The organism is Streptomyces sp. NPDC036815 (genome assembly GCF_055609205.1).
In genome coordinates this window covers 1-56,946 of record NZ_JBVJPW010000013.1, presented here as the reverse complement: position 1 = coordinate 56,946, position 56,946 = coordinate 1, and the positions used below count along the sequence as shown (strand labels likewise).

At 69.8% G+C, this 56,946-nt stretch carries 47 protein-coding genes and 2 pseudogenes (1 of these 49 only partly in view); 23 read left to right on the top strand and 26 right to left on the bottom strand.

The window, feature by feature from the left end; all coding sequences use genetic code 11:
- The 4 genes and pseudogenes from ACZ69I_RS25120 to xylB all read right to left on the bottom strand — a co-directional run.
- On the bottom strand, positions 1-326 hold the 5' portion of the coding sequence (locus tag ACZ69I_RS25120; protein WP_470834733.1) for an N-acetylmuramoyl-L-alanine amidase. The gene continues 274 nt to the left of window position 1, outside the view; the window shows 326 of its 600 coding nt (coding positions 1-326); its start codon is at positions 324-326; its stop codon lies beyond the left edge, outside the window.
- 161 nt (positions 327-487) lie between these two features.
- Positions 488-1,222: pseudogene (locus tag ACZ69I_RS25115) on the bottom strand (acetamidase/formamidase family protein).
- Positions 1,223-1,516: 294 nt separating this feature from the next.
- Positions 1,517-2,776 (bottom strand): ROK family transcriptional regulator, encoded by a 1,260-nt coding sequence (locus tag ACZ69I_RS25110; RefSeq protein WP_470834732.1) that lies wholly within the window; start codon positions 2,774-2,776, stop codon positions 1,517-1,519.
- A 14-nt stretch (positions 2,777-2,790) separates the two neighbouring features.
- Positions 2,791-4,248 carry a xylulokinase gene (gene xylB, locus ACZ69I_RS25105; protein ID WP_470834730.1) on the bottom strand — a complete coding sequence of 486 codons (1,458 nt, stop codon included), beginning with the start codon at positions 4,246-4,248 and terminating at the stop codon, positions 2,791-2,793.
- Positions 4,249-4,366: 118 nt separating this feature from the next.
- Here xylB and xylA point away from each other — a divergent pair, with 118 nt between their 5' ends.
- Positions 4,367-5,533, top strand: coding sequence for a xylose isomerase (xylA, locus tag ACZ69I_RS25100; RefSeq protein WP_470834728.1), 1,167 nt, complete (start codon positions 4,367-4,369; stop codon positions 5,531-5,533).
- 432 nt (positions 5,534-5,965) lie between these two features.
- On the opposite strand, the gene ACZ69I_RS25095 is transcribed toward xylA, so the two are convergent.
- Both ACZ69I_RS25095 and ACZ69I_RS25090 read right to left on the bottom strand, forming a co-directional pair.
- Positions 5,966-7,288: an SWIM zinc finger family protein gene (locus ACZ69I_RS25095; protein WP_470834726.1), complete on the bottom strand. Its 1,323-nt coding sequence runs from the start codon at positions 7,286-7,288 to the stop codon at positions 5,966-5,968.
- Positions 7,285-9,771: a DEAD/DEAH box helicase gene (locus ACZ69I_RS25090; protein WP_470834725.1), complete on the bottom strand. Its 2,487-nt coding sequence runs from the start codon at positions 9,769-9,771 to the stop codon at positions 7,285-7,287. The genes ACZ69I_RS25095 and ACZ69I_RS25090 overlap by 4 nt, the downstream gene beginning before the upstream one ends.
- A gap of 637 nt (positions 9,772-10,408) precedes the next feature.
- Here ACZ69I_RS25090 and ACZ69I_RS25085 point away from each other — a divergent pair.
- Positions 10,409-11,461 (top strand): fatty acid desaturase family protein, encoded by a 1,053-nt coding sequence (locus tag ACZ69I_RS25085; RefSeq protein ID WP_470834723.1) that lies wholly within the window; start codon positions 10,409-10,411, stop codon positions 11,459-11,461.
- 166 nt (positions 11,462-11,627) lie between these two features.
- A complete protein-coding gene (locus tag ACZ69I_RS25080; RefSeq protein WP_467681434.1) occupies positions 11,628-11,810 on the top strand; it encodes a hypothetical protein in 183 nt (60 codons plus the stop codon).
- A gap of 102 nt (positions 11,811-11,912) precedes the next feature.
- Here ACZ69I_RS25080 and ACZ69I_RS25075 read toward each other — a convergent pair whose 3' ends face one another.
- The gene (locus ACZ69I_RS25075) at positions 11,913-12,734 is read right to left on the bottom strand and encodes a hypothetical protein (RefSeq protein WP_470834721.1); all 822 of its coding nucleotides are present in this window, start codon (positions 12,732-12,734) and stop codon (positions 11,913-11,915) included.
- 127 nt (positions 12,735-12,861) lie between these two features.
- Positions 12,862-13,167 (bottom strand): hypothetical protein, encoded by a 306-nt coding sequence (locus ACZ69I_RS25070; protein ID WP_467681430.1) that lies wholly within the window; start codon positions 13,165-13,167, stop codon positions 12,862-12,864.
- A gap of 99 nt (positions 13,168-13,266) precedes the next feature.
- Between ACZ69I_RS25070 and ACZ69I_RS25065 the strand changes: the two genes are divergently transcribed.
- Positions 13,267-14,157, top strand: coding sequence for an oxygenase MpaB family protein (locus tag ACZ69I_RS25065; protein WP_470834720.1), 891 nt, complete (start codon positions 13,267-13,269; stop codon positions 14,155-14,157).
- Here the strand turns inward: ACZ69I_RS25065 and ACZ69I_RS25060 are convergent.
- Positions 14,148-14,747 carry a class I SAM-dependent methyltransferase gene (locus tag ACZ69I_RS25060; protein WP_467681426.1) on the bottom strand — a complete coding sequence of 200 codons (600 nt, stop codon included), beginning with the start codon at positions 14,745-14,747 and terminating at the stop codon, positions 14,148-14,150. The genes ACZ69I_RS25065 and ACZ69I_RS25060 overlap by 10 nt on opposite strands.
- A 152-nt stretch (positions 14,748-14,899) precedes the next feature.
- Between ACZ69I_RS25060 and ACZ69I_RS25055 the strand changes: the two genes are divergently transcribed.
- The 5 genes from ACZ69I_RS25055 to ACZ69I_RS25035 are packed head-to-tail and all read left to right on the top strand — an operon-like array spanning position 14,900 to position 19,826.
- On the top strand, positions 14,900-15,676 hold the full coding sequence (locus ACZ69I_RS25055; protein ID WP_470834718.1) for an MHYT domain-containing protein: 777 nt from the start codon (positions 14,900-14,902) through the stop codon (positions 15,674-15,676).
- A 56-nt stretch (positions 15,677-15,732) separates the two neighbouring features.
- On the top strand, positions 15,733-18,351 hold the full coding sequence (locus ACZ69I_RS25050; protein ID WP_470834716.1) for a sensor histidine kinase: 2,619 nt from the start codon (positions 15,733-15,735) through the stop codon (positions 18,349-18,351).
- Entirely contained in the window at positions 18,348-18,782 is a 435-nt protein-coding gene (locus ACZ69I_RS25045; protein WP_467681420.1) for a roadblock/LC7 domain-containing protein, read from the top strand. The genes ACZ69I_RS25050 and ACZ69I_RS25045 overlap by 4 nt, the downstream gene beginning before the upstream one ends.
- 44 nt (positions 18,783-18,826) lie before the next feature.
- On the top strand, positions 18,827-19,240 hold the full coding sequence (locus ACZ69I_RS25040) for a DUF742 domain-containing protein (RefSeq protein ID WP_470834714.1): 414 nt from the start codon (positions 18,827-18,829) through the stop codon (positions 19,238-19,240).
- Positions 19,221-19,826, top strand: coding sequence for a GTP-binding protein (locus ACZ69I_RS25035; RefSeq protein WP_470834712.1), 606 nt, complete (start codon positions 19,221-19,223; stop codon positions 19,824-19,826). The genes ACZ69I_RS25040 and ACZ69I_RS25035 overlap by 20 nt, the downstream gene beginning before the upstream one ends.
- Positions 19,827-19,921: 95 nt before the next feature.
- Here the strand turns inward: ACZ69I_RS25035 and ACZ69I_RS25030 are convergent, their stop codons facing one another.
- Complete coding sequence (locus ACZ69I_RS25030; protein WP_470834711.1) at positions 19,922-20,350, bottom strand: PPOX class F420-dependent oxidoreductase; 429 nt, start codon at positions 20,348-20,350, stop codon at positions 19,922-19,924.
- A gap of 92 nt (positions 20,351-20,442) precedes the next feature.
- On the opposite strand from ACZ69I_RS25030, the gene ACZ69I_RS25025 reads away from it, so the two are divergent.
- Together ACZ69I_RS25025 and ACZ69I_RS25020 are read left to right on the top strand one after the other, a co-directional pair.
- Positions 20,443-20,856 carry a roadblock/LC7 domain-containing protein gene (locus tag ACZ69I_RS25025; protein ID WP_467682746.1) on the top strand — a complete coding sequence of 138 codons (414 nt, stop codon included), beginning with the start codon at positions 20,443-20,445 and terminating at the stop codon, positions 20,854-20,856.
- Between the two features lie 110 nt (positions 20,857-20,966).
- Positions 20,967-21,890 carry a DUF6397 family protein gene (locus ACZ69I_RS25020; protein WP_470834710.1) on the top strand — a complete coding sequence of 308 codons (924 nt, stop codon included), beginning with the start codon at positions 20,967-20,969 and terminating at the stop codon, positions 21,888-21,890.
- A gap of 207 nt (positions 21,891-22,097) precedes the next feature.
- Here the strand turns inward: ACZ69I_RS25020 and ACZ69I_RS25015 are convergent, their stop codons facing one another.
- The 3 genes from ACZ69I_RS25015 to ACZ69I_RS25005 are packed head-to-tail and all read right to left on the bottom strand — an operon-like array spanning position 22,098 to position 26,872.
- Positions 22,098-23,288: a winged helix DNA-binding domain-containing protein gene (locus ACZ69I_RS25015; RefSeq protein ID WP_470834708.1), complete on the bottom strand. Its 1,191-nt coding sequence runs from the start codon at positions 23,286-23,288 to the stop codon at positions 22,098-22,100.
- Between the two features lie 28 nt (positions 23,289-23,316).
- Positions 23,317-24,219, bottom strand: coding sequence for an acyl-CoA thioesterase (locus ACZ69I_RS25010; protein WP_389722979.1), 903 nt, complete (start codon positions 24,217-24,219; stop codon positions 23,317-23,319).
- A gap of 46 nt (positions 24,220-24,265) precedes the next feature.
- The gene (locus tag ACZ69I_RS25005) at positions 24,266-26,872 is read right to left on the bottom strand and encodes a DEAD/DEAH box helicase (protein ID WP_470834883.1); all 2,607 of its coding nucleotides are present in this window, start codon (positions 26,870-26,872) and stop codon (positions 24,266-24,268) included.
- 28 nt (positions 26,873-26,900) lie between these two features.
- Between ACZ69I_RS25005 and ACZ69I_RS25000 the strand changes: the two genes are divergently transcribed.
- The gene (locus tag ACZ69I_RS25000; protein ID WP_470834706.1) at positions 26,901-27,695 is read left to right on the top strand and encodes a metal-dependent hydrolase; all 795 of its coding nucleotides are present in this window, start codon (positions 26,901-26,903) and stop codon (positions 27,693-27,695) included.
- Positions 27,696-27,844: 149 nt separating this feature from the next.
- Here the strand turns inward: ACZ69I_RS25000 and ACZ69I_RS24995 are convergent.
- From ACZ69I_RS24995 to ACZ69I_RS24985, 3 genes and pseudogenes are all read right to left on the bottom strand, one after another.
- Positions 27,845-28,054, bottom strand: a pseudogene (locus tag ACZ69I_RS24995) (ABC transporter ATP-binding protein); the annotation flags it as partial.
- A 635-nt stretch (positions 28,055-28,689) separates the two neighbouring features.
- Positions 28,690-30,471, bottom strand: coding sequence for an ABC transporter ATP-binding protein (locus ACZ69I_RS24990; RefSeq protein ID WP_470834705.1), 1,782 nt, complete (start codon positions 30,469-30,471; stop codon positions 28,690-28,692).
- A complete protein-coding gene (locus ACZ69I_RS24985) occupies positions 30,468-32,303 on the bottom strand; it encodes an ABC transporter transmembrane domain-containing protein (RefSeq protein ID WP_470834703.1) in 1,836 nt (611 codons plus the stop codon). Before ACZ69I_RS24985 ends, ACZ69I_RS24990 begins: the two co-directional genes overlap by 4 nt.
- Before the next feature lie 215 nt (positions 32,304-32,518).
- On the opposite strand from ACZ69I_RS24985, the gene ACZ69I_RS24980 reads away from it, so the two are divergent.
- Together ACZ69I_RS24980 and ACZ69I_RS24975 are read left to right on the top strand one after the other, a co-directional pair.
- Complete coding sequence (locus ACZ69I_RS24980; RefSeq protein ID WP_467682754.1) at positions 32,519-33,268, top strand: L,D-transpeptidase family protein; 750 nt, start codon at positions 32,519-32,521, stop codon at positions 33,266-33,268.
- 52 nt (positions 33,269-33,320) lie between these two features.
- Entirely contained in the window at positions 33,321-34,925 is a 1,605-nt protein-coding gene (locus ACZ69I_RS24975; RefSeq protein WP_470834701.1) for a peptide-N4-asparagine amidase, read from the top strand.
- 105 nt (positions 34,926-35,030) lie between these two features.
- On the opposite strand, the gene ACZ69I_RS24970 is transcribed toward ACZ69I_RS24975, so the two are convergent.
- The 3 genes from ACZ69I_RS24970 to ACZ69I_RS24960 form a co-directional block, all read right to left on the bottom strand.
- Positions 35,031-36,527, bottom strand: coding sequence for a Gfo/Idh/MocA family protein (locus tag ACZ69I_RS24970; RefSeq protein ID WP_470834700.1), 1,497 nt, complete (start codon positions 36,525-36,527; stop codon positions 35,031-35,033).
- A gap of 132 nt (positions 36,528-36,659) precedes the next feature.
- The gene (locus ACZ69I_RS24965) at positions 36,660-39,617 is read right to left on the bottom strand and encodes an FAD-binding and (Fe-S)-binding domain-containing protein (protein WP_470834699.1); all 2,958 of its coding nucleotides are present in this window, start codon (positions 39,615-39,617) and stop codon (positions 36,660-36,662) included.
- A 69-nt stretch (positions 39,618-39,686) separates the two neighbouring features.
- A complete protein-coding gene (locus ACZ69I_RS24960) occupies positions 39,687-40,130 on the bottom strand; it encodes a MarR family winged helix-turn-helix transcriptional regulator (protein WP_470834697.1) in 444 nt (147 codons plus the stop codon).
- 94 nt (positions 40,131-40,224) lie between these two features.
- On the opposite strand from ACZ69I_RS24960, the gene ACZ69I_RS24955 reads away from it, so the two are divergent.
- The 4 genes from ACZ69I_RS24955 to ACZ69I_RS24940 all read left to right on the top strand — a co-directional run bounded on the left by ACZ69I_RS24955 (position 40,225) and on the right by ACZ69I_RS24940 (position 45,276).
- Positions 40,225-42,033: an ABC transporter ATP-binding protein gene (locus ACZ69I_RS24955; protein WP_470834696.1), complete on the top strand. Its 1,809-nt coding sequence runs from the start codon at positions 40,225-40,227 to the stop codon at positions 42,031-42,033.
- A 43-nt stretch (positions 42,034-42,076) separates the two neighbouring features.
- The gene (mltG, locus tag ACZ69I_RS24950; protein WP_470834695.1) at positions 42,077-42,889 is read left to right on the top strand and encodes an endolytic transglycosylase MltG; all 813 of its coding nucleotides are present in this window, start codon (positions 42,077-42,079) and stop codon (positions 42,887-42,889) included.
- A gap of 144 nt (positions 42,890-43,033) precedes the next feature.
- The gene (locus ACZ69I_RS24945) at positions 43,034-43,735 is read left to right on the top strand and encodes an antibiotic biosynthesis monooxygenase (protein ID WP_467682761.1); all 702 of its coding nucleotides are present in this window, start codon (positions 43,034-43,036) and stop codon (positions 43,733-43,735) included.
- Positions 43,736-43,962: 227 nt separating this feature from the next.
- Positions 43,963-45,276, top strand: coding sequence for a S8 family peptidase (locus tag ACZ69I_RS24940; protein ID WP_470834693.1), 1,314 nt, complete (start codon positions 43,963-43,965; stop codon positions 45,274-45,276).
- 32 nt (positions 45,277-45,308) lie between these two features.
- On the opposite strand, the gene ACZ69I_RS24935 is transcribed toward ACZ69I_RS24940, so the two are convergent.
- From ACZ69I_RS24935 to ACZ69I_RS24910, 6 genes are all read right to left on the bottom strand, one after another.
- A complete protein-coding gene (locus tag ACZ69I_RS24935) occupies positions 45,309-46,418 on the bottom strand; it encodes an NAD(P)-binding domain-containing protein (RefSeq protein WP_470834692.1) in 1,110 nt (369 codons plus the stop codon).
- Positions 46,419-46,470: 52 nt separating this feature from the next.
- Positions 46,471-47,679, bottom strand: coding sequence for an LLM class flavin-dependent oxidoreductase (locus ACZ69I_RS24930; protein WP_467682764.1), 1,209 nt, complete (start codon positions 47,677-47,679; stop codon positions 46,471-46,473).
- A 2-nt stretch (positions 47,680-47,681) separates the two neighbouring features.
- Positions 47,682-48,728 (bottom strand): ABC transporter substrate-binding protein, encoded by a 1,047-nt coding sequence (locus ACZ69I_RS24925; RefSeq protein WP_467682765.1) that lies wholly within the window; start codon positions 48,726-48,728, stop codon positions 47,682-47,684.
- Between the two features lie 65 nt (positions 48,729-48,793).
- Entirely contained in the window at positions 48,794-49,537 is a 744-nt protein-coding gene (locus ACZ69I_RS24920) for an ABC transporter ATP-binding protein (protein ID WP_467682766.1), read from the bottom strand.
- Positions 49,510-50,448 (bottom strand): ABC transporter permease, encoded by a 939-nt coding sequence (locus ACZ69I_RS24915; RefSeq protein WP_470834689.1) that lies wholly within the window; start codon positions 50,446-50,448, stop codon positions 49,510-49,512. Before ACZ69I_RS24915 ends, ACZ69I_RS24920 begins: the two co-directional genes overlap by 28 nt.
- A gap of 277 nt (positions 50,449-50,725) precedes the next feature.
- Positions 50,726-50,809, bottom strand: coding sequence for a putative leader peptide (locus tag ACZ69I_RS24910; RefSeq protein ID WP_355809829.1), 84 nt, complete (start codon positions 50,807-50,809; stop codon positions 50,726-50,728).
- Between the two features lie 114 nt (positions 50,810-50,923).
- Between ACZ69I_RS24910 and ACZ69I_RS24905 the strand changes: the two genes are divergently transcribed.
- On the top strand, positions 50,924-51,346 hold the full coding sequence (locus ACZ69I_RS24905) for a secondary thiamine-phosphate synthase enzyme YjbQ (RefSeq protein WP_467682768.1): 423 nt from the start codon (positions 50,924-50,926) through the stop codon (positions 51,344-51,346).
- 25 nt (positions 51,347-51,371) lie between these two features.
- Here the strand turns inward: ACZ69I_RS24905 and rsgA are convergent, their stop codons facing one another.
- Positions 51,372-52,475, bottom strand: coding sequence for a ribosome small subunit-dependent GTPase A (gene rsgA, locus ACZ69I_RS24900; protein ID WP_470834688.1), 1,104 nt, complete (start codon positions 52,473-52,475; stop codon positions 51,372-51,374).
- 356 nt (positions 52,476-52,831) lie between these two features.
- Here rsgA and ACZ69I_RS24895 point away from each other — a divergent pair, with 356 nt between their 5' ends.
- The 4 genes from ACZ69I_RS24895 to ACZ69I_RS24880 form a co-directional block, all read left to right on the top strand.
- Positions 52,832-54,469: a peptide ABC transporter substrate-binding protein gene (locus ACZ69I_RS24895; RefSeq protein WP_470834687.1), complete on the top strand. Its 1,638-nt coding sequence runs from the start codon at positions 52,832-52,834 to the stop codon at positions 54,467-54,469.
- A gap of 57 nt (positions 54,470-54,526) precedes the next feature.
- A complete protein-coding gene (locus ACZ69I_RS24890; protein WP_467682771.1) occupies positions 54,527-55,456 on the top strand; it encodes an ABC transporter permease in 930 nt (309 codons plus the stop codon).
- 55 nt (positions 55,457-55,511) lie between these two features.
- Positions 55,512-56,486, top strand: coding sequence for an ABC transporter permease (locus ACZ69I_RS24885; RefSeq protein ID WP_470834685.1), 975 nt, complete (start codon positions 55,512-55,514; stop codon positions 56,484-56,486).
- A gap of 11 nt (positions 56,487-56,497) precedes the next feature.
- Positions 56,498-56,946: ATP-binding cassette domain-containing protein (locus ACZ69I_RS24880; RefSeq protein WP_470834683.1), on the top strand; the 449-nt coding region annotated here is incomplete at its 3' end.

Below are 56,946 nucleotides of genomic sequence, written 5' to 3'. Positions count from 1 at the left end.
CGGACGCACTGGGCGATGTGTCCGTCTTTGGAACGCACCACATAGTGGGCCGAGACCTGTTTCGCCGGGTTCTTGAAGATGGCGAGGGTGTCCGAGTACGTCTCCTGAGTGACGTGGATGACCACGTAGTCGATGGGATAGGTGCTGGGTCGGCTGGCGGCCGTGTAGTTGGAACTGCTGGCCGGAACGGATTCGGCCAGGGGATAGTCGACCGCTCGGGCTTGGGCGCGGGCCCGGGTGGCGGGCAGGAGTGCTGCGGGTACGGTGGCGGCGACCGCGCCCTGCAACAGCCGACGTCTGCTCGGGGAGCGTCTTTCTCGATCCATGACTGGCCTGCCTCTCGGTGGGGGGAACGGATGGACTGGCGCTGTACTTGAGGAACCCACTGCATTGGTGGTGCCCCCTGGCTTGGGGGGACCACCGCATTGGAGTAGCCGCAGCGCCGGACACCGGGCTGGAGGGGCGGCCCTGCCGACAGGCGCTGGGGCTAGAGGGGGCGGTGAACCGCCACGTTCCGCAACGAGACGGCTGTCTCACGCAGCTGTGCGTGCAGTCCACGGTGAGTCTCACGCGCGGGAAGCCATTCCTGGCGGATCTTGGCCACGCAGGTGTAGTTGGTGTCGCAGATGTTGGCGAGCGTGGACTCGACGGTGCGGGTCACGAACTGGTAAGCGTCCAGCTAGCTGAAGCCGTAGTCACGGACGAGCCGCTGCACCAGGTCCAGCTGGGATATTCGGTAAGCGTCCTCAAGAGGGCGTGCCGAACCGGTCGAGATGATGTGCGGGTCGGACTCCAGCCGTGGCCAGGGCGTGGACACCCCCTCGAAAAGCTCGACGATCACCATGGAATTCAGGGCGCACTCGACGGCCGCTCCACATGTCTCGCCCTCGCCTTGGTGCGCGTGGCCGTCGCCGAGGCTCAGCAGGGCACCCTCGACGTTGTCCCCCAGATAACAGGTGACGCCGACGCGCATTTCGGGCGTGTCCATGTTCCCGCCGTGGGAATCGGGTACGGGCGCCGAGCGCATCTCCAGATCCGCGGGCGCGACGCAGACCTCATAGACCAGGTCCTTCTCCGAGCGAACGTTCCCCGCGAAGCAGTCTTCCGTGAACAGGTCGAGGACCGTTCCCGGAGCGATGCGTGCCACCGGTGGGGCGCCTCCGAATGTCCAGGCGTACTGGCTCGGACCGGGGCGCACGGTCAGAATCCGGGGATCACGCATCGATGCCTCGCTCCATTCCGGCCGGATACGTCGTCGGTCCGGTCGAACGGGCCGCGGAACAGGTACTCGCGGGAGTCCCGCAGTCCCCGTCCGAGCCCAGCTCTGGTTTCCCTCGACATCGAAGCCCCCGATCCGCGTCGGCGCCGCCTCGCTGTCCCTGCCACCAGGGCCGCTGCGCCTCGCGTGAATTACGGTACGGCTCCTGCTGGTTGAGGCGAAAGGGCGTAGCTCGGATCTGTGTACAGCAGCGTGATTGTGGATATCCCGGTCACCCGTTCGGGTCACCGGCGGACATCAGCGGGGCTGGGGCCCACCCGGCACGCCCGTACTCGACGCCGAGCCCGAGCCCGGGGTCACGCCCAAACCCACCGGATCGTCCAGCACTGCTCGCGCGACCGAGTGCGCCGCGCCGAGCAGAGGCCCGTCAGGGCCGAGACGGGAGACCGTCACGCCGCAGGCGCGACCTGCCGTCCTCTCTGTCAGCTCCCGCACGGCTGCGGGCAACAGCCATGGTGCGAGGCGAGACAGCGCGCCCCCGAGCCTCACCGCCTGTGGGTCCAGCAGGTTGACGGCACCGGTGAGAGCGATGCCGAGCGCCGTCCCGGCGTCGTGCAGTGCCCGCTGCACCGCCGCGTCGCCGGCGGCAGCTCGCTCGGCGAGGATTTCGCTCCGCTCGGCGCCGGGCTGCAGACCCGCCGCGCGCAGCACGGCCTCCTCGCCCGCGTACTGCTCCAGGCAGCCCCGCCCTCCGCAAGGACATGCCGGTCCATCGGGCCGTACGGGTACGTGGCCCAGTTCTCCGGCGAAGCCGTGCGTGCCGCGCAGCAGCTGCCCGTCGACTACGAGCGCCGCACCGATGCCGATCTCCGCCGAGACGTGGAGGAAGTTCTGGGACGGTTCCTCACCGAGCCACAGCTCCGCGAGTGCGCCGAAGTTGGCTTCGTTGTCCACGGTCAACGGCAGCTCGGTGGGCAGAAGCCTGCCCAGGTCGATCTCATGCCAGCCGAGGTTGGGTGCGCGCACGACCGTTCGTGCGTCGCGCCCCACCAGGCCGGGAACGGCCACCGCGAGGCCAGCGGGATACAAGCCGGCCTGCCGGGCCTCGGCGCTCACCTGCTCCACCAGGATGGAGAGTTCCTCCAGCACCGGCACGGGGGATCGCCCGCGATTCCGGGTCGACCGCACGACGCGTGCGCGGGTTTCGCCTCTCAGATCGACTGCGCACGCGGCGAGATGGTCGACGCCCACTTCGGCACCGATGCCGACGGGCCCCCGCGCGCTGACCGCGAGGGCGGTTCCGGGCCGTCCTACTCGCGCCGGACGCTCGGGGCCGAGCTCGTCCAGGAACCCCGAGCGGATCAATTCATCCACGAGGGTGGAGATGGCTGCGCGTGTGAGGCCGATGTGTGAGGCCACGGCAGCACGGGACAGCGGCCCGTGAGCGGCTACGGCGTGCAGCACCCGTGAGAGGTTGCGGCGGCGCATCGCCTGCTGGGTGTCGGGCAGCCGAGCGCCGGACGTGGCCCGGCGCTCGTCGTGCAGCGGTGCGGTCATGCCTCGGTCATTCCTCACTCCCCGTGGGGCGCCCTGTCCAGGAGCGGCGCCGCGTCGGAGAGTACCCCGGAGATCCGGGACAGCGTCGTTTCGTCCCGCTCCACGGGGTCGAGCACGGGGCCCCGGGCCGTGCCCCAGCGCCGCGCGATCGCGCTCGGGTCCTCCCCGGTCAGCACGCCCGCCGCCTGCGCCGCTGCGCCGAGCGCGACCAACTCCTGGGCTTCGGGGACCTGGACGGGGCGTCCGGAGAGGCGACGTACGGTGTGCTGCCAGGCCGCCCCGCGTGCCCCGCCGCCGATGAGCAGCAGCGGGGACGAGCGGTCGGCGCCCGGGTCGAGGACCAGGTCGAGCGCCCCCAGCAGCGAGTGCACGGCTCCGTCGTATGCGGCCTGCAACAACTGCCCTGCCGTCGTGTCGTGCCGCAGGCCGTGCAGCACTCCCGAGGAGTGGGGCAGATTCGGTGTGCGCTCGCCGTCCAGGTAGGGCAGGAGGGTCACCGAGCCGTCCGGCTCCACCGCCTCCCGGTTCAGATGAAGCAGTTCTGCGACCCGGTCCACGGCCAGCGTGCAGTTGAGCGTGCAGGCCAGCGGCAGCCACGCGCCGCGTGCGTCGGCGAAGCCCGCGACCGTGCCGGTCGGGTCCGCGGGACGCTTCTCCGAGACCGCGTACACGGTGCCCGAAGTGCCGAGGCTCAGCACGGGTGTCCCGGGGTGAAGTCCGAGCCCCAGGGCGGCTGCCGCGTTGTCGCCGGTGCCGGGCGCGACCAGGGTGCCCCTGGAGAAGGGCAGGTCGTCGCCGCTATCGCGGACCGTTCCGACGACCTCACCGGGGCGGGCGACTCGGGACAGCAAGGCAGGGTCGAGGCCCACCATGTCGAGGATGCCCTCGTCGTACTGTTCTGTGCCCGAAGCCCACCACCCGGTTCCGGAGACGTCGCTGCGGTCCGTCGTGCCGAGCCCGGTGAGGCGCTCCGTGAGGTAGTCGTGGGGCAGGCGTACGGCAGCTGTGGCACGGGCGGCGGCAGGTTCGTGCTCGGTGAGCCAGGCCCACTTCGTGACCGTGAAGGACGGCCCCGGGACGCTGCCGACTCGATCTGCCCATGCCTTGGGGCCGCCGAGACGCTCGAGGAGGCTCCGCGCCTGTGGGGCGGACCGTACATCGTTCCAGAGCAAGGCCGGCCGCACGGCGTTGCCGTTCTTGTCGAGTGTGACGAGCCCGTGCTGTTGGCCTCCGATCGAGATCGACGCCGCCTCCCGAGCGGCTCGCCCGCACTGGCGGAGCGCCGTGCGTAGCGCGTCCCACCATTCCTGCGGGTCGCTCTCGCGGTGCTCGCCCGTGCTGACGCGGTGCGAGGCCTGCCCCCTTGCGACGACCCGGCCGGTGGCCGAGTCGACGACAAGGGCCTTGGTGGACTGCGTGGAGCTGTCCACCCCCACGACGAGCGGGCCCTGGGCAGCGGGCGCTGATGACATGACGGTCTCCGTTCCTGCGACTTCCCCGGGTATGCCCCGGAGTTGCCTCCTCTTCCCAGGGGCGCCCTCGGATACTAATTTGTAAACGGCCATGACGAAATAGGTGAGGGAGTCGCACATGAACTACCAACCCACTCCTGAGGACAAGTTCAGCTTCGGTCTGTGGACCGTTGGCTGGCAGGGCAGGGATCCGTTCGGAGACGCCACGAGGGCCGCGCTCGGCCCGGCCGACTCAGTGCGCCACCTCGCCGAACTGGGTGCCTACGGAGTGACGTTCCATGACGACGACCTGATCCCGTTCGGGTCGTCCGAATCGGAGCGCGAGGGGCACATCAAGCGTTTCCGGCAGGCGCTCGACGCGACGGGCCTCGTCGTTCCGATGGCCACCACGAACCTCTTCACCCACCCCGTCTTCAAGGACGGTGCGTTCACCGCCAACGACCGCGACGTGCGGCGGTACGCCCTGCGCAAGACGATCCGCAACATCGACCTCGCGGTGGAGCTGGGCGCGCACACCTATGTCGCGTGGGGCGGCAGGGAGGGGGCGGAATCGGGCGCAGCGAAGGACGTGGGCAACGCACTCGACCGTATGAAGGAGGCTTTCGACCTGCTCGGCGAGTACGTGACCACCCAAGGCTACGACCTGAGGTTCGCGATCGAGCCGAAGCCGAACGAGCCGCGCGGTGACATTCTGCTGCCCACCGTCGGCCACGCCCTCGCGTTCATCGAGCGCCTGGAGCGGCCGGAACTGTTCGGTGTCAACCCCGAAGTGGGCCACGAACAGATGGCGGGCCTGAACTTCCCGCACTCCATCGCTCAGGCGCTCTGGGCGGACAAGCTCTTCCACATCGACCTCAACGGCCAGACCGGCATCAAGTACGACCAGGACCTGCGGTTCGGCGCCGGCGATCTGCGCAGCGCCTTCTGGCTGGTGGATCTTCTGGAGCGGGGCGGATACGACGGGCCGCGGCACTTCGACTTCAAGCCGCCGCGCACGGAGGACTACGCAGGAGTGTGGGCGTCGGCCGCGGGCTGCATGCGCAACTACCTGATCCTCCGCGAGCGTTCGGCTGCTTTCCGTGCCGACCCTGAGGTTCGTGAGGCGCTGCGCGCGGCCCGCCTGGATGAACTGGCGGTTCCCACAGCCGACGACGGGCTCTCCGGTCTGCTCGCCGACGGGAACGCCTACGAGGCATTCGATGTAGAGGCGGCCGCGACGCGGGGCATGGCCTTCGAGTGCCTCGACCAGCTGGCCATGGACCACCTCCTGGCGGCCCGGGACTGAGCGCTCCGCCGGTGACTCTGGTGGTCACCGGATGAGTGCGCCAGTTCAGGCCCTGGGGACGCGCCGACGGCGCCTCCTGCGAGGGGCAGGAGGCGCCGCCGTCAACCACCGGTCCGATCAGCACCCGAGGGGCACGGTGCCCGGGCAACCCCCTTCAGCTAGGTCGTGCGGACAGAGCTGACGTATCCGATGTGCTGTCGATCCTGGGAAGGCTCATGCGGCCAGGCCTCCCTGAACCGACGTGATCCACGCTCGCTGATGACATGGCCGCGCTCAATCGCTGGGCGGGGTGAGCGCGCGCCCCGGTGTTCCCGGAGTACGGATGCCTGGCGGAAACGCGCCGGTGAACGACCCACGCGTTTCAGACAACCATCACCCACCACCCGTCACCTTCCGTAATGACGCCCCCGGTTCATGGGCCGATCCCTCGCGTCACTCTCGTCCCGTTGCCACGGCCAGCGCAGTCGCCGGGTCGTTGGCAGCCGGTCCCGCGGGCGTCCAACGGCCCCGCTCCTTGCGGTAGGGCCACCAGCGACCGTCGCGTCCATGGCGCAGTTGAGCATCCGTACCGACCACGGTCCAGTGATTGTCGGCCGCGCGCAGTCGAGGGCGTTCGTCCTCGTCCCAGGCAGCGTCCAGCGCGGCACGCGCGCGTGCCAGTGCCTCATCCCGCGGTACCCATGGTTCTTCGAGGACATGGAGCGCGGCACGTCCCCCGTACCTCCACGCCCGCACGGCGAGTGCGAGGCCGTCCCGGCCGCGTCCGGACGCCTCCGCGAGCCGTGCTTCGATCACACTGCCGGGCCCGCCGGCCGCCAACCGTACGGCGTCCTCACCGCTGGTCAACTCGTCCTCAACTGCCAATCGTTCGTGTCCGGAAGAGAGTGCGTCCGCCAGCATCCTGTATGCCTCGACAGCTGCCTGCGTGGCCAGGAACTCGATCGCCGCCACATCGAGACCCGGTGCGGGCTCCGCCTCCGTGTCGAGCGCCGGCGGCAGACCCGGCTCCGCGGGCAGCGACGGCAGCGCGGGCAACGGGGGAAGGATGGCACCCTCCGCGTAGGCCTCCGCGGCGCTGACGCCCTCTGGGACGGCTTCCTGGGAGCCCTCCTCGTGCTCCGGCGCGTCAGCCGTCGTGATGCTCCGCACCTGCAGTTCGTCGAGGAGTGTCCGCTCTCCGCGCCCTCGCATCAGGAGCAGCACGAAAGGGTCTTCGTCGAGGAGGCGTGCCACCTGATAGCAGAGTGCTGCCGTGTGTCCGCAGTGGTCCCACGCTTCGCAGTCGCACTCCGGCTCCAGGTCGCCGATGGCCGGCAGGAGTTCGACGCCGGCCGCCGCGGAGTCCTCCACAAGATGCGGTGGCATTTCGCGGTCGAGGAGCGCCGCGATGTGCCCGGCCCGTTCAACCGCCATGGAAAGGAAGCGGTCCCACTCCTCGGAGCTCAGCTCCTGCAGCAGGACGTCGGAGCGGTGTGGCGTGCCGTCAGGGTCCTTGACGACCGCTGTGATCCGGCCGGGTCGCACCGAGACCGCCCCCACGGCGCCCGCGCGCGCCAGCCTGCGACCAGCCTTGAGTTGCTGCAGGTCGAGGGCCGTGTCCTCCAGGGCTTTCAGCCAAGCCTGGCCCCACCAGCTCTGTGCGAAGCCCCTGCCGTGAGCGGGCGGCAACGCCGCGAACGTGCGCTCCTCGACGTGCGTGCCCGCGCGCGGGTCGTCGTTCGCGGTACCGAACGACTCGTCATGGATGTCAGTCATCGTGTGCCCCCTCGCAACTCCACCAGATCGGACAGTTCGGCGTCGGTCAGCTCGGTCAGAGCGGACTCGCCGGACCCGAGGACGGCATCCGCCAACTCCCGCTTGCGCAGCAACATGTCGGCGATGCGGTCCTCGATCGTGCCCTCCGCGACCAGCCGGTGCACCTGCACCGGCTGTGTCTGCCCGATGCGGTACGCGCGGTCGGTTGCCTGAGCCTCGACGGCGGGGTTCCACCAGCGGTCGTAGTGCACGACGTGTTCTGCGCGTGTCAGGTTCAAGCCCGTTCCCGCCGCCTTGAGAGACAGCAGGAAGACCGGTACGTCACCGTCCTGGAAGCGTTGCACCATCGCTTCCCGCTGTGCGACCGAGGTGCCGCCGTGCAGGAACTGCGAGGGGACACCACGGGCCGACAGGTGCTGCTCGATGAGCCGCGCCATCTGGACGTACTGAGTGAACACGAGCACGCTCGCGCCTTCGGCGAGGATCGTGTCGAGCAACTCGTCGAGCAGTTCGAGCTTTCCGGAGCGTCCGGGGATCCGGGGCTTGTCCTCCTTGAGGTACTGCGCGGGGTGGTTGCAGATCTGCTTGAGACCGGTGAGGAGCTTGACGATCAGCCCTCTGCGGGCGATGCCGTCGGCATTGGAGATGTCCGCGAGGGTCTCCCGCACCACGGCTTCGTAGAGGCCTGTTTGCTCCGCGCTGAGCGAGACGGCGCGATCTGTCTCCGTCTTCGGTGGGAGCTCGGGGGCGATCCCCGGGTCCGATTTGCGGCGACGCAGGAGGAACGGACGTACGAGCTGCCCGAGCCGTTCGGCGGCGGTCGGATCCGTGCCGCCCTCCACGGCCTGGGCGTAGCGCGTACGAAAGGTCGCGAGCTTGCCCAGCAGGCCCGGTGTCGTCCAGTCCAGGATGGCCCACAGCTCGGAGAGGTTGTTCTCCACCGGAGTGCCGGTGAGTGCCACACGCGCGCGTGTCCCGATCGTGCGCAGTTGCTTGGCCGTGGCGGAGTACGGATTCTTGACGTGCTGGGCCTCGTCGGCGACGACCATGCCCCAGGAGGCCTGCGTGAGCTTCTCCGTGTCGAGCCGCATCGTGCCGTAGGTGGTGAGCACGAACTCGCCGTCGGCCAGGCCTTCCAGGCTGCGTTGGGCACCGTGGAAGCGGCGGACCGGGGTGCCGGGCGCGAACTTCTCGATCTCGCGCTGCCAGTTGCCCATCAGCGATGTCGGACAGACCACCAGGGTGGGTCCCGCTGACTCCTCCTGCGTCTGACGATGCAGGTGCAACGAGATCAGAGTGATCGTCTTGCCGAGGCCCATGTCGTCGGCGAGGCAGGCGCCGAGACCGAGGGAGGTCATCCGCGCCAGCCAGTTCAGACCGCGCAACTGGTAGTCCCGCAGTTCGGCGGAGAGCGCCTCCGGTTGTCCGACGGGATCCATGCCCTCGGGGTCGGCGAGTCGTTCGCGGAGTGTGGCGAGCCAGCCCGTCGGCTGCACGTCGACGCGCTCTCCGCTGATCTCGGCCGAGCCGGTCAGTGCGGCGCTCAGAGCATCGATCGGGGTGACCTTGTGGTCGTGCCGATCGCGGGCGCGACGCGCCTCCTCGGGATCGATGAGCACCCACTGGTCGCGCAGGCGGACCACAGGACGGTTGGCCTCGGCGAGGCGGTCCAGCTCAGCACGCGTCAGCTGCTGACCCCCCAGAGCGAAGCGCCAGTTGAAGGCGAGCAGCGCATCTGCGGACAGGAAGGAGGGTGCGTCCGAGGAGAGCTTGTACGGGCCCTTGCCGTGGCCGTCGCCCCCCTCGTCCGAAGGACCGATCACCGCACGTGCCGTCAGGCTGCGTGCCAGCTCCCTGGGCCAGTGCACGTCGACTCCGGCGACGGCCAGCGCGCGGGCGCCTTCGCCCAGGAGCGAGGTGACATCTTCGTCGGCCAGCTCGATCACGTCGGGCACGGTGGCGGAGAGCAGCGGCGCGAGCGGCGGCCACGCGCGCGTGGCGCGACGTAGAGCGAGCAGGGCATCCATGCGCGAACGCGGTCCGAAGGCCTGCCCCAACGTCCCGGAGCCTGCCCAGACCTCGGCGGCGTCCGCGACAAGAGAGGGGTCGCTGACACTGTGGAGTTGCGGGACGGCGCGGAACGGCAGACGGGCGCCGTCCTCGGCCACCGAGGCGAGGCCGGGAATCTCCACGCGCAACGAGATGCGGACACCGGCGTCGTGCCCGGCGGCCACATCCAGGGCCCAGGCGCGCTGTTCGGGAACACGCCGGGGCTCCGGCGCGGCGAAGACGGGGCCGCCCGACGCCAGAGGCGCCGCGGGGGAGCGCGGCAGGGTGTCGGCCACGGCATTGAGGAACTGGCGCAGCAGGCGCTCCGGCTCGGGCAGTCGCAGCGGAACACTGTCGTCCAAAGGCAGCGCGTGGGCGGCCGGTGGCATCGCGGCGGCCAGCTCCCGCAGCCGCTGCAGGTCCTCGGCGCTCAACGGGCCCGTACGCCAAGCGTCGTGATCGCGGGCAGTCAGGCCCGGCAACAGCAAGCCTCGAGCGGCCAACTGCAGTGCCAGCACTCCGGCCGTTCCCCAGAAGGCACCCGTCGGATGAGTCTCGGTCGCGCAACGCGCGCGCGTGAGGACTGGCAATGCGGCGCGGACAGGCAGGAGCACCGCCGGCACAGTGACGAGTTCGATGCCGTCGTCCCCCGGTACGGCAACGGCCAGTTCTTCGACCGAGCCAGCAGAGGCGTCCGGGGGCCCCGTGCCGTCAGGGCGCCAGAAGGCGACGCGTCCGTCGCGTGGAGGGTCGGCAGGCACGAAAAGGATGGAGCAGCGGGACAGTTCGGGGATCTCGGAGGGGGACACGACAGAGGACCTGTGCACAGCGAGACGTATTCCTCAAATTTGACTACTGGCCGGAGCGCCCGAGAGTACAGCAGGTCGGCGGTTTCGGTAGGGCAGTCAGCAGGTGATTCAGGTCACGTCCCGGCGCGGGGTGTAGCCAGCCCCCCTGTCGAGCGGTGCTGACCCCCGGGCGTACATGGGTGGTGCCGCCATGGCTGCCGAGGGCTACCGGTCCGTACGTTCTATGAGGTCAGCCCGTAGTCACGAAGACCGGAGACCCACCATGTCCCAGGCCGCGGCAGTCGCGGAACGCTCCCCAGCCGACGTCGGCAGGAAGAGTGCCGGAAGTGATTTCGCGCCCCTCTTGCGCACGGTCAAGGAACAGGGCCTCTTGGACCACCGCGTCGGTTGGTACGCGCGCACCATCGCGGTGAACGGCCTCGCACTCGTGGCGGTGGGCGTCGGGATGTTCCTTCTCGGATCCTCGTGGTGGGTGCTGCTGCTCGCGCCCGTGTTGTCCGTCCTGTGCGCCCGGACGGCGTTCATCGGCCATGACGCGGGCCATTCGCAGATATCCGGAAACCGGTCCGTCGGCCGTGCCATCGGCCTCGTGCACGGCAACCTCCTGCTCGGGATGAGTTCGGCCTGGTGGAACGACAAGCACAACAGGCACCACGCCAACCCCAACCACATCGAGAAGGACCCCGATGTCGCCGCGGACGTCCTCGTGTGGACCAGCAGGCAGGCCAAGGTGAGGGTGGGCTTCCGACGATGGCTCACCCGTAACCAGGCCTGGCTCTTCTTCCCGTTGACGCTCCTCCAGGGCGTCGCCATGAAGATCTACGGATTCAAGGACCTGCGTCGGCAGGACCCGCGCGAGCGTGTGGTGGAAGGCCTCCTGCTCGTAGGCCACCTCGTCGGCTACGTGACGCTGCTGCTCGCCGCCATGCCCATCGGCCAGGCGATCGCCTTCGCCGCCGTCCATCAGGCGCTGTTCGGCCTGCACCTCGGGTTGGCCTTCGCGCCCAACCACAAGGGCATGGAGATGCCGGACCCCGACGGCGAACGGTGGGGCCACCTGCGCCGCCAGGTGCTCACTTCGCGCAACATCCGAGGCGGCCCGGCGACCGACTGGTTCCTCGGCGGCCTCAATTACCAGATCGAGCACCACCTGTTCCCCAGCATGCCCCGCCCGCATCTCCGGTTTGCCCAACCCATCGTGCGAGCCCATTGCGCCGCCGTGGGCATGTCCTACACGGAGGCGGGATTCGCCGACTCCTATCGGCAGGTGCTGCGCCACATGTACGAAGTCGGCGAGCCCCTCCGCGTCGAGTAGGGCGGGATACGGTGCCCGCGCGGGCCGAAGGCCGGGAGTGCGTAGGTCGGTGACCAGTAAGGGTCACAGCTCAGGGTTCTCTCAGGGACGCGGTTCGGAACTGAGGGAGAGCCGATCCCGTTCTCCAAGACAGAGAGCGGCAAGCGCCGCGAAGGAGGCGACACACATGTCGAAGAACGCGAAAATCGCCGTGGGAGGCGTGGCGGCCGGAATCATTCTCCTGATCTGGCTGCCGTGGTGGGCCGCGCTCCTGATCGTGCTCGGGGTCCCTGCGGCCGCCTATCTGACCCTCGATTCCGGTCAGCGTCGCAGGTTGCGACGCGTCACGCGCAAGGAGATAGGCCACTGAGGCCGCCCCGCGGGCCACGCCGTGAGGCAGCCCGCTCGGCACTGCGCTCCCTCTGCTGAAGCGCGTGACCGGACCGTCGCGCGGGTGGGCCGCCGATCGCGCTCAGGAAGGGCGGACCGCCATCTTGTCGAGGGCCTCCAGCAACGCGGGAAGCTCGGGGCCCCGGCCTACCGGCAGGACCTCTCCCGGTTCCTCATCCAGCAGTACGAACGCGATGTCGTCGGTCCTGGCGACCATGGACCAGCCGGGGCCGTCGGCCCGGAGCGTGCGTGCGTCACCCGAGGCGAAGGACGACCGCACTCGCCCCAGGGGCGGGGGAGTGTCTACGTAGGACCGGGCTTCCGCAAGGACACGCCGGACACCGGTCAGCGGCGCGGCTTCGTAGTTCTCCGAAGCCTCCGGTACCGCGTCCGCGGCGAAGTCGGCGTCGTCGATCTGTCCCCGCCAAGCTGCCCACTGCAGCGCTATCTCGTCGGCGCCCAACCGCCGCTGAGCCGGCCCCCAGGTCTCGGAGGCCGGTGGTGCGAGCGGTGACCGTCCGGCGTTCTCGGGGTCGGGCTCCGGGTCGTGCGGAGCCGGTACTCCGGGGGCTGCCACAGCGACGGCGAGAGGCCAGCCGGGCAGCGCGGTGGCCACGGTGCGGTCGTCGGGGGACAGGTCGTACTCCATGCCGCAGTCCCAGGAAGCGATCGCCACGGCCACGAGGGAGACGTCGTCGACGACCACCGTCCAGCGTGCGCCCTCCCCGTCCTGGCCGAGCACCAGTCCGTACCCCGCGGCGAGCGGTGCGAGGCCGAGTGCCGCGCACGCCTCCGGATAGTCGTCGCCCAGCACGCTGGGGAATTTCGCGGGCGTCAGCAACACCGCCGTCAGCACGTACAGCGCGTCGTCTTCGGCGGCGACCGCGTCGTCCGTTCCGGCCATGCGAGCCTCCCCATCGCTTCACCTGTCGGCGCACCCTAACCACTTGCCCCAGAGATCGTCGAGAGTGGATGACCAGGAAATTCACCGAGACACCGCTTCGTTCGACGGCAGTGGCGCGGCCGCGGACTCAAGCGGCGGGCAACCCGAGGAGCGAGCGGGCGACCTCCCGCGGGGACTCGTCGCGTTCGCGCGCGAGAGCGATGACCGCTCGGCAGGCCAGTTCGCTGACGCCGAACGACAGCGCTTCCGGAGAGACCCAGCCCGAGGCTTCGTCCATCTCGTCCTGATCGTCCTCGGCGCACGCCGCCACATAGACGGCGGCTGCTTCGAAGAGGTTGTGCGCGCGCCTGGGACTGCTGTGCCCGTAGGCGCGATCGTTCTCGTCCCGCGCCGACTTCTTGGCGCGCCATAACTTGCGCAGTCCATCGATCATGTGGTCTACCTTCCCCCGATGCGGTTGTCGCAGCCGACCGCTTGCCTACTCTCCACCAACGTAGGGTCAGTGTTCCGGTGGCATAAGGGGGATCACGCGGTGAAGCGTTTTGAACGGCTCGAGCAGATCCGGCGCCTCGATCCGGAGCGGGACTTCCTCGAGATCTACCGACTCACCACAACGTTCGAGTTTCCGTGGGACTACACCCGCGCACTCGAACTCGCGCTCTACCGCACGTATGCGGTTCCCAGTATTGGCCGACTGCTCGCGCAGACAGCCGAGCTGACGGAGCGTACGCAGAAGAGATACGACGACACGGCGCTCCTCCTCGACTCCGTCGTGGAACACGGTTTCACGAGCGAAACCGGCCGCACGGCCATCCGCCGCATCAACCAGATGCACCGCAGCTACGACATCAGCAACGACGACATGCGCTACGTACTGTGCACGTTCGTGGTGGTGCCGAAGCGGTGGATCGATGCCTACGGCTGGCGCAGGCTCTCCCGGCACGAGATGGCCGCGGCAGCCGTGTACTACCGCACCCTCGGACAGCACCTCGGTATCAAAGAGATCCCCGGCTCCTACGAAGAGTTCGAGCAGTGCCTCGACGACTACGAAGAGGCACACTTCGGCTGGGACCAAGGGGCGCGGAGGGTGTCCGACGCAACCCTGGACCTGATGGCCTCGTGGTACCCGGAGCGCCTGGCGCCCCTGCTGCGCAAGTCGACTCTGGCGTTGCTCGACGAGCCGCTGCTGCGAGCGTTCCGGTACGAACAGCCAGGGGTGGCCGCGCGCTCGCTGGTCAGGGGCGCCGTGCGACTGAGGGGCCGCGCGGTGCGCCTCTTGCCGCCGCGCAGTACACCGCACTACGCGCGACAGAACCGCGAGATCAAGGGCTACCCCGACGGCTACGAGGTCGCCGAGCTCGGTTCGTTCCCCGTCCCCGGTGTCCGCGGCTGCCCGATTCCGCGGCGGCCCGCTCAGTCCTGACGTACCGCAAGCGCGAGGAACCGGGCATCCTCGTCGACGTACGACGTCATGAGCCAACCGGAACCCGCGAGCAGTGGCCCGAGATTGGCCTCCGCCCGCAGATCTTCCGGAGTGATCTGCCGCCCCTGTCGAGCTGCGAGGGCTGCTCTGCCGATGGGGTGGAAGAGGGCAAGCAGACCGCCAGGCCGCACGACCCGTCGCAACTCCCTGAGGTTTTCGGCGGGATCGGGCAGATGGGCGATGAGTCCGGCGCCGAAGACGGCATCGAGGCTCTGAGCGCGCAGCGGCAGACGCGCCACGTCGGCGCGCAGGAGCTGCCCGTCGCGGTGCCGTCCCGCGCGTGTCGCGGCCTCCAGCATGGCCTGCGTCAGGTCGGCGCCCAGCACCGTCCCGGAGGGCCCCACGGCGTTCCTGAGGGCCGGCAGGGCCCGCCCTGTCCCACACCCGGCGTCGAGCACGGACGAGCCCTGACGAAGTGACAGCTCGTCGACGGCGGCCCGGTAGGCGGGCCCATCGTCGGGGAAACGGGCATCCCAGTCGGCCGCGCGGGCGGTGAAGAACTCTTGAACCTTCGTGTGGTCGTCGCTCATGCGACCCATGATCCCGCAAGCAGACGCACGCGCGTTGGGCGCACTCGTTCGAGCGTGACGCGGTCGTTCAGGGCCCTCTCTCTGTCATATTCCGGCAGCTTTCGAACTGCGCCCCCGTTGTGCGCCCCGGGTCGGACTAGCGTCCCGGGGCCATGGGACACCTGGACCACGCCACCTTCGGCTGGCTGACCCCCGTGCTGTCGTACGCGATGGCATGCATCGGCGCCGCCCTCGGGCTGCGCTGCACCGTCCGCGCACTGGGCGCCTCGGGCCGCTCACGCCGGAACTGGCTCCTCACCGCCGCCTCCGCCGTCGGCACCGGAATCTGGACGATGCACTTCGTCGCCATGCTCGGCTTCGGAGTCACCGGCACAGAGATCCGCTACAACGTGCCCCTCACCATCCTGAGCCTCTTGGTCGCGATGGCAGTGGTGGGCACCGGGGTCTTCGCCGTGGGATACGGCCGCGACCGTGGACGAGCCCTCGCGCTCGGTGGACTCACCACAGGGCTGGGCGTCGCGAGTATGCACTACCTCGGCATGGCGGCCCTGCGCCTGCACGGCGACGTGCGGTACGACCCCGCCCTCGTCGGCCTCTCCGTAGTCATCGCCGTCGTCGCCGCGACCGCGGCCCTGTGGGCCGCCATCAACATCAAGTCGCCACTCGCGGTCGCGGTGGCTTCGCTGGTCATGGGCGGGGCGGTGAGCAGCATGCACTACACCGGAATGCTCGCGGTGAGCGTGCGGGTCGTCCCCTCCGAAGCGGCCCTCCCCGGTGCCACGACGATGCAGTTCATCTTCCCCCTTGCCGTCGGCCTCGGTTCCTACCTCTTCCTGACCTCGGCATTCGTCGCGCTGTCCCCGACCACCGGGGAGCGCGAGGCTTCAGTCTCGGCTCAGCGACCGGTTGAGGACGCCGCCCGCCGATGACGGCCATGGGCCGATAGGGCGCCCCAGGACAGCGCATCCACCCCAGCGAGGAGGCCATGGACACCGCTCGAAGCACCCCCGAACCGCCCACGGACACGGCACCCGTGCAGGCGGAGCCGCCGACGCGCGGTCGCCGTGCGCACGCGGGCCGGCCCGCGGATGAACCCCCGGACGCAGAAGGCCGATTCGCCGACCAGACGCTCTACAGGGCCTCCACGCGCGCCGGATGGTGGCGGGTGCGACCACGCACCGTGCGCGCCAAGATCGTGTGCCTGCTGATGGTGCCCGTCGTCTCGCTGCTCGCCCTGTGGGGGTATGCGACCGTCAGCACGGCACAGGGCGTGGCACGCCTGCGTCAGGCGCAGCGTGTGGATGCCAACGTACGCACGCCTGTCGAGGCCGCCGTCACCGCGCTCCAGGCCGAGCGCGCCGCCGCCGTGCGTTACGCGGCGGACCCCGGCGCCGAGCGCGGAGGCACACTGCGGAGGCAGGCAAGACGGACCGACCGCGCCGTGGACGAACTGCGCTTGGGAGATGACCGAACCATCGCCGACGGAGCGGGACTTCCCAAAGGGGTGGCGGACCGGCTCGAAAGTTTCGTGTCGGGCGCCCGGAACCTCCGTTCCACTCGTGCCGAAGTGCTGGACCGTCGCAGGGGATGGGACGCGACGTACGGCCAGTACACGAAGACGATAGGGCAGGCCTTCGCGGTGGGCGGGGCGCTCACCGGCACGCAGGAGACCGCGGAGGGCTCCCACGCGCGCGTGCTGCTCGAATTCTCCAGGGCGGGCGAGATGCTGGCCCGCGAAGACGCCTTGCTCGCCGCGGCCCGGCCGGACGGATCCTTCGAAGGAGCGGGACTTCGGCTCTTCACCGGGGCCGTCGACACTCGCCGGACTCTGACAGAAGCAGCGGTAGCGGACCTCCGTGGACCGGAGCAGGCTGCCTGGCGCGGGGTCGAGGCCGGAAGAGCCTACGGCGTCGTACGCGACGCCGAGGACAACGTGACGCTGGCCCAGCCCGGTCGCAAGGCGCTCGCCGCAGCCCCATCAGAGGCCTGGGACAAGGCCTATGAGGACGTGCGGGACGCGCTGCACGCGATCGAGGAGAAGGCGGACGACAGTGCTGCGGACCGAGCCGATCCGCTCACCCACGGGGTGCTCACCCCGGCGGGCGCCGCGGTCCTCCTCGGGCTGGTCGCCGTCGCCGCCTCACTCGTCATCTCCGTACGCATCGGTCGGGGCCTCGTCATCGAACTCGTCAGCCTGCGCAACGGGGCCTTGGACATCGCCCGGCGCAAACTGCCGCAGGCCATGCGGCGGCTGAGAGCCGGAGAAGAGATCGACATCCGGGCCGAGGCGCCTCCCGGACCACCCGCGGAGGATGAGACGGGGCAGGTCTCCGAAGCGCTCGGCACCGTCCACCGGGCGGCGTTGCGTGCGGCGATCGACCGCGCGGAGCTGGCCAACGGCATCTCCGGAGTGTTCGTCAACCTGGCCCGCAGAACGCAGGTCCTCGTCCACCGACAGCTCAGTCTCCTCGACAGCATGGAGCGTAGGGCGGACGATCCCAACGAACTCAGTGACCTCTTCCGACTCGACCACCTGACAACCCGAATGAGACGCCATGCGGAGAGCTTGATCATCCTCTCAGGCGCAGCCCCGGGCCGGGCCTGGCGGATGCCCGTCTCCCTGACGAACGTGGTGCGTGCGGCGGTCTCCGAAGTCGAGGACTACGCGCGCGTGGAGGTACGCCAGCTTCCCTCGGCATCGGTCATCGGGACCGCCGTGGCCGACCTCACCCACCTCGTGGCCGAACTCGTCGAGAACGCGGCCCAGTTCTCGCCGCCGCACACCAAGGTGCGGGTCAGTGGCGAACCGGTGGGCAACGGTTACGCCCTGGAGATCGAGGACCGAGGGCTCGGCATGGGCAAGGAGACGCTCGCCGAGGCCAACCGGCGCGTCGAGCAGTCCGAGGCGCTCGATCTGTTCGACAGCGATCAGCTCGGCCTCTTCGTGGTCAGCAGGCTCGCGGCTCACCACAGCATCAAGGTGCACCTGCGCACGTCCCCATACGGCGGCACCACAGCGGTGGTGCTGCTCCCCACCGTGCTCCTGCACAGCGGTACGGCGGGAAGCACGGAGACCCACCCCGCCGCACGCGGGAGCGGCCTGGAAAAGGGGTACGCGCGCGTGCAGGGAGCATCACACCAGCACCACGACACCGAGTCCGTTCCTGCCACTGCGCCCCGCCCCGCGTTGGCCGCGGCGACTGAGGCGCCAGCCCCGGCCGGCGTCACCACCCTGCGCCTGCACCAGGACCGAGCCACGCACGAGGCCGCCGACGCGCCTCCTGCTGCTTCAGCCGGCAACGGCAGCGGCTCCCTTGACGACGCCGACACCGAGACCCAGGACTCGTCGGACGACCTCCCGCGCCGCGTACGCCAGGCGAGCCTCGCCCCGCAGCTGCGCGAACCCCACCCCGCGAACGGAGTCGGCACGGCAGGTGCGAGGACGCAGGACGAGCGCAGCCCGGAGCAGGTACGCGCCCGCATGACCGCATACCGCGAGGGCTGGGCGCGCGGCGGGGGCCCGCTCCCGGGTACCGGAGGTACCGGTCCGGCAGAAGAGGGGCCCGTACGGGGCACTGACAGCAGCGAAGGAGACCCCGCATGATCCAGGATCAGCGCATCCCCGGCGGACGTACCGGAGAACTCGACTGGCTGCTGGACGACTTGGTGCTGCGTGTGGGCGAGGTGCGGCACGTGGTGGTCCTTTCCAACGACGGGTTACCGGTCGGCGCTTCCACCGGGCTCGCCCGCGACGACGCCGAACACCTCGCCGCCGTGGCCTCGGGCTTCCACAGTCTCGCCAAAGGCGCGGGGCGGCACTTCGGAGCCGGTGGAGTGCGCCAGACCATGGTGGAGATGGACGACGCATTCCTGTTCGTCGCTGCTGCGGGTGACGGCTCCTGCCTGGCCGTGCTCACCTCGGTGACGGCCGACATCGGTCTTGTCGCGTACGAGATGGCGCGCATGGTCAAACGTGTGGGTGAGCACCTGGACACCCCGGCGCGCAGCGCAGAGCGGCCACCGGCCGCCGGATGACCGAGGGCGGTCGACACCCCCATGACCGAGGACGGTCGGAACTCATGACCGAGGAGACGAGTGACGTGCCGGGCCGGCCCGGCAGCCAGTGGTACGACAACGAGGCCGGCCCCCTCGTGCGCCCCTACGCGATGACAGGCGGACGGACCCGGCCGGGGCCGCATGGAGTCCGCTTCGACCTGATCGCACTCGTGAGGCTCGACCCCAGCGCACCTGGGCCCGGCGACCACACCGCGCTCGGCCCCGAACACCGGGCACTCATCGAACTGTGCCGCCCCGAAACACAGTCCGTCGCCGAGCTCGCCGCCGGCGCCGATCTGCCCGTGGGAGTGGTGAGAGTGCTTCTCGGCGATCTGCTGGAGATGGGCTGCGTGAAGGTCAGCCGTCCGGTACCACCCGCACAGCTTCCCGACGAAAAGATCCTCCGAGAGGTGATCGATGGGCTCCGAGCGCTCTGACGCCATGGCTGCCGAGACCGCTGCCATGGCGCTGAAGATCCTGGTCGCGGGGGGTTTCGGGGTGGGCAAGACCACCTTGGTGGGCGCGGTCAGCGAGATCCGCCCGCTTCGCACCGAAGAACTGCTGAGTGAGGTGGGGCAGTCGGTGGACGACACCGAGGGCGTCGACCGGAAGACCACGACGACGGTGGCCATGGACTTCGGCCGTATCACCATTCGGTCGGGCCTGTCGCTGTACCTGTTCGGCACTCCGGGCCAGGACCGTTTCTGGTTCCTGTGGGACGAGCTGTCACAAGGCGCTCTCGGCGCCGTGGTGCTCGCGGACACCCGTCGGCTCGAGGACTGCTTCCCCGCCGTGGACTATTTCGAGCACCGCCGCATTCCGTTCGTCGTGGCGGTCAACTGCTTCGCGAACACACGTACTTACGGAGCACACGATGTGTCACGCGCCTTGGACCTCGACCGTGGCACACCCGTGGTGCTGTGCGACGCCCGGGACCGCGATTCGGGGAAGGAGGTGCTGATCCGTCTGGTCGAGTATGCCGGGCGGGTCCATACCGCCCGGCTGCTCGATTCGGTGGGCTGAGCCCGCTGGGAACGCTCGGTGGGTGATCGGCGGGTGCCCACCCGGGGGGCTCCCAGCGTGCTGTCAGGCGCCCCGAAGAGGCATCTGGGAGCCGGTCAGTCGGCGACTGCGGCGTACGCCAGGGCCTTGTCGATCCGCATGCGCACGAGGAGTTCCCCAGGTACGCCGTTGCGCTTGCCGAACTCCTCAGCTCGGTCCTCGCCCATGTAGCGTGCGCCGATCCGGGCCGCCCAGTGCCGGAGCTCTTCGAGGTCCTCACTCACTTCGGCGCGACCCTGCAGAACGACGAAGGCGAAGGGCGGCTTGTCGTCGTCCACGCACACGGCCACGCGTCCGTCGCGTGTGAGGTTTCGACCCTTGACGGTCTCCTTGCCGGTGTTGAACACGAGGTCGTCCCCGTCGAGCAGAAACCAGATCGGCGCGATGTGCGGGCTGCCGTCCGCTCTGACGGTCGAGAGCTTGGCGGTGCGGGTGCCGTGTGAGACGAACGCCCGCCACTCGTGATCGGTCATCTTCTGTGCCATGGCCCCATCATGCTTGCCGGGGCGCCGGTCGTGGTGAAGGCTGGCAGGTCAGATCCTCCAGCCAGGGGGAGCGGACACGGGGAGACAGGAACATGGGGCAGAGCATGGGGCTCGGCTGGCTGCTCGACGATCTGACGCAGCGTATAGAGCACGTACGGCATGCGCTGGTGCTGTCCAACGACGGCTTGGTGACCGCAGCGAGCTCGGATCTGAAGCGGGAGGACGCGGAGCACCTGGCCGCGGTCGCCTCAGGACTGCACAGCCTCGCCAAGGGCTCGGGGCGCCACTTCCAGGCGGGCAACGTGCGTCAGACGATGGTCGAGTTCGACGATGCGGTCCTTTTCGTCACGGCAGCGGGCGACGGCAGCTGCCTCTCTGTGCTGAGCTCGGCAGAGGCCGACATGGGCCAGGTCGCCTACGAGATGACGCTGCTCGTGAACCGGGTCGGCGAGCACTTGGGCGTGGGCGCCCGACAGCCGGAGCGCACGCCTGTCGTGGACCTCTGACCTGCTCTGACGTTGCCACGTCAAGGGTTATCCACAGGCTTAGCGAGGATCGCGGTGATCGGGCTACGGTTTTTCCCGAGAGCAAGTTCATCTCACGGGGGAGAGCCACCATGACCGGCGACACCATCACGCAACCCGCCCGCGCAACGAGCCTTCCGTCGGCCGTCACGCCGACCCGGGCGGCGAAGGAACTGGGCCTGAAGCGGAGTGAGTTCGACCTGGCGGTGATGCTGGGTCGTATTCGCACCGTCGGAGAAGCCGCCAGCGGGCAGCGGCGGGTCACTCGCGAGGAGATCGATCGCGTGCGCGGGAGCGAAGGGTCTCCCGCGGCGCTGCGGGAAAGCGTCAGAGCCGTGGGCACCACGGAGGGCGCGGAGCTCATGCACATCACCACGGCACGTTTCACCCGCCTCGCCCGCGCAGGCGTCCTGACGCCCGTGAAGTTCTATCTAAATCGGTACCGCGCCGTCGTGTGGCTCTATCTCGCCGAAGAGCTACGGCACTTCGCCGAATCCGAGATCAACGCCAGGCTGCTCACGGGCCGTATGCCGGAAACGATGCGTCACCGGCTCGACGAAGGCCAGGACCTGCGACCACGTAATTGGCGCGGGCGACACGCGGGATTCTTGCTGCGCCAGTCGGGCGACGCATGGGAGCGCGCCGCCGCCATGGCATCGCTGCTCGACCCGGTGCAGATCGCGGAGATCGTCAGGGACCCCTATGAGCGCGCCTATCTCCAGCGGCTGCAGCCCGTGCCCCGTTCCCATGGGGCGCCTGACTCACCCGGTGCGCGGATCGTAGAGAAGATCACGACCGCGGACGACCCCGACGAAATCCGATGGCTGCGTTCCAGCCTGCTGATCGGCCTCGTGCAGGCCCGAGCTCAGCGCCCGGCACCGCGGCCCGCTCCACGCATCACGTCGGAATCGACCGTTCCTGCCGGAGTGATCGTGCCGCCGAGTGAAGCCGCCGTCGAGGGATCGGCGCAGGAGTCGCGCAGCTTGATGAAGTGGTTGCGCCGCAGGAGGGCGTAGGGCGACCGTTCGATTCGGTAAGCAACGGCAGAAAGCGTCTTTGCCGCGAGCGTCTACATCGCATCGCACTCAAGACGTTCCTGACCATGGCATTGTACACGCCCGGTCGGCCCCACGAGCGCGGCGATCGATGTCCGATGAGCCCAAGCCTTCTGAACGGAAGTACACATGCCCGTCAAGTCCCGTCCTCGGCCTCCTCTGGGCCGGTCATCCAGCCAGCTCCTCCTCAAGCCACGTACGCCCACGGGTACGCGGGGCAAGCCGCGCACCGGCCAGACGAGAGGTGAGGCGCTCAGCCTCCGCATGCACCGCGTCCCGAGCATCAGCACCGGCGTCCTCGAGGAACCGGCACACGACATCGCCCTTGCTGTCCTGGGCCCATCCGCCGACGATGCGGCCGTCCCACCACAAGGACGGGCCGATGTTTCCGTTCCTGTCGAAGAGTCGCGGGCCGTGCTCCCCGAGGAACCAGCCGCGGTGCTGCCACCCCATCGGCGTGGAGTCGAGGGCCGGCAGCAGCGCGGCCCATGGCTCGGGGCGCGGGGATTCCTCCACGTCATCGGGAAGCAGCAGCCCTGTCGCCCCTCCCAAGTCGACCTCAACGGGACGCAGTTCGGTCAGCGCACCCTTCGTCTGGGTCTTGGTCCACCCGGCCCACCAGCGCAGGTCATCGGCGGTGGCAGGACCGAACGCCCGCAGCCATCGCCGGGCAAGCTCCGTCTCGGCAACGTGAGTGTCCCAGTCGGCGAGGCGACCGGGGAACCAGTCAGTCAGTGGCGCCCATCGGTACTGATGGGAAGTCCAGGTGCCGCGCGGCCTCCCGCGTACCACCTGGCCCTCGGTGGCGAGCAGCAGAAGGAGCCGACTGGCAAGCTTCTGCCGCCCCTCATAACTCTTGCCGCGAGCCATGACCAGCTCGGTGCTCAGTCTCGGGTCGGCGTTCGCAAGCTCGGCCGCGGTTGCCTCGCCCCGTTCCCTCAGCGCTTTCAGCACCAATTGCTCGGCCTCCGCCAGCCACGCCTGAACACCCGCCGCGTCATCGGCGACGCCGGACTCCGCAAGCATGCCCAGAACGAGACGGCGTTCGCGCGCGGCAACCGCCCGCGAGCATGCGGCCTGCAGCACCGGAGCGACGTCCAGGGACGTGACGAAGACCGTGCGCCGCATGCCCATCAAGCGGATCAGCGAGTGGTCCTCATAAAGGGCGCGTTCCACGTCCGCCAGGCGGCCGTCCCGCATTCGGGCCCAGGCGCCGAGGTAGACCGAGGACGGGTCGGTGCCGTGCAGAGCCAGCAGCGACCGGGCCACCTCGACCGGATCGTCCGACTTGGTGTCCGCGGTCAACCGGTGGCGCAGTGCCAGCCTCGCCCGTCGCTCCACCACATCAACCCGTCGCACGGCGCCTCCCGCCAAGGATCTCCGTCGGTCACGCGCCTGTTGTCGGACTGTCCATGTGGCGCTCCCCGTACGGGCGGAACAGTCCTTCTTGAACCACCGAAACCAGGAGCCGGCCCTCGGTGTCGTAGATGCGGCCCCGGGCGAGGCCGCGGCCCCCCGTGACGATGGGGGACTCCTGGTCGTAGAGGAACCACTCGTCCGCGCGGAAGGGCCGGTGGAACCACATGGCGTGATCCAGCGATGCCATGTCGAACCCGCGGGGGCCCCACAGCGGCTCCACCGGGATGCGGACGGCGTCGAGGAGCGTCATGTCGCTCGCGTACGTGAGCGCGCAGGTGTGCACGAGGGGGTCGTCACCCAGGGGGCCGACGGCGCGCATCCACACCGCGCTGCGCGGCTCGGCGTCCTTGATCTCCTCGGCGGTCCAGCGCAGCCGTTCGACGTAACGGATGTCGAAGGGCTGGCGCCGGGCCATGCGTTCCCACTGCTCGGGGAGCGCGCCGAGGTGCTCCCTGATCTCTTCCGCGACCGTCGGCAGCGTCTCCGGATCGGGGGCCGTGAGACGCGGCGGCAGTTGGTGTTCGAAAGCGCCCTGTTCGGGCTGATGGAAAGAGGCGGTGAGGTTGAAGATGGTGCGACCCTGCTGGACGGCGGTGACGCGGCGCGTGGTGAAGGAGCGCCCGTCCCTGACCCGTTCGACCTGGTACACGATGGGCACGCCTGGGCGCCCCGGGCGCAGGAAGTACGCGTGGAGTGAGTGGACCGGGCGGTCGCCCTCGGTGGTCCGGCCCGCCGCTACCAAGGCCTGTCCGGCGACCTGGCCGCCGAAGACTCGCTGCAGGGACTCGTTCGGACTGCGGCCCCGGAAGATGTTGACCTCGATCTGCTCCAGGTCCAGCAGATCGACCAGCCGGTCGGCGGGATTGTTCATGACAGTTCCTCGACTCCTGTCCGGGACGCGTGGCTCCTCGGGGCCCTCAGAGCTGGCCGACGTCCGTGACCCGGACGATGGCACGGCCCTCCTCGTCGGAGGCCGCGAGATCGACCTCCGCGCTGATGCCCCAGTCATGGTCGCCGTTCGGGTCGGCGAACGTCTGGCGGACGCGCCACAGACCGTGCTCAGGATCCTCCTCGATGAGGAGCAGCTTGGGACCGCGTGCGTCAGGACCGGTGCCGAGATCTTCGTACTCGTCCCAGTACTTGTCCATGGCCTCGCCCCAGGCATCCGCGTCCCAGCCGGACTCGGCATCCAGCTCGCCCAGCTCCTCGACATGGTCGAGGGCAGCCAGCTCGACCCTGCGGAACAGCGCGTTGCGGACCAGGACGCGGAAGGCACGGGCGTTGGCCGTTACCGGCTTGACCTGGTCGGCCTTCTCCTGCGCCTCTTCCGCGGTCATGACGTCCGGGTTGGCCAGCTGCTCCCACTCGTCGAGGAGGCTGGAGTCGACCTGGCGCACCATTTCGCCGAGCCAGGCGATCAGGTCCTCCAGGTCCTCGGACTTCAGGTCGTCCGGGATCGTGTGCTCCAAGGCCTTGTACGCGCTGGCGAGGTAGCGCAGCACGATGCCTTCGGTGCGGGCGAGTTCGTAGAACGACGTGAATTCAGTGAAGGACAGTGCCCGCTCGTACATGTCCCTGATGACGGACTTCGGGGACAGCGGGTGGTCGCCGACCCACGGGTGGCTGGTGCGGTACGTGTTGTACGCGTGGAAGAGGAGCTCCTCCAAGGGCTTCGGGTACGTGATGTCCTGGAGCCGCTCCATCCGGTCCTCGTACTCGACGCCGTCCGCCTTCATCAGCGCCACGGCTTCGCCCCGCGCCTTGTTCTGCTGGGCCGCGAGGATCTGGCGCGGGTCGTCGAGTGTCGACTCGACGACGGACACCATGTCCAAGGCGTACGAAGGGGACTCGGGGTCCAGGACTTCGAAGGCCGCGAGGGCGAACGTCGAAAGCGGCTGGTTGAGGGCGAAGTCCTGCTGCAGGTCGACGGTCAGGCGCACGATGCGACCCGTGGCGTCCGGCTCGTCGAGCTTCTCCACGACACCGCCGGCGAGGAGGGAGCGGTAGATCGCGATGGCACGGCGGATGTGCCGCAGCTGCTGCTTGCGCGGCTCGTGGTTGTCCTCGAGGAGGTGACGCATCGCCTCGAAGGCGTTGCCGGGCCGGGCGATCACCGACAGCAGCATGGTGTGTGTGACCCGGAAGCGGGAGGTCAGCGGCTCCGGGTCGGAACCGATGAGCTTCTCGAAGGTGCTCTCCGACCAGGCGATGAAGCCTTCGGGTGCCTTCTTACGGACCACCTTGCGGCGCTTCTTCGCGTCGTCGCCGGCCTTGGCGAGAGCCTTCTCGTTCTCGATGACGTGCTCCGGCGCCTGAGCGACCACCAAGCCCGCCGTGTCGAAGCCCGCACGCCCGGCGCGCCCGGCGATCTGATGGAACTCCCGCGCGCGCAGAGTGCGGACGCGGGTCCCGTCGTACTTGGTGAGGGCGGTGAAAAGCACCGTGCGGATCGGGACGTTGACGCCGACACCCAGAGTGTCCGTGCCGCAGATGACCTTGAGGAGCCCGGCCTGCGCGAGCTTCTCGACCAGACGGCGGTACTTGGGCAGCATGCCCGCGTGGTGCACGCCGATCCCATGGCGCACGTAGCGCGAGAGGTTCTTGCCGAACTTGGTGGTGAAGCGGAAGCTGCCGATGAGATCGGCGATCTTGTCCTTCTCCTCCCGCGTGCACATGTTGATGCTCATCAGCGACTGCGCGCGCTCGACCGCCTGGGCCTGGGTGAAGTGGACGATGTAGACCGGCGCCTGTTTGGTCTCCAGGAGCTCGGTGAGCGTCTCGGTGATCGGCGTCAGACGGTACTCGTACGACAGCGGGACCGGCCGCGTCGCGGAGCGGACGACCGACGTGGGACGGCCGGTCCGGCGCGTCAGGTCCTTCTCGAACATGCTGACGTCGCCGAGCGTCGCCGACATGAGGATGAACTGCGCTTGGGGAAGTTCCAGCAGGGGGATCTGCCAGGCCCAGCCGCGGTCCGGCTCGGCGTAGAAGTGGAACTCGTCCATGACGACCTGGCCGATGTCGGCGTCCTTGCCGTCCCGCAGTGCGATCGAGGCGAGCACCTCGGCCGTGCAGCAGATGACGGGGGCGTCGGAGTTGACCGAGGCGTCGCCGGTCAGCATGCCGACGTTCTCGGTGCCGAAGAGCTTGCACAGGTCGAAGAACTTCTCCGACACCAGAGCCTTGATCGGCGCTGTGTAGAAGGTGACCTTGTCCTGGGCGAGAGCTGTGAAGTGGGCCCCCGCCGCGACCAGGCTCTTGCCGGAGCCGGTGGGCGTGGAAAGGATCACGTTGGCCCCGGAGACCACCTCGATCAGCGCTTCCTCCTGGGCCGGGTAGAGAGTGATGCCCTGGTCCTCGGCCCACGTCGAGAAGGCTTCGAAGAGGGCATCGGGGTCGGCATCCGGCGGCAGCTGATCAATAAGGGTCACACCCCCATCTTGCCTTCCTTCCACCCCGATGAGGGAACCGGAGGTCTCCACGAAGATCACGAACGCTACGCTGTGTGGCCAACGGGGCGTCAGAAGAATCGAAATGGGGCGGGCAACAGCAATGATGGGACCGGCACACTCGCTGTCGGGGGCAGCAGCCTGGCTGGGGGTCGGTGCCGCTGCGGCGGCAGCCGGGCACACCATGCCTTGGCCGGTCCTCCTCGTAGGAGCGCTGATCTGCGCCGGAGCGGCGCTCGCGCCCGATCTCGACCACAAGTCGGCGACCATCTCGCGTGCCTTCGGACCGCTCTCGCGGGGCCTGTGCGAGATCGTCGACAAGCTCTCCTACTCCGTCTACAAGGCGACACGAAAGCAGGGGGACCCACGGCGCTCGGGTGGACACCGCACCCTCACCCACACCTGGCTGTGGGCCGTGCTGATAGGAGCGGGCGCGTCGGCCCTGGCGATCTTCGGTGGGCGGTGGGCCGTCCTCGGGATCCTCTTCGTCCATATGGTGCTCGCCATCGAAGGCCTGCTGTGGCGGGCGGCCCGCGGGTCGAGCAGCGATGTGCTGGTGTGGCTGCTCGCCGCGACGAGTGCCTGGATCCTCGCCGGGGTCTTGGACAAGCCCGGCAACGGCGCGGACTGGATGTTCACCGCGCCCGGCCAGGAGTATCTGTGGCTGGGCCTGCCGATCGTGCTCGGTGCGCTGGTGCACGACATCGGGGACGCGCTGACCGTATCCGGGTGCCCGATCTTGTGGCCCATTCCCATCGGCCGCAAGCGCTGGTACCCGATCGGACCGCCGAAGATGATGCGGTTCCGGGCCGGAAGCTGGATCGAGCTGAAGGTCTTGATGCCGGTGTTCATGCTGCTCGGGGGAGTGGGCTGCGCGGCCGCGCTCAACTTCATCTGATTCATCCGACGGCTCGTCTGCGAGCATCAGAAAGTGATCATGATGGGTCGCTCAGCCTTCGCCTGAGGGCCGACCGGCCGCACCGGAAAGCCCTTCCGGTCGCAGGGCGTGACCATCCCCGTCCAGCCGGTGGCCGGGTGCTCGCCGCGTCAGGCGTGCCACAGCGTGGCGGCGGCGCCACCGGCAGCCACGAGCTCGTCGTGGGATCCGAGCTCGGTCAGCCGGCTGTCCTCCGTGACCGCCAGGCGGTCCTCGTCGTGGGCCGTCTGCAGACGGTGGGCGATGGCGATGACGGTGCGCCCGCGGAGGACGGCAGTCAGGGCGCGTTCCGTGTGACGTGCCGTTGTCGGGTCCAGGAAGGCCGCGGTGTCCTGCCCTATGAGGTGGACAGCGGCCCGGCCGACCTGACGGCGGTCGGCCGCGGGCAGGTGCCCGGGTTCGGCCTCGGCGGCCGCGCCGCTCTGGCGGGACCGCGTCGCGGGTGCCATCGGAGCGCTTCATGACTCGGCTCGGTGGGACGGGGGGAGAGCTTGCGGGTACGGGGCGTGTGCTGTTCTTCCGCGTGCTCACTCGTCTCGCCTCCCTCGTCCGTCTCGCTCACCTCGTCCTCCCCGGCGCCGGGCGACACCAGGCGCCGGTAGCCCGGGTGCTCGGCCAGCAGCTCGGTGTGGCGGCCGACGACGGCGGCACGGCCGTAGACCAGGTAGTACACGGCGTCGACCTGGTCGAGGGCGACGGGGACGTGCTGGTGAGTCGAACAGTGCCGGCCGGTCGCCGGGGCGCAGGTCGCCGTCGCACCCCTGGCGCACCAGGCCTTACCCACATCTCTGGCCCGCCAGGACCGACCCGCGCCCCTGGCCCGCCAGGACCGGCCCACGCCCCCCGGTACGTGAGGACCGACCCGTACCCCCGGTACATGAGGGCCGACTCGCACCCCCGTTCCGCCGGACCACTCCCATACCTGCTGCGCGTGTACCTGCTACCCGTGAACCCGCTACCCGTGCCAGGACCGCCACAGCGCCGCGTATGCGCCGTCCGCCTCCACGAGTTGGTCGTGGCTGCCGAGTTCCGTGATCCGGCCGCTCTCGACCACCGCGATCACATCCGCGTCGTGTGCCGTGTGGAGTCGGTGGGCGATGGCCACGACGGTGCGGCCGTCCAGGACGCGGGCGAGGGAGCGTTCCAAGTGCCGTGCCGCACGTGGGTCGAGGAGCGAGGTCGCCTCGTCCAGGACCAGGGTGTGCGGGTCGGCGAGGACCAGGCGTGCCAGGGCGATCTGCTGGGCCTGGGCCGGCGTCAGTGCGAAGCCGCCCGAGCCGACCTCGGTGTCCAGGCCGTCGTCGAGGGCCTGCGCCCAGTCGGTCGCGTCGACCGCGCCGAGCGCCGCCCAGAGTTCGGCGTCACGCGCCCCCGTCCTGGCGAGGAGGAGATTGTCGCGCAGGGAGCCCACGAAGACGTGGTGTTCCTGGTTGACCAGGGCCACGTGCGTGCGCACCTGTTCCGCGGGCATGGCCGACAGGGCGGCGCCGCCCAAGGTGACGTGGCCGGTGCGCGGTCCGTAGATTCCGGCGAGCAGCCTGCCGAGGGTCGACTTGCCCGCTCCGGACGGACCGACCAGGGCCACCCGCGAGCCGGGTTCGACGGCGAGCGACACCTCGCGGAGCACGTCGACGCCCGCGCGGTAGCCGAAGTGCACGTCGTCGGCGAGGACATGGCGCCCCTCGGGAACCAGGGACGAGTCGCCGGAGTCCGGTTCGATGTCGCGCACTCCGACGAGCCGGGCCAGCGAGACCTGGGCGACCTGAAGCTCGTCGTACCAGCGCAGAATGATCCCGAGCGGGTCGACGAGCATCTGCGCGATCAGGACCCCCGTGGTCAGCTGGCCCACGCCGATCCAGCCCTGGAGGACGAAGACACCGCCGATCATCAGGGTCGAACAGAGCACGGTCACGTGGGTGAGGTTGATGATCGGGAAGAGGACCGACCGCAGATAGAGGGTGTACCGCTCCCAGGCGGTCCACTCCTTGATGCGGCGCTCCGAGAGTTCGACGCGGCGGGGACCGAGCCGATGGGCCTCGATCGTGCGTCCCGCGTCGACGGTCTCGGTGAGGGCGGCGGCCACGGCGGCGTACCCGGCGGCCTCCGACCGGTAGGCGGACGGCGCCCGCTTGAAGTACCAGCGGCAGCCCAGGACGAGGAGGGGTACGGCGACGAGCACGGCGGGAGCCAGCGGCGGTGCGGTCACCGCGAGCCCGCCGAGCAGCAGCACGACCCACACCACACCGATGGCGAGTTGCGGCACGGCCTCGCGCATGGCGTTGGCGAGGCGGTCGATGTCCGTGGTGATCCGCGAGAGCAGATCGCCGGTACCGGCCCGTTCCAGGACGCCGGGCGGCAGCCCGACGGAGCGTACGAGGAAGTCCTCGCGCAGATCCGCGAGCATCCGTTCGCCGAGCATCGCACCGCGCAGCCGTACCTCGTGCACGAAGTAGGCCTGCACGAGGAGTGCGAGGACGAACAGGCCGATGGTGAGCTCCAGATGAAGGTCACGGGAGTCGTCCGAGACCTTCTCGACCAGGTCGCCGAGCAGGTAGGGCCCGGCCATCGAGGCGACGACGGCGAGCGTGTTCACCAGGATGAGCAGCAGGAACGACCGGCGGTGGCGTCGGAACAGTTCGCGCACGTAGGTGCGCACGGTCGCGGCCGAGCCGACGGGCAGGGTCTCCGCCGTCGTGGGGGCCGCCGGGTCGTATGCCGGGGGCGCCAGGCCGGTCATGCCGTCTCCTCGATGTCGAAATCAGTCAGGGTTTGTGCGGCGAGACGTTCGTCGTCGGTCTCGCGGGTGACGACCGCGCGGTACCGCGGCTCGCTGTGCACCAGTTCACGGTGCTCGCCCACCGCGGCGACCTCGCCGTCGGCGAGGAAGACGACGCGCTCGGCGTGGTCCAGGAGCAGCGGTGACGAGGTGAGCACCACGGTGGTGCGGCCCTGGCGCAGCTGCCGGACGCCCTCGGCGACCCGGGCCTCGGTGTGCGAGTCGACGGCGGACGTCGGTTCGTCGAGCACCAGTACGTCCGGGTCGGTGACGAGCGAACGGGCCAGGGCGAGGCGTTGGCGCTGGCCGCCGGAGAGGGAGCGTCCACGTTCGGTGAGGTGGGCGGCCATCGGGTCGTCGTCCACCGATGCCTGCGCAAGCGCGTCGAGTACGTCGGCGCACTGCGCCGCGGTCAGTGCGTCCTTGGGACTGACGTCTCCCGACGCCGGTACGTCGAGGAGCGCGCGCAGTGTGCCGGAGAGCAGGACGGGGTCCTTGTCCTGGACGAGGACGGCGGTGCGGGCGGCGTCCAGCGGCAGGTCGTCCAGCGGTACGTCGCCCAGGCGTACGGACGGCAGCGCCGAGGCTTCTTCGAAGGAGGGGTGTCCCCCGAGCCGTTCGGCGAGTCGGCCCGCTTCGTCCGGGTCGCCGCAGACCACGGCGGTGAACCGACCGGCCGGGGCAAGCAGGCCCGTGGCCGGGTCGTACAGATCACGTCCTGACAGCTCGAAATCGCCTGCCGAGTCCCCGGAGCCCCCGACCCCAGAGCCTTCATCCTCAGAGCCCGCCGCCTCCACCGTCCTCTGCAGCGCAAGAACCCGTGCCGCCCGCTTCGCGGAGGGGCGCGAGAAGGAGTACGCCATGGCGATTTCCTCGAAGTGCCGCAGCGGGTAGTTGAGCATCATGATGGCGCTGTAGACCGTGACGAGCTCGCCTACCGCGATGCGGCCCTCGCGCGCGAGGTGCACACCGTGCCAGACGACCGCGATCAGCAGCAGTCCCGGCATCAGGATCTGGATCGCCGAGATGACGGCCCACATCCGGGCGCTGCGTACCGCGGCCGTGCGGACTTCCTGGGAGGCGCGGCGGTATCGGTCGAGGAAGAGCTCCTCGCCGCCGATGCCGCGCAGCACCCGCAGCCCGGCGACGGTGTCGGAGGCCAGTTCCGTGGCTCGCCCCGCCTTCTCGCGCTGGAGGTCCGCCCGACGGGTGGCTCGGGGCAGCAGCGGCAGCACGGTGAGCGCGAGCACCGGGATGCCCACCGCGACGACGACTCCGAGAGCGGGCTGGTAGATGACGAGCCCGACGCAGACCAGGACGACCGTGAGGGCAGCCGCCGCGAAGCGCGACAGGGCCTCAACGAACCATCCGATCTTCTCGACGTCGCCGGTGGAGACCGCCACGACCTCACCGGCGGCGACACGCCGGGTCAGCGCGGACCCGAGCGCCGCGGTCCTGCGGGCGAGCAGTTGCTGTACGCGGGCCGCGGCCGTGATCCAGTTGGTGACAGCGGTGCGGTGCAGCATCGTGTCGCCCACCGAGATGCCGATGCCGAGGAGGCCGATCAACGCGCCCGCGATGGCGAGCCGGGCGCCGGAGCGGTCCAGTACGGCCTCGACGGCGACGCCGACCATGTAGGGCAGGCCCGCGATGGAGGTGAAGTGCAGCAGGCCCCAGGCAAGGGACTTGAGCTGCCCGCCGAGCTGGTTGCGGCCCAGCCACAGCAGGAAGCGCGGCCCAGACCGGGCATCGGGGACGCCGGGGTCGGGAAACGGAAGGTCGCGAATCTGCATGATGTCCCAGCACTCGGTGCGGCGGCCGTTGCTCCAGGAAGAAGACCGAGCGAACGGACGAATAGGCGGATGGCGGTTGCAAACCGTGAAAGGTTCGCCTCGCGCGGTGGTCCGAAGCAAACGATTTTCCGCTCCGAGGTAAAGAATCGGCCCGGTCCCGGCGTGGGCCGAGGGGCTGGGCCGGAGTCACGCGGACCGGGTGCGACCATGGGCGGATGCGTATAGCCGGTGTGGTGCGAACGGTGGTCGCGGTGGCGGCCAGTGGTGTCCTTCTGACGTCCTGCGCGAGCGGTGACGACGCTTCGGGGAAGGGCGACGCCGGGCACGGCAAGAGCACGGGGCAGGGGAGAGGCCAGGGCGCCGGGGCCGTGGATCTCCGGCGCATCCCTGATGTGGGCGACCGCCTGCAGTCCGAGATTCCGAAGAACTCCCGTCAGGTCGTCGCGGTCTACGGCGACGGCGAGGACTCGGCCAAGTCGACCGTGGTGCTGTACACGAAGTCCGGCGGCAAGGACACGACCTGGGAGAAGGCCCGCAGCTGGCCCGCGCACAACGGCAAGAAGGGCTGGACCACCGACCACCGGGAGAACGACAAGCGGAGTCCGGTCGGCGTGTTCACGCTCACCGACGCGGGGGGAGTGCTCGCGGACCCGGGTGCCAAGTTCCCCTACACGCAGTCCGCGTCCATCCAGGCTCCGCACTACTGGCCCAAGACGCACTGGCACGACTTCGACTACGTCATCGCCATCGACTACAACCGCGCGAAGGGCACTCCGCCGAACGACCCGACGCGCCCCCAGGGCCAGTCCAAGGGCGGCAGTATCTGGCTGCACATGGATCACGGAAGTGGCACGTCGGGCTGTGTGAGCCTGTCCAAGCCGGGCATGGAGGCCCTGCTGCGCACGCTCGACCCCGAGCAGCACCCCGTCGTCGTGATGGGAGACAGGGCCAACCTGCGGGCGTGAGCCGCCGAGCGGAACCATTGCGGTGATCGGCGACTGCCCATAGAAATCACCCATGAGAAGACGCGTCATGTCCATGCTCGTGGGTGCGGTCCTCGCCGCGAGCACCCTCCTCGGTGCCGGTCCGGCCGCCGCCGACACGCCTCCGCCAGAGTTCGGCAACGACTGGCACGACCCGGTCACCGCCGCGCCGCCGGTGCCGAAACCGCACACCAAGTTCTGTGAAGTGACCGTCGCCGAGGCGCAGTTCAAAGACTTCACGCCGTACAAGGGGTCCTACGCCCCTCCGGAGAAGTGCGGCAAGGGACACTGGGGCAAGGTGGTCCTGCGGCTCGACGGCAAGGTGAAGGGGCGACAGTACGACCGCCTCGGCTACCTCCGTATCGGCGGCGTAGAAGTCTTCCGCACGTCGACTCCGGAGCCCTCCGCCGACGGCATCACCTGGTCCGTGGAGAAGGACGTCACCCGGTACAGCGAGACGCTGGACCGCGACCAGCAGGTCGAGATGCTCATAGGGAACGTCGTCAACGACACCTACACCGGCATCATCGACGTCGAAGCGACGCTCACGTTCTACGAGCGGGGGAAGCACGGGCACGCGTCCCCGGCCGTCCCCGACCGCGTCGTCCCGCTGGGGGACACCACCAGCCTCACCACCCCGCGCAACAGCGAACGCATCATCGCCGAGGTGTACGCGACCGGGTCCGGCGGCGGGTGCGAGGAGTACTGGTATCTGACGGTGCCTGATGCCGCGCCCCATTCGTGCAAGGCCGACCGCGGCCCGTACCGCGAGGTGCAGGTCAAGGTCGACGGTCAACTGGCCGGAATCGCCGCACCGTTCCCCACCGTCTGGACCGGCGGCTGGTCCAACCCCTTTCTCTGGTACGTGATCCCAGGACCCCGCGCCTTCGACATCAAGCCCATCGAGTACGACCTGACCCCCTTCGCGGGCATCCTCAACGACGGGCGCCCGCACCGGGTGGAGGTCTCCGTGGTCGGCGTCCCCGAGGCGCAGACCGGCTGGAGCACCCCGGTCAACGTCCTGGTCTGGCAGGACGAGAAGCGCGACCACGTCACGGGCCGCCTGACCCGTCACCGGGAAGGCACCCTCGCCAACGAGTCGACGTACAAGCCGGGTTCCGGCGATGAGGCACACCGGTTGGACACGGAGGGAGGCCACCGGCTCAGCGTGTCGGGGTACGTGAACACCTCCCACGGACGCGTGGCGACGACCGTGACCCGCACCCTCGCGAACACATCCGTCCACCGCTGGACCGACGGCGAGGCGATGGACACGCTCAAGGCGACGTGGACCGACCGAGAGACGGTCACCACGGGCCGCCGCGCGGTGCGCACCGACCGGACGTACACCATGGACGGCACGACCACTCTCGGCGACGGTGACCGGCTGCGGACCAGGATCGCCCTCGGCGACCGCACCGAGAGCGCCACGACCAGCGGCGGACGGCGCGCCAACGGGTCGGTGCTGGAGGACCGTTACGACGGCGACGCGACGTACACCGCCAACGTTCCGCGCGATCAGCGGCACGCCGTGGGCACCTCGCGCGAGCGCTACCGGCTGATCGGCGACACGGGCTGCTACGACCGCACCCTCGCCACCGCCCAGGGGACCCTGACGGAGGACCGTCGGCGCTGCTGAGCGGAGAGAGGCTGGGGGAGGGCGGGGCCGGACAGGACCGGGCAGGGCGGCGCCTCGCCGCCCTGCCCGCCCGCCCTCGTCAGCCCGCCCAACCCCCTCACCCCGTCACGCCTCCTGCGGCTTCTCGGAGTCCAGGCCCGGCCTGGACTTCTTCCACAGGCCGCGCGTGAAGTCGGGGATGGCCTGCGGGGCGCCCTTCGCCTTGATCGACAGATGACTGAGCGGCACGGGCGACGTCCAGGTCGCGGCGTCGTACACATCGAAGTCCGGCACCAGGCCGAGCCGCATGGTCTGCATCAGACGGAAGATCATGATGTAGTCCATGCCGCCGTGCCCACCGGGCGGGTTGGCGTGCTCCTTCCACAACCAGTGGTCGAAGTCGGCGTACTTGGCGAAGTCGCCCCACTCGTCGTTCGTGTGGTCCGGTTCGATGTAGATGCGCTCCGGGTAGTCCTCGAAGACGCCCCGCGTGCCGCCCAGGCTGTTGATGCGGCTGTAGGGGTGGGGCGTGGAGACGTCGTGCTCCAGGCGGATCACCCGTCCCTTCGCGGTCTGGACGAGGCTGATCGTGCGGTCGCTCTCGATGTACGTCTCCTTCCAGCTGGGGTCGCCCGCCGGCATGTGCGCCTTGCGGTACTCGGCGAGGCCGAGCGAGGGCGTGCCGAAGCTGGAGATGTGCGTGACGCGGTCACCGCGGTTGACGTCCATGTAGTTGGCGACGGGACCGAAGCCGTGATTGGGGTACAGGTCGCCGCGCAGCCGGGTGTGCCACAGCCGCCGCCACGGACCCTCGTAATAGTCGGGGTCGAACATGAGGCCGCGCAGGTCGTGGTTGTACGCGCCCGCGCCGTGCAGCAGATCGCCGAACTTACCGGCGTGGGCCATCCGCAGGACGCGCATCTCGTTCTTGCCGTAACAGCAGTTCTCCAGCTGCATGCAGTGCCTGCGGGTGCGCTCGGACAGGTTCACGAGTTCCCACAGCTCGTCCAGGCGCAGGGCGATGGGGCACTCCACGCCGACATGCTTGCCGTTCAGCAGCGCCGACTTGGCCATCTCGAAGTGGAAGTCCCAGGGCGAGGCCACGTAGACGAAGTCGATGTCGCCGCGCTTGCACAGGTTCTCGTAGTCGTGCTCGTCTTTGGTGTACGTCGCCGGGGCGGGCTGGCCCGCTGCCGTGACCTTCTTCGCGGCGGCGGCGGTCTTCTCCTTGACCGGGTCGCAGAGCGCGACGACGCGGACGCCGGGTATCGCGAGGAAGAGGTCGATCATGCTGCCGCCGCGGTTGCCGAGTCCGATGATCCCCACCCGGACCGTGGAACGCCGCTGGAACGGCACGCCGATCATGGTCTTGCCCTGGCGGGCCGGGGCTTCGGCCGTGTCCTGCGCAGTCGTGTCCGTCGTGGCCGTGGCGGCGGGAGCGTCGGCGTGCGCCGTGCCGCCCGCGAAGGCGCCGACCCCTAGCCCCGCGCCCGCGAGGCCCGCCGTCCGGAGCACCGTACGGCGCGAGTGGCCGTCTCCCTTCGTGCCATCGGCGCCGGGGCCATCGACGCCGTCGTAGGGGTTGGTGCCGTCGGGAGTCGGTGTCGCGTTCTCGTCGTGCATCGGACCTCCGTAGCTGAAGGGCGGCTGGTCTCTACCACTGGGGCGGAAGCCACCCTTACGGGGGTGCGGGCGAGGCGCAAGGGACCGAAGTGGTCAGGCAGTTGGACTTCTCGGAGCGAGGCTGGGAGCGGTCTAGGTGCCGGTGCCCCCTCCCGTACCCGGCGCCGGAGCGCGGGTCGCGCGTTCCAGCTCCAGGAGCACGGAGTAGTAGCCGCGGCCCGTCGCATGGTCCATGCCGACCTCGCACATGCGGTTCGCAGAGAGGTGCGCGTCGAAGGAGCGGGACAGGACCTCGGCGGCCTCTTTGCGCGTGGCCGATTCCGTGAGCTCCTTGTGGAGCATGCCGCGGTCACCGGCGAAGGCGCAGCAGCCCGCGTCGTCAGGGACCACCACCTCGTCCGCGCACGCCTCGGCGACGGCGCGCAGCTGTGCCTCGTCGCCGAGGTGCTGCATGGAGCAGGTGGGGTGGAGCACGGCGGAGCCGACCGTGCGGTGCACGGTCAGGCGCGGTAGCAGTTCGTCGGCGGCCCAGACGATCGAGTCGAGGACGGTCAGCTCCCGGTGCAGCTCGCGGTTGTCCGGGGTCAGGTAGGGCACGACCTCGTGCGCGATGCCGAGCGTGCAGGACGAGGCGTCGACGATCAACGGCAGTCGGCCGCCCGCGGTCCAGCCCCAGGCCGCCTCGACGATGCGGTTGGCCATGATCCTGTTCCCGGCGTCGTACCCCTTGGAGTGCCAGATCGTCGCGCAGCACGTCCCCGCGACGTCCTGCGGGATCCAGACCGGCCGCCCCGCGCGCGTGGAGACGGCGACCAGGGCCTCGGCCAGGGAGAGGTCGCCCGGGCCGCCGAAGATGCGGTTGACGCATGCCGGGTAGTAGACGGCGGCGGCGTCCACGCGCCGGGTGCGCGGGAGCCTGCGCGCGGCGGCGCCAGGGATCCCGGGCAGCCACTCCGGGACGAGGTCGGGGCGTACGGCCCTGCGGGCGGCGCGGGTCGCCGCGGTGAGGAACCGGTCGCTGATCCTGTCGGCGGCGGCCACCGCGAGCCGCGCCGAGGCCTCGACCACCTTGAAGTTCTTCGCGGCGAACGCGGCCGCTCTCTCCTCCCGGGGCGAATGCCGCGCGTGGCGGAAGTCCTTCATCAAGGCGCCCGTGTCGATGCCGACCGGGCAGGCGATGCCGCACGTCGAGTCGCCCGCGCAGGTGTCCACCGCGTCATAGCCGTACGCCTCGACGAGGCCGTCCTCGACCGGAGAGCCGTCGGGCTGGCGCATCATCTCGCGACGGAGCACGATCCGCTGGCGCGGAGTGGTGGTCAAGTCCTGGCTGGGGCACGTCGGTTCGCAGAAGCCGCACTCGATGCACGGGTCGGCGATCGGCTCCACCCTGGGGATGGTCTTGAGGCCGCGCAGATGGGCCTTCGGGTCGCGGTCGAGGACGATGCGCGGCGCGAGGACGCCGCCCGGGTCGATCAGCTGCTTCGTGCGCCACATCAACTCCGTGGCCTGCGGGCCCCATTCCAGTTCCAGGAAGGGCGCGATGTTGCGGCCTGTGGCGTGCTCTGCCTTGAGCGAGCCGTCGAAGCGCTCCACGGTCAGGCGGCAGAAGTCGTCCATGAAGGCGGCGTAGCGCTCCACGTCGGAGGGGATCGCCGCGTCGAAGGCGAGCAGGAAGTGGAGGTTGCCGTGGGCCGCGTGGCCCGCGACGGCGGCGTCGAAGCCGTGCCGGATCTGGAGGTCGAGGAGCGCCTGGCAGGCCTCGGCGAGCCGCCCGGGCGGGACCGCGAAGTCCTCGGTGATGAGCGTCGTCCCCGACGGGCGGGCGCCGCCGACGGCGGTGACGAACGCCTTGCGCGCCTTCCAGTAGCCCCCGATCGTCTTCGCGTCACGCGTGAAGGCGTTGGTCACCGACGCTACGGGCGCGACCAGTTCGAGCCCTTCGAGGGCCGTGGCGGCGGCCGCCTCGTACCTCTCCTGGGCGCTCTCGTCCGGAGCGCGGAACTCCACGAGGAGCGCGGTGGTCGACTTCGGGAGGCTCGCCCAGTCGGCGGGCACCCCTTGGACGCTCACCGAAGCGCGCAGTGTGTTGCCGTCCATCAGCTCGACGGCGAGCGCGCCGGCCGCGTTGAACAGCGGCACCGCGGCGGCGGCAGCGGGCAGCGAGGGGAAGAACAGCAGGGCGGTGCTCGTGTGCCGGTCCAGGGGCAGCGTCTCGAAGACGATCTCGGAGATGAAGCCGAACGTGCCCTCGGAACCGACCATCAGGCCGCGCAGGATCCGCACCGGCGTCGCGCCGTCGAGGAAGGCGTCGAGGCGGTAACCGTTGGTGTTCTTGATCTCGTACTTGGCGCGGATGCGGGCGACCAGATCGGGGTCCGCCTCGATCTCCCGCTTGAGTGCCAGCAGGCCCTCGCACAGGACCGGTTCCGCGTGTGCCAGCTGCTCGTCGGCGTCCTGCGCCGCCGTGTCGACGACCGTCCCGGAGGGGAGGACAAAGGTCAGGGAGGCCACCGTGCGGTAGGAGTTGCGGGTGGTGCCCGCGGTCATGCCCGACGCGTTGTTCGCGACGACGCCGCCGACGGTGCAGGAGATCGCGCTGGCGGGGTCGGGGCCGAGCACCCGGCCGAACCGGGCGAGGGTGGCGTTGGCCCGCACGACCGTGGTGCCGGGGCCGATACGGGCCCGCTCGCCGTCGCCGAGCACCTCGACGCCGGACCAGTGCTTGCGCACGTCGACCAGGATGTCCTCGCCCTGGGCCTGGCCGTTCAGCGACGTGCCCGCCGCGCGGAACACGACCTCGCGGCCCTTGCCCTGCGCGTACGAGAGGACGGCGGACACGTCGTCGATGTCCTCGGCGACGACCACCACCTGCGGCACGAAGCGGTAGGGACTGGCGTCCGAGGCATACCGCACGAGGTCCGAGACCTTCGTCAGGACCTTGTCCGCGCCGAGCAGTGCGGTCAGTTCCGAGCGCAGCGGCTCGGGTGTGCCGGTGGCCCGCCGGTCCGGTACGCGGTCGTGGGAAGGGCCGTCCGTGCGCGACGCGGCACCGGGACGCAGGGCGTCCGGCTCGGGCTCCAGCAGTGGCATGAGCTCTCCTCGGCGGTTGCGGCGGCCTGCCCGTCGGTGCCGGTGGCGGTGTCCGGCGGGCCGGTGGTGTCAGCAGCGGCGGACGTCCGGCACATCGAACAGCGCGTTCAGCAGGGTGCCCAGCTGCGCGCGCTGTTCGGCGTCCAGTGGAGCCAGGATGTCCTCCGCTGCGGCCCGGCGCGCGCCGCGGAGCTCACCGAGGGCCTTGAGGCCCGCGTCGGTGAGTTCGATGCGGATCACGCGGCGGTTGGTCGGGTCGGGCGCGCGGCGCACGAGATCGGCGGCCTCCAGGCCGTCGACCAGGGTGGTCACGGCGCGGGGCACGACTTCGAGGCGCTCGGCGAGGTCGGCCATGCGCGGCGGGGTCTCGTAGTGCGCGAGGGTGCGCAGGAGACGGGACTGGGCGGGCGTGATGCCGGTCGGCACCAGGTGGCGCTTCTGGATCCGCTGCAGCCTGCGGGTGAGCCGCAGCAACTGTTCGGCGAGCAGGCCGTCTGGGTCCGGGGTGTTCATGCGGGAACATTATCAGGACCTTGTGCATTGTGAGTGTAGGTAACAGTGAGCTATGCTCCCCGAGTCATCGTCGTCCGAGATCCCGAAGGAGCCCATGCGCCACGACGAACCCACCTGGACGCCGCAGCCCTCCGCCCCCGGCGAGGAGCCGCAGCCACGCCAGATGCGCCGCATCCTCCGCCTCTTCCGTCCTTACCGGGGCCGCCTCGCGATCGTGGGCCTGCTGGTCTGCGCCGCCTCGCTCGTCTCGGTCGCGACCCCGTTCCTGCTCAAGGAGATCCTCGACACCGCCCTGCCCCAGGGGCGCACGGGCCTACTGAGCCTGCTCGCGCTCGGCATGGTCCTCAGCGCGGTCGTCACGAGCGTCTTCGGCGTCCTGCAGACCCTGATCAGCACGTCCGTGGGCCAGCGCGTCATGCATGACCTGCGCACCGCGGTCTACGGCCGGTTGCAGAGCATGTCCCTGGCCTTCTTCACGCGCACGCGCACGGGCGAGGTCCAGTCCAGGATCGCCAACGACATCGGGGGCATGCAGGCGACGGTCACCTCCACCGCCACATCGCTGGTCTCCAACCTCACGAGCGTGATCGCGACGGTCGTCGCCATGCTCGCCCTGGACTGGCGGCTCACGGTCGTCTCGCTGCTCCTCCTCCCGGTCTTCGTGTGGATCAGCCGCCGTGTCGGCCGCGAGCGCAAGAAGATCGCCACGCAGCGCCAGAAGCAGATGGCCGTGATGGCCGCGACGGTCACCGAATCGCTCTCCGTGAGCGGCATCGTCCTCGGCCGCACCATGGGGCGTGCCGACTCCCTCACCAAGTCCTTCGCCGACGAGTCCGAGCAGCTGGTCGACCTGGAGATCCGCTCCAGCATGGCGGGCCGCTGGCGCATGGCCGTCATCTCGATCGTCATGGCCGCCATGCCCGCCGTCATCTACTGGACGGCCGGTCTCGCCTTCCAGATGGGCGGCCCGACCGTCTCGATCGGCACGCTCGTGGCCTTCGTCTCGCTCCAGCAGGGCCTGTTCCGGCCGACCGTGAGCCTGCTCTCCACCGGCGTGCAGATCCAGACCTCGCTCGCGCTCTTCCAGCGCATCTTCGAGTACCTGGACCTGCCCGTAGACATCACCGAGCCCGAGAAGCCGGTGCATCTCGACCAGATCAAGGGCGAGGTCCGGTTCGAGGACGTCGAGTTCCGGTACGACGAGAAGTCGGGCCCCACGCTCCAGGGCATCGACATCGCGATACCCGCGGGTGGCAGCCTCGCTGTGGTCGGCCCCACCGGCTCCGGCAAGTCGACCCTGAGCCACCTCGTCCCCCGGCTCTACGACGTCACGGGCGGCCGCGTCACGCTCGACGGGGTCGACGTGCGCGACCTCGACTTCGACACCCTCGCGCGCGCGGTCGGCGTGGTGTCTCAGGAGACGTACCTCTTCCACGCCTCGGTCGCCGACAATCTCCGCTTCGCCAAGCCGGACGCCACCGACGAAGAACTGGTCACCGCGGCGCGCACCGCACAGATCCACGACCACATCGCGTCGCTCCCGGACGGGTACGACACGGTCGTCGGCGAGCGCGGCCACCGCTTCTCCGGCGGCGAGAAGCAGCGCCTGGCCATCGCCCGCACGATCCTGCGCGACCCGCCGGTCCTCATCCTCGACGAGGCGACCAGCGCCCTGGACAACCGCACGGAGCGGGCGGTGCAGGAGGCCATCGACGCCCTGTCCGCCGACCGGACCACCCTCACGATCGCCCACCGGCTCTCCACCGTGCGCGGCGCCGATCAGATCGTGGTCCTGGACGCCGGCCGCACCGCCGAGCGCGGCACCCACGAGGAGCTTCTGGAGCGCGACGGCCGTTACGCCGCCCTCCTCCGCAGAGACGCCCAACTGGAGCCCGCGACATGAATATATGTCTGGAATGTCGGCATTTGCGGGTTACCGTGCCTCCATGCAGACCAAGACTCCGCGACGGGGCACGATTCGACTGACGCGGCGGGGCCGGATCGCCCTGATCGCGACCGGAGCCGCCGCTGCGGCCGCCGCCGTGGCGGTGCCGCTGCTGCTTCCTGACGACGACGCACGGCCCGAATCCCTGACCATCCCCGAGGGGTGGCGCTCGGGCCAGGTGTACGCGGCCGTGGACAAGGCCCTCGGGGTGCCCGCCGGGACCACGAAGAAGGCCCTCCCGAAGGCCGGGCTCAAACTTCCCGGCGACGCGCACGGAAACCCCGAGGGCTATCTCTTCCCGGCCACGTATCCGATCGGCTCCGGGTCGACCCCGGCGTCCGTCCTCTCGTACATGGTGAACACGGCGAACAAGAAGTTCGGCGGCGGCCAGGTGACGGCGGGAGCCGGTCACAATGCGGTGAACCTCTACCAGACGGTCACCATCGCGAGCATGATCGAGGCCGAGGCGGGCTCCAAGGGGGAGATGGGCAAGGTCGCCCGGGTCATCTACAACCGCCTCGACCAGGGCATGCCGCTACAGATGGACTCCACCATCAACTACGCGCTCAACCGCTCCACCCTGGCCACCAGCGAACGCGACACGAAGATCAGCAGCCCGTACAACACCTACGCACGCATGGGCCTGCCACCCACGCCGATCAACAACCCCGGCGAGGAGGCGATGCGGGCGGCGGTCAACCCGACGCCGGGGAACTGGCTGTACTTCGTGACGGTCAAGCCGGGCGACACACGTTTCACAGCCAGCTTCGAGGAACACCAGAAGAACGTGGGGGAGTTCAACAAGGCCAAGTAGCAGGAGGTCAGGCCATGGGGAGTGGCCGAAGGCCAGGGGGGAAGTCCGCACGCTCACGGGTCGGCTTCGCCTTGACCTCAACCGTGGTTCAGGTAGAACGCTTCGCACTGTTCGTACCGCTCAGTAGCCGAGAAGGAGCCGACCATGCCCGCACCGATATCAAGCGCCTTTCCCGACGTCCGGCGCGCGGACGCCGGGACGATCCTCGTCAGTTCCTGGCCACTGCCGGCAGCCGGAGTCCAGAAGCAGGCCGCAGACCTCGTGCTGGAGGAGTGGGAACACTTGGAACGACCGGCCGGCATGCTCTCGTTCACGACGTTCCTCAGCGAGAACGGCCGCGAGGTCCTGAACTACACGCAATGGACGGACGACGACGCCTACCGTGAGTGGGCGCACGCGGCCCGGCGCTCCGAGGACATCAGCAAGGTCGACCGCATGCTCCTGGGCATCGAGCGCCCCGGCGAGGTGCGGTACTCGCTCTACCGCAGCTACACCCCCGAGGACAGCACGGACCGGACCCCCGGCGCGCTGGTGACCCCCGTCTTCGAGACCGAGGGGCCGGACAACCAGCGTGCTTTCGTCGACGGTGTCATCGACATCCTGGAGCGCACCCGTCCGCCGGGGCTGCTCGCCGTCCACTTCCACACGAGCAAGGACGGCCGCCGGGTCCACAACCACGCGGAGTGGCGGGACATGTCGGCCTGGCGACGCTTCTCCGAGGGCGGTGGCACCGTGGAACTGGCCATGATGATCGAGTCCTTGGAAGGCGTCACTCCGGCTCCCACCCGGCCGAGCGTGCCGCGCTACCTCCCGTACAAGAGCCTGGTGAACGTCGCCGCGCCCTGAGCCGCGCGCTCACCCCCGTGGTCCGGCCTCTTGTACCGCGCCGTGCGGCGCGAGAGGCTGGCATGCGCTCCGCGTCGCACCACGGGCAACGACCGTGCCCCGCACCGAACATGCCCCGCCCCCGCCCTGGCCGGCCAGCCGTCCAGGTGACCGGCCGACCGGCCTCGGCCGACTGGCCAACCGGCCAACCGGCCAACCGGCCAACGAAAGGTTCAGGTGCACCGGGAATGAGAACGCGTTCGCGTCGGCGGCAGACAGCGGTACTGCTCTGCGGCGCGCTGACGGCCACCGCCCTGCTGGGCATCGCTCCCGCCGGCCGGGCCGCTTCCGACGGTCCCGCCGGGAAGTTGCGGATGGCGAGCGGTTCCGAAACCGCCGTGCCGAACGGCTGGATCGCCGTGCTGAACGCACCCGGTGCGGGAGATACGGGCGATGCGGCCGAACAGGTCGCCTCCGAAGCCGTGCCCGCCGTGGCGCGCGAACTCGTCGGCAGGGCCGAAGGCGCGCGGCTGGGGCAGGTGTACCGGGCCGCGCTGCGCGGCTTCTCCGCCCGGATGAGCCGGGCGCAGGCGGCCCGTCTCGCCGCCGACCCCCGCGTCGCGTATGTCCGCCAGGACACCCGGGTACGGATCGGGACCCCGCGGGGCGCGTCGACAGGGGGTGGCGCCACCGCGCCGGAGGTCGCGAGGGACCAGACCCAGCCGAACGCGCCCTGGGGCCTCGACCGCATCGACCAGCGGCGCCTCCCGCTGGCCACCACGTACACCTACCGCACCACCGCTCCCCGCGTCAGCGTGTACGTCATCGACACCGGACTGCGGACCACCCACGCGGAGTTCGGCGGCCGCGCCTCGGTCGGTACCGACACCGTGGGCGATGGCCGCAAGGGCGATGACTGCAACGGCCACGGCACCCACGTGGGAGGCATCGCCGCGGGCACGACGTACGGGGTCGCCAAGCAGGCCCGCCTGGTGGCGGTGCGCGTCCTGGACTGTCAGGGGTCGGGCACCACGTCCGGGGTCGTGGCGGGCGTCGACTGGGTGACGGCGAACGCGTCGGGTCCGGCGGTGGCGAACATGAGCCTCGGCGGCGCGGCCAGCGACGTCCTCGACGGCGCGGTCCGCGGATCCATCCGTTCCGGGGTCACGTACACCGTGGCGGCGGGTGGCTCGGGCCAGGCGGGCGGCGCCTGCGGAACCTCGCCGTCCAGGGTGGCCGAGGCGATCAGCGCGGGCGCGAGCGACCGAGGCGACCGCCGGGCCTCCTCGTCCAACCACGGAGACTGCGTGTCCCTGTTCGCGCCCGGCGTGCAGATCCCCTCGGCCTGGAAGGACGGCGACACCGCCACGGCCACCCTCAGCGGCACGTCGATGGCCGCGGCGCACACGGCGGGCGCGGCGGCGCTGCACCTTGGGTTCCGGCCCACGGACACCCCGGCCCAGGTGAAGCGGGGCCTCGTCGATCACGCCACCACCGGTGTGCTGCAGGGCGACCCGCCCGTCGTCCCCGACCGGCTGCTCCACACCCTGTACCTGCCGTAGTCACGCGCCGAACTCGCCACGGGGCAGCCGCCTCACACGGTGACCGGCGCCCCCGCGAGCAGCCGCTGGATGTCGCGGACGGCCGCACGCCCCGCGCGATTGGCGCCGATCGTGCTGGCCGAAGGACCGTAACCGACCAGATGGACGCGGGGGTCCGCGGCGGCGCGGGTGCCCTCCAGGCGGATGCCGCCGCCCTGCTCGCGCAGCCGCAGGGGGGCGAGGTGTTCGACCGCCGGACGGAAGCCCGTGGCCCAGAGGATGATGTCCGCGTCGACGCGGCGTCCGTCGTCCCACTCGACGCCGGTCGGGGTGATCCGGTCGAACATCGGCAGCCGGTCGAGGACGCCGTCCGCCCGGGCCCGGCGGATCGCGTCGTTCACCGGCAGTCCCGTGACGGAGACCACGCTCTGCGGCGGCAGCCCCCGACGCACGCGCTCCTCGACCATGGCCACGGCCGCACGCCCCCAGTTCTCGTCGAAGGGGCCCTCGCGGAAGACCGGGGGCCGCCGGGTGACCCAGGTGGTGGAGGCCGCGTACGGTGCGATCTCCATGAGGTGCTGCGTGCCGGACGCGCCGCCGCCCACGACCACGACCCGCTGACCCCTGAAGGCCTCGGGCCCCGGGTAGATCGCCGTGTGCAACTGCCGCCCCAGGAAAGTCTCCTGGCCCGGGTAGCGCGGCCAGAACGGCCGGTCCCAGGTGCCCGTCGCGTTGATCAAGGCGCGCGTCGACCACAGGCCCGCCGAGGTCTCGACGAGGAGCCTTCCGCCGTCGCCCTCGCGGACCTTGTGCACGTCGACGGGGCGCCGTACGCGCAGGTCGAAGCGGCGCTCGTACTCCTCGAAGTACTCCCCGATGACCTCCGACGACGGGCGTGCGGGGTCGGCGCCCGTCAGCTCCATGCCGGGGAGCGCGTGCATGCCGTGTACCTTCCCGTACGTCAGGGAAGGCCACCGGAACTGCCAGGCGCCGCCGGGCCGGGGCGCGTGGTCGAGGACCACGAAGTCCCGGCCCGGCTCGAAGCCGACCCGCCGCAGGTGGTGGGCGCTGGACAGACCCGCCTGCCCGGCGCCGATGACGACCACGTCCACGTCCTGTGCCGCCGCCGAGGCGGCCGCGTCTCGTACCCCGATGTTGTTCACATTTCTACTAACTTCGCCGGGGTCCAGGATCTTCCCGTAGGGAGCGGACGTTTCAGCGGCCCCCCGCCACCAGCAGCGGCGCGCCGCCCGGAGCGGAGGCGGGCCGGCCGTTCGACGCGGGGACGCCCGAGAGCGGCGACGCCGGAATCCGTGGCAGCAGGCCGCGCGCGGCCAGCTCGGGGATGACGCCCTCGCCGAACCAGTAGGCCTCCTCCAGGTGCGGATAGCCGGAGAGCACGAAGTGTTCGACACCGAGCGCGTGGTACTCCTCGATCCGGTCGGCGACATCGGCATGGGCGCCGACCAGGGCCGTACCCGCTCCACCGCGCACCAGGCCGACGCCGGCCCACAGGTTCGGCGAGATCTCCAGCTTGTCGCGGGAACCGCCGTGCAGCGCGAGCATCCGCTGCTGGCCCACGGACTCGCTGCGTCCGAGCGCCTCCTGGGCGGCCGCCACGGTGTCCGGATCGAGATCGTCGAGGAGCCGGTTCGCGGTCGCCCACGCGTCGGCGGCCGAGTCGCGGGAGATGGTGTGCAGCCGGATGCCGAAACGGACCGTACGCCCTTCCTTCTCGGCGAGACCGCGAATCCAGTCGATCTTCTGCTTGACCTGCTCCGGCGGCTCCCCCCACGTCAGGTACACGTCCGAGTGCCGCGCCGCGACCGGGCCCGCGGCCGCCGACGAGCCACCGAAGAAGATCTCCGGCAGCGGGTCGGGAGGCAGCGCGGTCAGCCCGCCCTCGATCTGGAAGTGCTCGCCGTCGAAGTCGTACGGCCTGCCGCTCCACACTCCCCGTACGACCGAGAGGAACTCGTCCGTGCGGGCATAGCGGCGGTCGTGGTCCAGGTGATCGCCGAACCGCCGCTGCTCGGTGGAGTCGCCGCCGGTCACCACGTTCAGCAGCAGCCGGCCGCGGGTGATGCGCTGATACGTCGCCGCCATCTGCGCGGCGAGCACCGGGGAGAGCACGCCGGGGCGGAAGGCGACGAGGAACTTCAGCCGCTCGGTGTGCTGGGCGAGCGCGACCGTCGTCAGCCAGGCGTCCTCGCACCATGTACCCGTCGGCGTGAGCACCGCCTCGAAGCCCAACTGCTCGGCGGCCTTGGCAATCTGGGACAGGTACTCGATGTCGGGCGCGCGCACGCCGCTCACCGGCGTGACCCGGGAGCGCGTGATGCCGCCGTCCGTGTAGGCGTGCCGGTCGACGAGGGTGCGCCCGTCGCCGCCGGTCGGCAGGAACCAGTGCAGATGGACGTTCATGGTCAGGACTCCTTGCGGTACGTGCGGGGCTCGGTGGTGGAGGGCGGCAGGCCGTCGTTGAAGCGGGTGTCGACGAAGTCGCCGAAGTCGATGCGGCGCGGAATCAGCTTGAGCTCGGTGAAGGTGTCCGCGATCTTCTGCTCGGACCTGACGACGTTCTTGTCCACGGCGACCGATACCCGGGTGCCGTTGGTGCGCTTGACCGCGTCGAGCGCGACGTCGTAGGGCAGGCCGGTGTCCTTCGCCCAGACCTTCGCCCACGCCTCCGGGTGCTTGTAGACCCAGTTCTGCGCCCGCCGGAGCCGCTTCAGGTAGTCGGAGATCGCCGCGGCCTTCTTCTTGTCCGCGAGGGCGCCGGGCGCCGCCGCCTGGAAGGCGAGCCCGTTCACCACGCCGTCGCCGTCGGTCAGGACTCGGCCCTTGTCGCTGCGCAGGACCTGCGAGGTGTACGGGTCCCAGACGGCCCAGGCGTCCACCTTCCCGCTGGTGAAGGCGGCCAGCGCGTCGGCGGGCTGCAGGTACTTGACCTTGACGTCCTTGAAGTCGAGTCCGGCCTTGCGCAGGGACGCGATCAGCTGGAAGTGCGCAGACGAACCCTGCGCCACCGCCACGGATCTGCCCTTCAGGTCCTGCGGCTTCTTCAGCGGAGAGTCGTCCGGCACGAGGATCGTGTCCCCGGCCGCGCCGCCGTGGCTCGCGGCCACCACGGTGATCTTCGAGCCCGCGCCCGCCGCGAAGACCGGGGGAGTGTTGCCGATCGCGCCGAGATCGACGGCCTTGGCGTTGATCGCCTCCAGGAGCGGTGGTCCGGACGTGAAGGTCGACCAGCGGATCTTGTAGTGGAGGTCGTCGAGCTCCCCGGCCGCGCGCAGCACGGCTTCCGAACCGCCCCTCTGGTCGCCGACGTTGAGTGTGAGCGACCCCTTGCCGTCGGTCCCGCCGCCCGCACCGCCGACCGAGGTGCCGGCGGACGACGTGCCGGCGCAGGCGGAGAGCAACAGGGCCGAGGGGAGCAGGAGGAGCGTGGTGGTGGGGCGTGGTCGTGGCATGGCGGTTCCGTTCGGTCGGATCGGTGGGTCGGGCGGGGTGGGGCGCCCGGCCGGCAGGGGAGTGCTCAGGAGACTTCGGCGGGCGATTCGACGCCGAGCCGTCGCAGCAGCTCCGCGCGGAGCTCACCGAAGCGGGGGTCGGAGATGCCGCGCGGCCGCGCCAGATCGATCTCCGTCTCGTACGCGATGACACCGTCGTCCATGACGAGCACGCGGTCGGCCAGGAGCACCGCCTCCTCGACGTCGTGCGTGACGAGGAGCACCGCGCAGCCGCGGCGCTGCCACAGCTCGTCGACGAGCCGCTGCGCCTTGATGCGGGTGAGGGCGTCGAGCGCGCCGAACGGCTCGTCGAGCAGCAGCAGGTCGGGCTCGCGCACCAGGGCGCGGGCGAGCGAGGCGCGTTGGGCCTCGCCGCCGGAGAGCGTCTTGGGCCAGGCGTCGACGCGGTGCTTCAGGCCCACCTCGGCGAGCGCCTGCTCGGCGACGCCCCGGTCGGGCCTGCCCGGCAGGCCGAGCAGCACATTGCGCCACACCCGTTTCCAGGGCATGAGCCGGGGAGCCTGGAACGCGACGGCCTTGCGGCGCGGCACGAGCACGGTGCCCTCGATGTCGCGGTCGAGGCCGGCCAGGATGCGCAGCAGCGTCGACTTGCCGCAGCCGCTGCGTCCCAGCAGCGCCACGAACTCGCCGGGCCGGACGTCGAGGCGCAGGTCGTCGATGACGGCGCGCCCGTCGAAGGTGCGGGTCAGCCCGTCGACGCGGACGGCCGAGGGCGTGGTCGTCACCGGCCGGTGAATGTCGGTCGCCATTGCAGCAACAGCCTTTCGAGAGTACGGACGACGAAGTCGGCCGTCAGGCCGAGGAAGGCGTAGACGACCAGGCAGACGACGATCACGTCGGTACGCAGGAAGTCGCGGGCCTGGACCATGAGGAAGCCGATGCCGGAATCGGCGTTCACCTGCTCGGCGAAGACGAGGGCGAGCCAGGAGATGCCCAGGGAGTAGCGCAGTCCCGTCATGGCCCCGGGTAGCGCGCCGGGCAGGATGACGTGGCGTACCAGCCCCCACCGCGACAGCCCGAGGGACTCCCCGGCCTCGATCAACTGGGCGTCGACACCGCGGATTCCGGCGTACACGTTCAGGTAGAGCGGGAAGGAGACGCCGAGCGTGATGATGGCGATCTTGGGGGCCTCGCCGATGCCGAACCAGATGATGAACAGCGGGATCAGCCCGACGAACGGCACGGTGCGCAGCATCTGCACGCTGGCGTCCACGAGGTCCTCACCGATGCGGAAGAGACCGGAGACCAGCGCCAGGGCCGTGCCGATGACGGTGCCGAACAGCAGCCCGAGGGCGACGCGTTGCAGCGAGACGCCCATGGCGTTCTGCAGGGAGCCGTCGCCGATGAGATCGCCCGCGACCTGCGCGATGGTCCCTGGCGAGGCGAGCACGTCGCTGGTCAGGACGCCGGTGGCGCTGAGGAGCTGCCAGAGCGCGAGCAGGGTGAGGGGGCCCGAGGTACGGCGCAGCCAGCGGGGGACGCGTGCGCGGCGGCGGGAGGAGGGGACGAGGGCGACGAGGTCGGGGCCCGGCGCCGACTCGGGCTTCGGCTCGGCCTCTGCGGTGCGGGGGCCCGGTTCGTTGGTGTCGCCATTGCCCATAACGGACTTACCGGGTATATCGGGTGCCGATGTATGTGGCGGGGCATGGCTGGTGCGCATGGGTACTCCAGGGCGTGAGGAGGCGCGGGAGGGGCCGGAGAGGGGAACTCGGACCGGTGGGAGGGGTGTGACGCGCGGGGTGCTCGTGGCTGACGGCAGGCGCGAGTACGGGACTGGCGCGCGGTCCGGGGCGGGGGTCGGTGCCGCAGGTCAGGCGTCGATACCCGGACGGGTGCGCGAGAACAGCGGCAAGGCGACTACCGGCCGAACGGAACGGAGGCCGAACAGACCGCCGACCGAACCGGTCGGACGCGGAGCGAGAGCAGGTGAAAGGGCGTCAGCAGCCGCGACGACACGCGGAAGAGGCCACCCGCAGCAGGTCGATGTGACCGCGCGTGGTGAGCAGGGCTGAACGCAACATGCCGCAGAACGTAGCCAGATCGCGCACGCACGGTCAATGACGTCTCGAAGGGCGGACTCCCGGTATCAGCCAATGGAAGGGTGGCCGGGAGGCCGAGTGGGAGAGAATGGTGGTATGTCCGACGCATTCACCACCCGAGTCCTGCAGATCACCACCGGATCGGCCGAGACGGTCGTCGACCTCACCGCCGACTGCGAGGCCTTCCTGCGCGAAGCGGCAGCCGGCCGTGACGGCCTCCTCAACGTCTTCGTTCCGCATGCCACGGCGGGCATCGCCGTCCTGGAGACGGGGGCGGGCAGCGACGACGACCTGCTCGCCGCGCTGCACACCCTGCTCCCCGCCGACGACCGCTGGCAGCACCGCCACGGCAGCCCGGGCCATGGCCGCGATCACGTCCTGCCCGCGCTGGTGGCGCCGCACGCGACCCTGCCGGTCGTCGCGGGGAGCCTGGAGCTGGGGACGTGGCAGTCGGTGTGCCTGGTCGACACCAACCGCGACAATCCTCAGCGCAAGGTCCGGTTGTCGTTCCTGGGGTGACGGGGCCGACGGGGGGAACGCCCGCTCAGTCGCGCACCGCGCCGCGCTTCGCGCCCCGTTTCCAGTTCCGGCGGACCTCCTCGCGCTGGCGCACGTCGATGCGCTCCGCGATCCACTCGTTCTCCTTGGTGAGCTTGCGGTAGCTCTCCAGGCGCCGCTGGGAGAGCTCGCCGTCCGCCACCGCCGCCAGGACGGCGCAGCGCGGTTCCGCGGTGTGCGAGCAGTCGTGGAAGCGGCAGGACTCCGCCAGGTCCTCGACGTCGGAGAAGAGCAGGGAGAGACCGTGCGCGGCGTCCCACAGGCCGACGCCGCGCAGGCCGGGGGTGTCGATCAGGGTGCCGCCCCCGGGGAGTACGAGCAGGTCGCGACGGGTCGTGGTGTGCCTGCCCTTCCCGTCGCTGTCCCGTGCGGCCTTGACCTCCTGGAGATCCTGGCCGACGAGCACGTTGGCGAGGGTGGATTTGCCCGCTCCGGACTGGCCGAGGAGCACCGAGGTGCCGTCGGACAGCCGGGCCGCCAGCTCGTCCAGGCCCGCGCCGGTCCGTGCGCTGACGGCGAGGACCGGCACGTCGGGAGCGGCGTCACGGATGTCCTCCGACAGGAAGCGCAGCGTCTCCGGTTCGTGGATCAGATCGGACTTGGTCATCACGACCATGGGCTGTGCCCCGCACTCCCATGCGAGGGCGAGGAAGCGTTCGACCCTCTCCAACTCCAGTTCCACGGCGAGCGAGATGGCGATCACCGCGTAGTCGATGTTGGTCGCGAGGACCTGGCCTTCGGAGCGCTTGGACGAGGTGGACCGCACGAACGCGGTACGGCGCGGCAGCAGGACCCGCACGGCGGCCGGGTCGGCCTCGGGGTCCAGGGCCACCCAGTCACCGGCGCAGACGGCCCACATGGGATCGCGTGAGGCGACGGGCCCCGGGTCGGCGTCCAGGGTCAGTACCGAGGAGCCGTCCGCGGCGAGCGTCACCACCTCGCAGCGGCCGCGGTCTACGCGGACGACGCGCCCGGGCAGCAGCCCCTTGGGCGCGTAGGGGGCGAAATCCGCTTCGACCCTGTCGTTCCAGCCGTACTCCGCGAGTGGATGGGAGTCGGCGAGTGGATGAGAAGCAGCAAGTTCTGTCAACGGTTTAGCCCTTCGAGAAGCCGCGTCGTTCGAGCCTACCGACGGGGCCGGTCGCTGCCAACAGAACAACTGCCCCACCACACCTGTAATCACTCTGCTTATGCCGGGCTAAGTCTGTGTGCTGAACGGGAGTTAAACGCTGAGCGGAAACAGGCAGCAACGCATCGCCCGCGAGGGGTCGCAGCCAATTACCCTTACGTTTCGGTGGCATGGACTTCCCTTCCGATTGCTCCCGATACGGAACATGCCGTCGTGCTGCGTAATGGAAACGTGACGTGGTTCCGGGTGGCCCAGAAGTCCTGATCCCTCCAATAGTTGGGCGCCAGGGTGGGATATCGAGGGAGGCAGGCAACTGCATGCGTGGTGTCGGGAGAATCAGATGGGCCGCGGGGGTCGCGGCCCTCGCCATGGCGGCGACGGCTTGTGGTGGAGAAACCCAGAGCCAGGGATCTGCCGATGGCGGAACCTTCCGATTCGGTCTGACCGAACCGGTCTCGATCGACCCGGGGCTCGCGTCGGAGACCACGGGGCTGATTGTCTCCGAGGTGCTGTTCACCGGTCTGTACCGCGTGAATCCCAAGGGCGAGATGGAGCCTCGGCTCGCCACGGCGGCCACGACCAACGACGATTGCACGCAGTGGAAGTTCTCGGTCAAGAGCGGCACGAAGTTCACCAATGGTGAGCCGGTGGACGCGGCGGCCTTCGTGCGTGGCTGGAACCGCTCGGTGAGCCCGGAGCTGGCCTCCGACGTGTCGTACCACCTCGACGGGATCGTCGGGTACGAGAAGGTGCGCAGCGGAAAGGCGAAGGAGCTCAGCGGGCTGTCCGCGCCCGATGCCACTTCGCTGCGGGTCAAACTCTCCGCGAGTGACTGCGAGTTCGACAAGAAGACCGCGCACACGGTGTTCAGCCCGATTCCCAAGGCGGCCGGAACCGGCGGGAACAAGAAGTTCGCCGATGAGCCGATCGGGAACGGCCCGTTCAAGATGGCGGGCAAGTGGGACCACAACAAGAAGATCTCGATGGTGCGGAACGACGGCTACGGCCTCAAGAAGGCCAAGATCGGCGGGGTGGACATCACCCTGCTCAACGATCAGAGCATGTTCGACCTCGAATACCAGGGATTCCAGACCGGTCTCTTCGACTACGCGCACGTTCCGCCGGGCCAGCTGAAGGCCGCCGAGGCCAAGTTCAAACCCGCGGGCAAGTGGCTGACGCAGGACGTCAACGGCATGAACTACCTGCTGCCGATCACCGATCAGGGGCCGCTCAAGAGCCGTGACGCCCGCCTCGCGATCTCGTACGCCATCGACCGCGAAGCCATCACCAAGGGGCTCTACAAGGGCTACCAGCGGCCGGCGTCCTCGATCATCCCGCCCGCGCTGCCCAAGTCGTACCAGGACGGGCTCTGCGCCTCCTGCCTGAAGCCCGACGCCAAGAAGGCCAAGGAGCACGCGAAGGCGGCGGGTCTCAAGCCGGGTACCGAGCTGTCCATCGTGTTCAACACGGGGGTCGGGCACGACCAGTGGATCCAGGCCGTGGGCAAGCAGCTCGAGGACACGCTCGGGCTCAAGGTGAAGCTCCGGGGCAAGTCCTTCAAGGAAGGGCTGCAGGCCGAACAGAGCGCGGACGCCACGGGACTGTTCCGGTACTCGTGGGGCGCCGACTACCCCACGCCCGACAACTACCTGTACCCGCTCCTGCACTCCGGTTCGATCGCCAAGGACAAGAGCGGTGAGGTCATGGGCGACAACCGCAGCCGCTACAGCAATCCGAAATTCGACAAGCTCGTCGACAAGGCGCGCGCCACGAAGGACGAGAAGAAGCGGATAGGACTCTACAAGCAGGCCGAGAAGGTGGCCATGGACGACATGGCCCTCATCCCCACCTTCCACCGGTCCGAGTACCGGCTGGCGGCGAAGGACAAGTTCAACGGGCTCGATGTCCTTTCCTTCGGAGAGTCGCCGGTACTGGAGGGACTCTCGCTGAAGTAGCACACGGGGGAGCACGAGAGGTGAAGTGAAGAAGCGGCACAGGGGAGAGGACACTTTATGGGGCGCTTTGTTGCCCGTCGTTTCGGGCAGATGGTGATCGTCCTCATAGGAGCGACCGTCGTTCTCTTCATTTGCCTCTTCGTGCTCCCGGGCGACCCGGTCGGGTCGCTGGCCGGCGGTGGCGAGAACGCCCACGATCCGGTGGTCGTGGCCCAGTTGCAGGAGCGCTACGGCCTCGGCAAGCCGTATTACGAGCAGTACTTCAACTACGTCGGCAGGCTGCTCTCCGGTGACCTCGGCGAGGACTACGTGCAGCGGCGCGAAGTCAGCGAGATCCTCGCGCCCAAGCTCCTGAACACCGCACAGCTCGCGCTGGCCGCCATCGTCATCAACATCGCCGTCGGAGTTCCCGTCGGTGTGCTGGCGGCCCTGCGCAAGTACAGCATCTGGGACGTCTCGGCGACCTTCGTCTCCACGCTGACCATCGGCTTCCCCACCTTCGTGGTCGGATTCCTGCTGCAGAAGTTCTTCGTCGTCGAGCTGGGCTGGTTCCCGCTCCTGAGCGACGGCACCATCAAGTCCCTGGTGCTGCCCGCGGTGACGCTGGCCATCGTCGACGCGGCGCTCGTGGCCCGGCTGATGCGCGGGACGATGCTGGAAGTGCTCCAGGCGGACTACATCAAGACGGCCGTCGCCAAGGGCCTGCCGCGCAGAACGGTGCTGTTCAAGCACGTCCTGCGGAACAGCATCATCCCCGTCGTCACCTATCTGGGCATCTCCCTCGGTCTGCTGATGGGCGGCGCCCTGATCGCCGAGGCGATCTTCAACTGGGACGGGGTCGGACTCGCGCTGGTCAACGCGGTCCGTCAGCAGAACAACCCCATCGTCCTGGGCGTGGTGACGTACGGGGTTGCCGTCTTCGTCTTCCTGAGCCTGCTGGTGGACCTGTTGTGCGCGGCCCTGGACCCACGCATCCGGGAAAGCTGACCGCCTGAACTTCCGCCGGTCCGACCGTGACTCCGGCCCCGACGAAGGAACCTCCATGAGTGAAGTGACCAAGGGCCCGGCGGTCCTGACCGAGGGGCCGTCAACAGCGGCTCCGGCGACCGAGGAGACCTCGCCGCGGGCGGGCGCCGGAGCGGGGGAGCGGAACGACGCCGACGCCGGGGGGCTCTCACAGACCACCTACTGGCGGGTCGTGCGTGCCCGGTTCCTGCAGAACCGGCTCGCCGTGGTCGGCCTCGTCATCGTGGTCGGTCTGGTGCTGACCGCCGCCCTGGGCCCCCTGCTCGCGCCCCACGACCCGTCCACGCAGGACCTCGGCCACACGATGGAGGGCCCGTCCGGCGAACACTGGTTCGGCACGGACGGCCTGGGCCGCGACCTGCTCTCCCGGCTGATCGCGGGCACCCGCCTCGCTCTGCTGATCGGGCTGGCGTCCATCGTGCTGACCTGCGCGATCGGCGTCACGCTCGGTGCGCTCGCGGGCTATGCGGGCAAGTGGGTCGACGCGGTGATCATGCGGACCGCGGATGTGTTCCTGGCCTTCCCGCTGCTCGTCGGCGCCATCGCGATCATCCTGGTGACGGGGCAGGGCGTCTGGCCGGTCATCGCCGCGCTGGCCCTGTTCTCGTGGGCGACGGTGGCCCGCCTGCTGCGCAGTTCGATGCTCTCCGTACGAGAGGCGGACTACGTCGCCGCGGCCCGGGCCCTCGGCGCCGGGCACACCCGGATCGTGCTGCGGCACATCCTTCCCAACTCGATGACACCGGTCCTGGTCTACGCCGCCTTCAACACCGGCACGGCGATCGTCAGCGTCGCCTCGCTCTCCTTCCTGGGGATCGGCGTCGCCCCGGGCGTCCCGGAGTGGGGGAACATCCTCGCCGAGGGCCGGCAGTTCATCGGCGTCAGCGATCACCTCTGGGCGTTCCCCAGCCTCGCGATCGTGCTGACCGTGCTCGCCTTCGTCTTCGTCGGTGACGGCCTGCGCGACGCCCTCGACCCGAAGTTGCACTGAGGAAGGCGTACGTGACGACCATCGACAAGGCCATGAGCGTTCCGGAACCGCGAGCCGGGGGCGGGGACGGCGCCCCGCTGCTCGAACTGCGTGATCTGCACGTCGAGTTCCACATGCGTGATGGTGTGGTCAAGGCGGTGAACGGGGTCAACTACAGCGTGGACGCGGGTGAGACGCTCGCGGTGCTGGGGGAGTCGGGTTCGGGCAAGTCCGTGACCGCGCAGGCGATCATGGGCATTCTCGACATGCCGCCCGGCAGGATCCCGCAGGGCGAGATCCTCTTCCGCGGCCAGGACATGCTGAAGATGTCCGGGGAGCAGCGGCGGAAGATCCGTGGCCGGAAGATCGCGATGATTTTCCAGGATGCGCTCTCCTCGTTGAATCCGGTGCTCTCGGTGGGCTATCAGCTCGGTGAGATGTTCCGGGTGCATGAGGGGCTGTCCCGCAAGGCGGCCAGGGC

Excerpts from the sequence above, each read along its gene's own strand:
- ACZ69I_RS25080 (WP_467681434.1), top strand. The coding sequence starts at position 11,628 with ATGTCGAAGAACGCGAAAATCGCCGTGGGAGGCGTGGCGGCCGGAATC.
- ACZ69I_RS25030 (WP_470834711.1), bottom strand. The coding sequence starts at position 20,350 with ATGGCACAGAAGATGACCGATCACGAGTGGCGGGCGTTCGTCTCACAC.
- ACZ69I_RS24955 (WP_470834696.1), top strand. The coding sequence starts at position 40,225 with ATGCGCCACGACGAACCCACCTGGACGCCGCAGCCCTCCGCCCCCGGC.
- ACZ69I_RS24915 (WP_470834689.1), bottom strand. The coding sequence starts at position 50,448 with ATGCGCACCAGCCATGCCCCGCCACATACATCGGCACCCGATATACCC.
- ACZ69I_RS25040 (WP_470834714.1), top strand. The coding sequence starts at position 18,827 with ATGACCGAGGAGACGAGTGACGTGCCGGGCCGGCCCGGCAGCCAGTGG.
- ACZ69I_RS24960 (WP_470834697.1), bottom strand. The coding sequence starts at position 40,130 with ATGAACACCCCGGACCCAGACGGCCTGCTCGCCGAACAGTTGCTGCGG.
- xylB (WP_470834730.1), bottom strand. The coding sequence starts at position 4,248 with ATGTCATCAGCGCCCGCTGCCCAGGGCCCGCTCGTCGTGGGGGTGGAC.
- ACZ69I_RS24945 (WP_467682761.1), top strand. The coding sequence starts at position 43,034 with ATGCCCGCACCGATATCAAGCGCCTTTCCCGACGTCCGGCGCGCGGAC.
- ACZ69I_RS25010 (WP_389722979.1), bottom strand. The coding sequence starts at position 24,219 with ATGAACAATCCCGCCGACCGGCTGGTCGATCTGCTGGACCTGGAGCAG.
- ACZ69I_RS24920 (WP_467682766.1), bottom strand. The coding sequence starts at position 49,537 with ATGGCGACCGACATTCACCGGCCGGTGACGACCACGCCCTCGGCCGTC.
- ACZ69I_RS25025 (WP_467682746.1), top strand. The coding sequence starts at position 20,443 with ATGGGGCAGAGCATGGGGCTCGGCTGGCTGCTCGACGATCTGACGCAG.
- ACZ69I_RS25050 (WP_470834716.1), top strand. The coding sequence starts at position 15,733 with ATGGACACCGCTCGAAGCACCCCCGAACCGCCCACGGACACGGCACCC.
- mltG (WP_470834695.1), top strand. The coding sequence starts at position 42,077 with ATGCAGACCAAGACTCCGCGACGGGGCACGATTCGACTGACGCGGCGG.
- ACZ69I_RS24885 (WP_470834685.1), top strand. The coding sequence starts at position 55,512 with ATGAGTGAAGTGACCAAGGGCCCGGCGGTCCTGACCGAGGGGCCGTCA.
- ACZ69I_RS24890 (WP_467682771.1), top strand. The coding sequence starts at position 54,527 with ATGGGGCGCTTTGTTGCCCGTCGTTTCGGGCAGATGGTGATCGTCCTC.
- xylA (WP_470834728.1), top strand. The coding sequence starts at position 4,367 with ATGAACTACCAACCCACTCCTGAGGACAAGTTCAGCTTCGGTCTGTGG.
- ACZ69I_RS25000 (WP_470834706.1), top strand. The coding sequence starts at position 26,901 with ATGATGGGACCGGCACACTCGCTGTCGGGGGCAGCAGCCTGGCTGGGG.
- ACZ69I_RS24925 (WP_467682765.1), bottom strand. The coding sequence starts at position 48,728 with ATGCCACGACCACGCCCCACCACCACGCTCCTCCTGCTCCCCTCGGCC.
- ACZ69I_RS25055 (WP_470834718.1), top strand. The coding sequence starts at position 14,900 with ATGGGACACCTGGACCACGCCACCTTCGGCTGGCTGACCCCCGTGCTG.
- ACZ69I_RS25075 (WP_470834721.1), bottom strand. The coding sequence starts at position 12,734 with ATGGCCGGAACGGACGACGCGGTCGCCGCCGAAGACGACGCGCTGTAC.
- ACZ69I_RS24965 (WP_470834699.1), bottom strand. The coding sequence starts at position 39,617 with ATGCCACTGCTGGAGCCCGAGCCGGACGCCCTGCGTCCCGGTGCCGCG.
- ACZ69I_RS24940 (WP_470834693.1), top strand. The coding sequence starts at position 43,963 with ATGAGAACGCGTTCGCGTCGGCGGCAGACAGCGGTACTGCTCTGCGGC.
- ACZ69I_RS24910 (WP_355809829.1), bottom strand. The coding sequence starts at position 50,809 with ATGTTGCGTTCAGCCCTGCTCACCACGCGCGGTCACATCGACCTGCTG.
- ACZ69I_RS25110 (WP_470834732.1), bottom strand. The coding sequence starts at position 2,776 with ATGACCGCACCGCTGCACGACGAGCGCCGGGCCACGTCCGGCGCTCGG.
- ACZ69I_RS25095 (WP_470834726.1), bottom strand. The coding sequence starts at position 7,288 with ATGACTGACATCCATGACGAGTCGTTCGGTACCGCGAACGACGACCCG.
- ACZ69I_RS24895 (WP_470834687.1), top strand. The coding sequence starts at position 52,832 with ATGCGTGGTGTCGGGAGAATCAGATGGGCCGCGGGGGTCGCGGCCCTC.
- ACZ69I_RS25020 (WP_470834710.1), top strand. The coding sequence starts at position 20,967 with ATGACCGGCGACACCATCACGCAACCCGCCCGCGCAACGAGCCTTCCG.
- ACZ69I_RS25035 (WP_470834712.1), top strand. The coding sequence starts at position 19,221 with ATGGGCTCCGAGCGCTCTGACGCCATGGCTGCCGAGACCGCTGCCATG.
- ACZ69I_RS24970 (WP_470834700.1), bottom strand. The coding sequence starts at position 36,527 with ATGCACGACGAGAACGCGACACCGACTCCCGACGGCACCAACCCCTAC.
- ACZ69I_RS24905 (WP_467682768.1), top strand. The coding sequence starts at position 50,924 with ATGTCCGACGCATTCACCACCCGAGTCCTGCAGATCACCACCGGATCG.
- ACZ69I_RS25070 (WP_467681430.1), bottom strand. The coding sequence starts at position 13,167 with ATGATCGATGGACTGCGCAAGTTATGGCGCGCCAAGAAGTCGGCGCGG.
- ACZ69I_RS24975 (WP_470834701.1), top strand. The coding sequence starts at position 33,321 with ATGAGAAGACGCGTCATGTCCATGCTCGTGGGTGCGGTCCTCGCCGCG.
- ACZ69I_RS24990 (WP_470834705.1), bottom strand. The coding sequence starts at position 30,471 with ATGACCGGCCTGGCGCCCCCGGCATACGACCCGGCGGCCCCCACGACG.
- ACZ69I_RS24980 (WP_467682754.1), top strand. The coding sequence starts at position 32,519 with ATGCGTATAGCCGGTGTGGTGCGAACGGTGGTCGCGGTGGCGGCCAGT.
- ACZ69I_RS25045 (WP_467681420.1), top strand. The coding sequence starts at position 18,348 with ATGATCCAGGATCAGCGCATCCCCGGCGGACGTACCGGAGAACTCGAC.
- ACZ69I_RS24930 (WP_467682764.1), bottom strand. The coding sequence starts at position 47,679 with ATGAACGTCCATCTGCACTGGTTCCTGCCGACCGGCGGCGACGGGCGC.
- ACZ69I_RS24985 (WP_470834703.1), bottom strand. The coding sequence starts at position 32,303 with ATGCAGATTCGCGACCTTCCGTTTCCCGACCCCGGCGTCCCCGATGCC.
- ACZ69I_RS25085 (WP_470834723.1), top strand. The coding sequence starts at position 10,409 with ATGTCCCAGGCCGCGGCAGTCGCGGAACGCTCCCCAGCCGACGTCGGC.
- ACZ69I_RS25060 (WP_467681426.1), bottom strand. The coding sequence starts at position 14,747 with ATGAGCGACGACCACACGAAGGTTCAAGAGTTCTTCACCGCCCGCGCG.